This window comes from Streptococcus sp. HMSC076H09, assembly GCF_001811765.1.
In the GTDB taxonomy this organism is placed as follows: domain Bacteria; phylum Bacillota; class Bacilli; order Lactobacillales; family Streptococcaceae; genus Streptococcus; species Streptococcus agalactiae.
In genome coordinates this window covers 1-57671 of record NZ_KV806600.1, presented here as the reverse complement: position 1 = coordinate 57671, position 57671 = coordinate 1, and the positions used below count along the sequence as shown (strand labels likewise).

Annotated in this window: 61 protein-coding genes and 1 pseudogene (1 of these 62 running past the window's edge); 36 read left to right on the top strand and 26 right to left on the bottom strand. The window is 35.3% G+C overall.

What is annotated here, in order from left to right; all coding sequences use genetic code 11:
* The 4 genes from HMPREF2818_RS03365 to HMPREF2818_RS03350 all read right to left on the bottom strand — a co-directional run.
* On the bottom strand, positions 1–404 hold the beginning of the coding sequence (locus HMPREF2818_RS03365; protein ID WP_000209288.1) for an ABC transporter permease/substrate-binding protein. 1111 nt of this gene lie to the left of the window's left edge; the window shows 404 of its 1515 coding nt (coding positions 1–404); it begins with the start codon at positions 402–404; its stop codon lies off the left edge, out of view.
* Positions 405–406: 2 nt separating this feature from the next.
* Entirely contained in the window at positions 407–1129 is a 723-nt protein-coding gene (locus tag HMPREF2818_RS03360) for an ABC transporter ATP-binding protein (RefSeq protein ID WP_000622721.1), read from the bottom strand.
* A 221-nt stretch (positions 1130–1350) separates the two neighbouring features.
* Positions 1351–2184 carry a DNA-binding domain-containing protein gene (locus tag HMPREF2818_RS03355; protein ID WP_000675241.1) on the bottom strand — a complete coding sequence of 278 codons (834 nt, stop codon included), beginning with the start codon at positions 2182–2184 and terminating at the stop codon, positions 1351–1353.
* Complete coding sequence (locus tag HMPREF2818_RS03350; RefSeq protein WP_000884296.1) at positions 2181–3476, bottom strand: ATP-binding protein; 1296 nt, start codon at positions 3474–3476, stop codon at positions 2181–2183. The genes HMPREF2818_RS03355 and HMPREF2818_RS03350 overlap by 4 nt, the downstream gene beginning before the upstream one ends.
* Before the next feature lie 102 nt (positions 3477–3578).
* Between HMPREF2818_RS03350 and argF the strand changes: the two genes are divergently transcribed.
* The 3 genes from argF (at position 3579) to HMPREF2818_RS03335 (ending at position 7162) form a co-directional block, all read left to right on the top strand.
* On the top strand, positions 3579–4577 hold the full coding sequence (gene argF, locus HMPREF2818_RS03345) for an ornithine carbamoyltransferase (RefSeq protein ID WP_000793622.1): 999 nt from the start codon (positions 3579–3581) through the stop codon (positions 4575–4577).
* Between the two features lie 11 nt (positions 4578–4588).
* A complete protein-coding gene (arcC, locus tag HMPREF2818_RS03340) occupies positions 4589–5515 on the top strand; it encodes a carbamate kinase (protein ID WP_001074357.1) in 927 nt (308 codons plus the stop codon).
* 93 nt (positions 5516–5608) lie between these two features.
* Complete coding sequence (locus HMPREF2818_RS03335) at positions 5609–7162, top strand: YfcC family protein (RefSeq protein ID WP_001114296.1); 1554 nt, start codon at positions 5609–5611, stop codon at positions 7160–7162.
* Between the two features lie 109 nt (positions 7163–7271).
* On the opposite strand, the gene HMPREF2818_RS03330 is transcribed toward HMPREF2818_RS03335, so the two are convergent.
* The 13 genes from HMPREF2818_RS03330 to HMPREF2818_RS03270 all read right to left on the bottom strand — a co-directional run bounded on the left by HMPREF2818_RS03330 (position 7272) and on the right by HMPREF2818_RS03270 (position 18226).
* A complete protein-coding gene (locus HMPREF2818_RS03330) occupies positions 7272–8636 on the bottom strand; it encodes a sensor histidine kinase (protein ID WP_000898853.1) in 1365 nt (454 codons plus the stop codon).
* Complete coding sequence (locus tag HMPREF2818_RS03325) at positions 8620–9291, bottom strand: response regulator transcription factor (protein WP_000699614.1); 672 nt, start codon at positions 9289–9291, stop codon at positions 8620–8622. Before HMPREF2818_RS03325 ends, HMPREF2818_RS03330 begins: the two co-directional genes overlap by 17 nt.
* Before the next feature lie 84 nt (positions 9292–9375).
* Positions 9376–10047 (bottom strand): PepSY domain-containing protein, encoded by a 672-nt coding sequence (locus HMPREF2818_RS03320; RefSeq protein ID WP_000186293.1) that lies wholly within the window; start codon positions 10045–10047, stop codon positions 9376–9378.
* A gap of 347 nt (positions 10048–10394) precedes the next feature.
* Positions 10395–11660, bottom strand: a complete 1266-nt coding sequence (locus HMPREF2818_RS03315; RefSeq protein ID WP_000447185.1) for a tyrosine-type recombinase/integrase — start codon at positions 11658–11660, stop codon at positions 10395–10397.
* A gap of 89 nt (positions 11661–11749) precedes the next feature.
* Positions 11750–11998 carry a MerR family transcriptional regulator gene (locus tag HMPREF2818_RS03310; protein WP_001058391.1) on the bottom strand — a complete coding sequence of 83 codons (249 nt, stop codon included), beginning with the start codon at positions 11996–11998 and terminating at the stop codon, positions 11750–11752.
* Positions 11991–12596 (bottom strand): replication protein, encoded by a 606-nt coding sequence (locus tag HMPREF2818_RS03305; protein ID WP_001040935.1) that lies wholly within the window; start codon positions 12594–12596, stop codon positions 11991–11993. Before HMPREF2818_RS03305 ends, HMPREF2818_RS03310 begins: the two co-directional genes overlap by 8 nt.
* A gap of 205 nt (positions 12597–12801) precedes the next feature.
* Positions 12802–13407: a hypothetical protein gene (locus HMPREF2818_RS03300; RefSeq protein WP_000182709.1), complete on the bottom strand. Its 606-nt coding sequence runs from the start codon at positions 13405–13407 to the stop codon at positions 12802–12804.
* Positions 13404–14504: a P-loop NTPase family protein gene (locus HMPREF2818_RS03295; protein ID WP_000203866.1), complete on the bottom strand. Its 1101-nt coding sequence runs from the start codon at positions 14502–14504 to the stop codon at positions 13404–13406. Before HMPREF2818_RS03295 ends, HMPREF2818_RS03300 begins: the two co-directional genes overlap by 4 nt.
* On the bottom strand, positions 14504–14824 hold the full coding sequence (locus HMPREF2818_RS03290) for a hypothetical protein (RefSeq protein WP_000874694.1): 321 nt from the start codon (positions 14822–14824) through the stop codon (positions 14504–14506). The genes HMPREF2818_RS03295 and HMPREF2818_RS03290 overlap by 1 nt, the downstream gene beginning before the upstream one ends.
* A 201-nt stretch (positions 14825–15025) precedes the next feature.
* Positions 15026–15475 carry an RNA polymerase sigma factor gene (locus tag HMPREF2818_RS03285; RefSeq protein ID WP_000066889.1) on the bottom strand — a complete coding sequence of 150 codons (450 nt, stop codon included), beginning with the start codon at positions 15473–15475 and terminating at the stop codon, positions 15026–15028.
* Positions 15476–15795: 320 nt separating this feature from the next.
* Positions 15796–17211, bottom strand: coding sequence for a helix-turn-helix domain-containing protein (locus tag HMPREF2818_RS03280; RefSeq protein WP_000667634.1), 1416 nt, complete (start codon positions 17209–17211; stop codon positions 15796–15798).
* 50 nt (positions 17212–17261) lie between these two features.
* On the bottom strand, positions 17262–17600 hold the full coding sequence (cadX, locus tag HMPREF2818_RS03275; protein ID WP_000711078.1) for a Cd(II)/Zn(II)-sensing metalloregulatory transcriptional regulator CadX: 339 nt from the start codon (positions 17598–17600) through the stop codon (positions 17262–17264).
* A gap of 11 nt (positions 17601–17611) precedes the next feature.
* The gene (locus HMPREF2818_RS03270) at positions 17612–18226 is read right to left on the bottom strand and encodes a CadD family cadmium resistance transporter (protein WP_000615736.1); all 615 of its coding nucleotides are present in this window, start codon (positions 18224–18226) and stop codon (positions 17612–17614) included.
* Between the two features lie 28 nt (positions 18227–18254).
* Here HMPREF2818_RS03270 and HMPREF2818_RS10300 point away from each other — a divergent pair.
* Positions 18255–18439 (top strand): annotated as a pseudogene (locus HMPREF2818_RS10300) (FanG protein).
* Between the two features lie 87 nt (positions 18440–18526).
* Here HMPREF2818_RS10300 and rpmG read toward each other — a convergent pair.
* The gene (gene rpmG / locus HMPREF2818_RS03265) at positions 18527–18667 is read right to left on the bottom strand and encodes a 50S ribosomal protein L33 (protein ID WP_070508694.1); all 141 of its coding nucleotides are present in this window, start codon (positions 18665–18667) and stop codon (positions 18527–18529) included.
* A 15-nt stretch (positions 18668–18682) separates the two neighbouring features.
* Positions 18683–18865, bottom strand: a complete 183-nt coding sequence (gene rpmF, locus HMPREF2818_RS03260; protein ID WP_000290414.1) for a 50S ribosomal protein L32 — start codon at positions 18863–18865, stop codon at positions 18683–18685.
* Positions 18866–19084: 219 nt separating this feature from the next.
* Between rpmF and hisS the strand changes: the two genes are divergently transcribed.
* The 4 genes from hisS (at position 19085) to HMPREF2818_RS03240 (ending at position 24123) form a co-directional block, all read left to right on the top strand.
* Positions 19085–20365 (top strand): histidine--tRNA ligase, encoded by a 1281-nt coding sequence (gene hisS / locus HMPREF2818_RS03255; protein WP_000775902.1) that lies wholly within the window; start codon positions 19085–19087, stop codon positions 20363–20365.
* Positions 20366–20457: 92 nt separating this feature from the next.
* Entirely contained in the window at positions 20458–22209 is a 1752-nt protein-coding gene (aspS, locus tag HMPREF2818_RS03250; protein WP_000830929.1) for an aspartate--tRNA ligase, read from the top strand.
* Positions 22199–23143 (top strand): YitT family protein, encoded by a 945-nt coding sequence (locus tag HMPREF2818_RS03245; RefSeq protein WP_000857770.1) that lies wholly within the window; start codon positions 22199–22201, stop codon positions 23141–23143. Before aspS ends, HMPREF2818_RS03245 begins: the two co-directional genes overlap by 11 nt.
* Positions 23144–23250: 107 nt before the next feature.
* Complete coding sequence (locus tag HMPREF2818_RS03240; protein ID WP_000915479.1) at positions 23251–24123, top strand: YitT family protein; 873 nt, start codon at positions 23251–23253, stop codon at positions 24121–24123.
* A gap of 26 nt (positions 24124–24149) precedes the next feature.
* Here the strand turns inward: HMPREF2818_RS03240 and HMPREF2818_RS03235 are convergent, their stop codons facing one another.
* Both HMPREF2818_RS03235 and argS read right to left on the bottom strand, forming a co-directional pair.
* Positions 24150–24458 (bottom strand): bacteriocin immunity family protein, encoded by a 309-nt coding sequence (locus HMPREF2818_RS03235; RefSeq protein ID WP_001138859.1) that lies wholly within the window; start codon positions 24456–24458, stop codon positions 24150–24152.
* Between the two features lie 87 nt (positions 24459–24545).
* On the bottom strand, positions 24546–26237 hold the full coding sequence (gene argS / locus HMPREF2818_RS03230) for an arginine--tRNA ligase (protein ID WP_000379869.1): 1692 nt from the start codon (positions 26235–26237) through the stop codon (positions 24546–24548).
* 221 nt (positions 26238–26458) lie between these two features.
* On the opposite strand from argS, the gene argR reads away from it, so the two are divergent.
* Positions 26459–26896 carry an arginine repressor gene (gene argR / locus HMPREF2818_RS03225; protein ID WP_001033152.1) on the top strand — a complete coding sequence of 146 codons (438 nt, stop codon included), beginning with the start codon at positions 26459–26461 and terminating at the stop codon, positions 26894–26896.
* A gap of 56 nt (positions 26897–26952) precedes the next feature.
* Positions 26953–29529, top strand: a complete 2577-nt coding sequence (gene mutS / locus HMPREF2818_RS03220; RefSeq protein ID WP_001118377.1) for a DNA mismatch repair protein MutS — start codon at positions 26953–26955, stop codon at positions 29527–29529.
* Between the two features lie 56 nt (positions 29530–29585).
* Here the strand turns inward: mutS and HMPREF2818_RS03215 are convergent, their stop codons facing one another.
* A complete protein-coding gene (locus HMPREF2818_RS03215) occupies positions 29586–29789 on the bottom strand; it encodes a cold-shock protein (RefSeq protein ID WP_000191849.1) in 204 nt (67 codons plus the stop codon).
* A gap of 225 nt (positions 29790–30014) precedes the next feature.
* On the opposite strand from HMPREF2818_RS03215, the gene mutL reads away from it, so the two are divergent.
* From mutL to nrdG, 17 genes are all read left to right on the top strand, one after another.
* Entirely contained in the window at positions 30015–31988 is a 1974-nt protein-coding gene (gene mutL, locus HMPREF2818_RS03210) for a DNA mismatch repair endonuclease MutL (RefSeq protein ID WP_000034617.1), read from the top strand.
* Positions 31989–32019: 31 nt separating this feature from the next.
* Positions 32020–33252, top strand: coding sequence for an MDR family MFS transporter (locus HMPREF2818_RS03205; protein WP_000657476.1), 1233 nt, complete (start codon positions 32020–32022; stop codon positions 33250–33252).
* A 1-nt stretch (position 33253) separates the two neighbouring features.
* A complete protein-coding gene (gene ruvA, locus HMPREF2818_RS03200) occupies positions 33254–33844 on the top strand; it encodes a Holliday junction branch migration protein RuvA (RefSeq protein WP_000272487.1) in 591 nt (196 codons plus the stop codon).
* A gap of 22 nt (positions 33845–33866) precedes the next feature.
* Positions 33867–34418, top strand: coding sequence for a DNA-3-methyladenine glycosylase I (locus HMPREF2818_RS03195; RefSeq protein WP_000817341.1), 552 nt, complete (start codon positions 33867–33869; stop codon positions 34416–34418).
* Positions 34419–34506: 88 nt separating this feature from the next.
* Positions 34507–35766: a competence/damage-inducible protein A gene (locus HMPREF2818_RS03190; RefSeq protein WP_001200978.1), complete on the top strand. Its 1260-nt coding sequence runs from the start codon at positions 34507–34509 to the stop codon at positions 35764–35766.
* Positions 35767–35839: 73 nt separating this feature from the next.
* Positions 35840–36979, top strand: coding sequence for a recombinase RecA (recA, locus tag HMPREF2818_RS03185; RefSeq protein ID WP_001085741.1), 1140 nt, complete (start codon positions 35840–35842; stop codon positions 36977–36979).
* Between the two features lie 215 nt (positions 36980–37194).
* Positions 37195–37593: a transcriptional regulator Spx gene (spx, locus tag HMPREF2818_RS03180; RefSeq protein ID WP_000591161.1), complete on the top strand. Its 399-nt coding sequence runs from the start codon at positions 37195–37197 to the stop codon at positions 37591–37593.
* A 201-nt stretch (positions 37594–37794) separates the two neighbouring features.
* Positions 37795–38061 carry an IreB family regulatory phosphoprotein gene (locus HMPREF2818_RS03175; protein WP_000507056.1) on the top strand — a complete coding sequence of 89 codons (267 nt, stop codon included), beginning with the start codon at positions 37795–37797 and terminating at the stop codon, positions 38059–38061.
* A complete protein-coding gene (ruvX, locus tag HMPREF2818_RS03170; RefSeq protein ID WP_001222109.1) occupies positions 38061–38480 on the top strand; it encodes a Holliday junction resolvase RuvX in 420 nt (139 codons plus the stop codon). Before HMPREF2818_RS03175 ends, ruvX begins: the two co-directional genes overlap by 1 nt.
* A gap of 25 nt (positions 38481–38505) precedes the next feature.
* Positions 38506–38823 carry a DUF1292 domain-containing protein gene (locus HMPREF2818_RS03165; protein WP_000940932.1) on the top strand — a complete coding sequence of 106 codons (318 nt, stop codon included), beginning with the start codon at positions 38506–38508 and terminating at the stop codon, positions 38821–38823.
* Between the two features lie 81 nt (positions 38824–38904).
* Positions 38905–39027, top strand: a complete 123-nt coding sequence (locus HMPREF2818_RS10295; protein ID WP_001285711.1) for a hypothetical protein — start codon at positions 38905–38907, stop codon at positions 39025–39027.
* Between the two features lie 45 nt (positions 39028–39072).
* The gene (locus HMPREF2818_RS03155; protein ID WP_000230040.1) at positions 39073–40614 is read left to right on the top strand and encodes a membrane protein; all 1542 of its coding nucleotides are present in this window, start codon (positions 39073–39075) and stop codon (positions 40612–40614) included.
* A 98-nt stretch (positions 40615–40712) separates the two neighbouring features.
* Positions 40713–42911, top strand: a complete 2199-nt coding sequence (gene nrdD / locus HMPREF2818_RS03150; protein WP_000989500.1) for an anaerobic ribonucleoside-triphosphate reductase — start codon at positions 40713–40715, stop codon at positions 42909–42911.
* A gap of 74 nt (positions 42912–42985) precedes the next feature.
* A complete protein-coding gene (locus tag HMPREF2818_RS03145) occupies positions 42986–43129 on the top strand; it encodes a hypothetical protein (RefSeq protein ID WP_000521645.1) in 144 nt (47 codons plus the stop codon).
* Between the two features lie 12 nt (positions 43130–43141).
* A complete protein-coding gene (locus HMPREF2818_RS03140) occupies positions 43142–44074 on the top strand; it encodes a Gfo/Idh/MocA family protein (protein ID WP_000939688.1) in 933 nt (310 codons plus the stop codon).
* A gap of 8 nt (positions 44075–44082) precedes the next feature.
* The gene (locus HMPREF2818_RS03135; RefSeq protein ID WP_000776874.1) at positions 44083–44574 is read left to right on the top strand and encodes a GNAT family N-acetyltransferase; all 492 of its coding nucleotides are present in this window, start codon (positions 44083–44085) and stop codon (positions 44572–44574) included.
* Between the two features lie 72 nt (positions 44575–44646).
* A complete protein-coding gene (gene nrdG, locus HMPREF2818_RS03130; RefSeq protein ID WP_001287943.1) occupies positions 44647–45264 on the top strand; it encodes an anaerobic ribonucleoside-triphosphate reductase activating protein in 618 nt (205 codons plus the stop codon).
* A gap of 358 nt (positions 45265–45622) precedes the next feature.
* On the opposite strand, the gene yaaA is transcribed toward nrdG, so the two are convergent.
* Positions 45623–46354 (bottom strand): peroxide stress protein YaaA, encoded by a 732-nt coding sequence (gene yaaA / locus HMPREF2818_RS03125; protein WP_000590613.1) that lies wholly within the window; start codon positions 46352–46354, stop codon positions 45623–45625.
* A gap of 42 nt (positions 46355–46396) precedes the next feature.
* Complete coding sequence (locus tag HMPREF2818_RS03120) at positions 46397–47257, bottom strand: VOC family protein (RefSeq protein ID WP_000121548.1); 861 nt, start codon at positions 47255–47257, stop codon at positions 46397–46399.
* A 185-nt stretch (positions 47258–47442) separates the two neighbouring features.
* Between HMPREF2818_RS03120 and HMPREF2818_RS03115 the strand changes: the two genes are divergently transcribed.
* The 6 genes from HMPREF2818_RS03115 (at position 47443) to groL (ending at position 53564) form a co-directional block, all read left to right on the top strand.
* Complete coding sequence (locus HMPREF2818_RS03115) at positions 47443–48240, top strand: Cof-type HAD-IIB family hydrolase (protein WP_000251908.1); 798 nt, start codon at positions 47443–47445, stop codon at positions 48238–48240.
* A 464-nt stretch (positions 48241–48704) separates the two neighbouring features.
* Complete coding sequence (locus tag HMPREF2818_RS10290; protein WP_000724426.1) at positions 48705–49667, top strand: ABC transporter substrate-binding protein; 963 nt, start codon at positions 48705–48707, stop codon at positions 49665–49667.
* 15 nt (positions 49668–49682) lie between these two features.
* On the top strand, positions 49683–50579 hold the full coding sequence (locus tag HMPREF2818_RS10285; RefSeq protein ID WP_000884162.1) for an ABC transporter permease: 897 nt from the start codon (positions 49683–49685) through the stop codon (positions 50577–50579).
* Positions 50580–50583: 4 nt separating this feature from the next.
* A complete protein-coding gene (locus HMPREF2818_RS03100; RefSeq protein ID WP_000054430.1) occupies positions 50584–51387 on the top strand; it encodes an ABC transporter ATP-binding protein in 804 nt (267 codons plus the stop codon).
* 174 nt (positions 51388–51561) lie between these two features.
* Entirely contained in the window at positions 51562–51846 is a 285-nt protein-coding gene (groES, locus tag HMPREF2818_RS03095; protein WP_000917302.1) for a co-chaperone GroES, read from the top strand.
* 95 nt (positions 51847–51941) lie between these two features.
* Positions 51942–53564, top strand: a complete 1623-nt coding sequence (gene groL, locus HMPREF2818_RS03090) for a chaperonin GroEL (RefSeq protein WP_001029978.1) — start codon at positions 51942–51944, stop codon at positions 53562–53564.
* Between the two features lie 99 nt (positions 53565–53663).
* On the opposite strand, the gene HMPREF2818_RS03085 is transcribed toward groL, so the two are convergent.
* Positions 53664–53960, bottom strand: a complete 297-nt coding sequence (locus HMPREF2818_RS03085; RefSeq protein ID WP_001181229.1) for a hypothetical protein — start codon at positions 53958–53960, stop codon at positions 53664–53666.
* A gap of 12 nt (positions 53961–53972) precedes the next feature.
* A complete protein-coding gene (locus HMPREF2818_RS03080; protein ID WP_001125581.1) occupies positions 53973–54710 on the bottom strand; it encodes a GntR family transcriptional regulator in 738 nt (245 codons plus the stop codon).
* Between the two features lie 157 nt (positions 54711–54867).
* Here HMPREF2818_RS03080 and udp point away from each other — a divergent pair, with 157 nt between their 5' ends.
* Genes udp through deoC form a run of 3 tightly spaced genes read left to right on the top strand, consistent with a single transcriptional unit; the run spans position 54868 to position 57571 of the window.
* The gene (udp, locus tag HMPREF2818_RS03075; RefSeq protein WP_001182060.1) at positions 54868–55647 is read left to right on the top strand and encodes a uridine phosphorylase; all 780 of its coding nucleotides are present in this window, start codon (positions 54868–54870) and stop codon (positions 55645–55647) included.
* A 20-nt stretch (positions 55648–55667) separates the two neighbouring features.
* Positions 55668–56870, top strand: a complete 1203-nt coding sequence (locus HMPREF2818_RS03070; protein WP_001159687.1) for a NupC/NupG family nucleoside CNT transporter — start codon at positions 55668–55670, stop codon at positions 56868–56870.
* A gap of 29 nt (positions 56871–56899) precedes the next feature.
* Positions 56900–57571, top strand: coding sequence for a deoxyribose-phosphate aldolase (deoC, locus tag HMPREF2818_RS03065; protein ID WP_000453154.1), 672 nt, complete (start codon positions 56900–56902; stop codon positions 57569–57571).
* Positions 57572–57671 lie beyond the last annotated feature (100 nt).

Here is a 57671-nt window from a genome sequence, read left to right as displayed (position 1 = left end):
ATACTTAAAGCTAACTCAAACTTTTTAAGCCTTTCCCAACGTGTCATTCCAAAAGCGGTTGCTGCCTCAATGAGATTAGCATCAATTTGCATCAGTACTGTTACAGTATTTTGTAAAATTGGAAATAGAGCGTAAATAATTAGTGCAACGACAGCTGGTACAGTTCCAATTCCCATAAAAGGTATAAATAAACCAAGCAAGGCTAAAGAAGGAATTGTTTGAAATATCCCAGTTATCTGAAGGACAACATGACTGATTTTTTTATAATGACTAATGATGATACCGAGTGGAATAGCAATTAAAGTTGCTAAAATAAGTGTTAGTAGTGATAGCTGGAGGTGTTCAATAAGACTTTGAGTCCAATCTCCAAAACGCTCTTGAAAGGTAGTGATTAGTGTTGTCATACTCAGTTCTCCTCTTCAAATAGGGTTCTAACAAATTGGTCAGAGGGATTATTTTGAATTATTTCTGGTCTATCCAATTGCACTATCTTACCTTCCTTAATAACACAAATTCTATCTGCAAGACGCATAGCTTCCTTCATGTCATGGGTGACAAACACTAATGTAATACCCAATTCAGACTGTAATTGTTTGGTGATATCTTGTAATTGACGTCTTGAGATAGGGTCTAAAGCAGAAAATGGCTCATCCATAAGTAGTACCTTAGGTTTAGCAACGATTGCTCGTAGGATACCTATGCGTTGTTGTTCCCCACCAGAGAGCTCATGAGGATAGCGATTAAAGTAGTCCTTAGCAGGTAAACCCACCTTATCAAGAAGGTCGCTAGCGGCTTTTTTTTGGTCACCTTTTGACCAGCCCTTCATTTCAGGGATAAGTTCTATATTTTCTCCAACTGTTAAATTAGGGAAAAGTGCAATTTGTTGCAAGACATAACCAGTTTCTAAGCGTAATTGTCGCAAATCAAGTGATGTAATGTTTTCCCCATCTAAAGTAATAGCGCCTTGGCTTGGTTCGATGAGACGATTAATCATCTTGAGGATGGTAGTTTTACCACTGCCACTGGCCCCCACAAGGACAAAGAATTCTCCTCTTTGAATATGGCAACTAATATTATCAATGATGGTATGATCACCATATGATTTACTAACATTTTCAAATGAAATCATGTAATTTACTTTCTAGTGCGTAACGAGTGTAGGTCGTATGATATTAGGGTTATATTAGCATAAAGTAGACATTCAAACAACTATCTGACATTTAAATTGTCAGAAACGATAAACTAGAAGCAAAAACAAACACCTTGCGGTAGACAAGGTGTTTGTTGGAGATTTATGAAAAGAAAAGTTTTAGGATGGTTATAGTATATAAGGCCATGCTTAAACAAGTCTTAAAACGTTTTACTCTGTAAAATAAGTTCATCGAAAAAATGTTTAAGTGAAATTTTACCACCATACATGCTTTTTCCTTGAATAAGTTGTGCCTCATTATGGATATTCTGAAATCCAAACAATGCATTAGCATATTGCAGTGTTAATTCATTTTCAAAATCATCAATGTACAGATGAGCCATATTTATCATAGCTTTTTTAACGGCACGACGAATACGTTGTAAAATGATTTTTTGTTGGTGTTCATCGATAGAAAGTTCTTTTTGAAAATCAAATTGGGCAAAATTTAATTCTTGTTTTAATAAAAGTTCACAGATGTTAAGAATATCTGTGTAGGCTGTCTCTGAAGTAATACCTAAATAACTGAGTATTGAACGGATTTTAGTGAGGTTACTAGTCGTTATAGGCTTTTGATATGATGGCGTATTTTCTAGGAGATTTTGGATTGTATTTAATTTTTTTTGCATTTCGATAGTATCAGTGACACGTTTCACGACGCTTTTTACTTCAATAATATTAATGGGTTTATTAATAAAAAATTCGATTCCTGCTTTATATGCTTCTTGTCGTAAATCATTATCTTTGACTTGGGAAATCATAATAAATTTTAAATCGGAACGCTGTTTATAGATTTTTTGGACTAATGTTACACCGTCTAATATTGGCATTAATAAATCAATCAATACGATATCAACATCTGCAATCAGCAATTCGTTGTATGCTTTACTGGAGACATTATTCACTCTGACTACTGTATTATTGAAATCTTCTTCAATAATATCTTGTAAAATCATAGTGATAGTGGGGTCATCATCAATAATATAGAATTTCACGTATTATCTCCTAACTTAAATCGATTTTTACGGAATAACAGTGTAAATGTTGTTCCATTTGGCTGATTAGGACAAACAGTTATCGTTCCTTGATATTGCTCTTCCATTAAAATACGCACGTGGGATAGCCCGATTCCTCGATAGATATCACCATTAGCATCAAATTTAGTCGAAAATCCAGGTTTGAAAATCATGTGTTTCATTTTATCAGGTATTCCTGGTCCGTTATCACTAATCTCAATTTTAATAAAATCTTCTAATTCTTCTGTGTGAACACTGATTGTACCCTTTTTTTGTTTATCAATAGCTTCTACTGCATTTAAAACGATATTGGAAATAATGGTTAGTAAATAGTAATAGTTTGATATTATCAAATTACATTTATTATTTTCGAGAATAATGATATCTTGATGCCGAAATTGAATAATACTCCTAGTATAAGATAAAACAATTTGAAAGATATCTTTCAATGCCATAGTTGATTCATTTTTTACACTAAAATAGGTTCCTAAGCCTTTAATAATATTTTGGTAATCTTTCTTAACTTCGTGAACGTCCCGCGAAATATCTAGAGAGAGGTGTTGGTATTCTTTAGGTAGATGATATTTGGATAACTCTTTATCTAATAAATAAGCATTTTTCATGATGTTTTCAATTTCAATGATATTTTTTTGCATAAAATAAACCTCGCTTTTAACGGCTGAAGTTGACCACATAAAATAATAGTATCGACGTTCGTGATCGTCTTTTTGTAAGAGAAGTGATAGATAACTATAAGTATAAGCCACAGCGCAACTAATAAAAGCTCGCAAAAGTGCTATGGCAAATAAAGTAGCGAATATAGTTATAGTATAATTGTTAAACTTTATGAGAAAACTAATTTCTACAAGGTTGGCAAAATAATCACAAATAATGATAGAAAAGAAAAAAGTACCTTTATTACGGTAGGAACGATGCCAATAAATAGTATAAAAGGTGATGCCATAACAAATATAAAACGCCATATCAGTTAAAACGAATTCAATTATTTGATGAATCTCAGCCTCGCCAGCGATACTTAATATGATTCCTCTGAAGATAGGAGAAGCAAAAGTAATTCCTAGACAGAGAAGAATTGGATTAATGTCGTCATTAAAATATAAAAAGACAGGCAAAATGAACAAAGATAAGGTCATAATAAACCCATCAGCAAGTATTGAGATATTGATTTGAGCAGCTAAGGCGATAGCTATTGCAGAGATAATAATACGCTGCCTTCTTTCTAGATGTTTTTCTGATAATATATCTAGCATATAAATGTCCTTAAAGTTTTTTTGAAGATTTTTGATGAATTTTGATTATTTTTGAAAGCGATATCTACAATAAGAGTATAAAAAAAAAGGAGGCAATAAGCAATGAAAAATTTACGTAACCGTAGTTTTCTTACTTTATTGGATTTTAGTACAGCAGAAGTTGAATTTCTTTTAAAACTTTCAGAAGATTTAAAACGTGCTAAATACGCAGGAATTGAACAACAAAAACTTGTTGGTAAAAATATCGCTTTGATTTTTGAAAAAGATTCTACACGGACACGTTGCGCTTTTGAAGTTGCTGCTCACGATCAAGGAGCTCATGTTACTTATTTAGGTCCAACAGGCAGTCAGATGGGTAAAAAAGAGACCTCAAAAGACACTGCGCGTGTGCTAGGTGGTATGTATGATGGTATTGAGTATCGTGGATTTTCTCAAGAAACAGTTGAGACTTTAGCCGAATTTTCAGGAGTTCCTGTGTGGAATGGTTTAACCGATGCTGATCATCCAACGCAAGTACTAGCCGATTTTCTGACCGCTAAGGAATGCTTACATAAGCCCTATAAAGATATTCGCTTTACGTATGTGGGTGATGGACGTAACAATGTCGCTAATGCCTTGATGATCGGTGCTTCTATTGTAGGCATGACTTATCATTTGGTTTGTCCTAAAGAATTAGAGCCAGATCCTGAACTACTCTCTAAATGTCAAGAAATTGCGAAAACTACTGGTGCTTCTATTGAAATCACTGCTGATATTGCAGAAGGCGTCAGAGATTCAGACGTCCTATATACAGATGTTTGGGTTTCAATGGGAGAACCGGATGAAGTTTGGAAAGAAAGAATAGCTCTTTTAGAACCCTATCGTATTACCCAAGAAATGCTTAATATGACAGAAAATCCAAACGTTATTTTCGAGCATTGCTTGCCCTCATTTCATAATATAGATACTAAAGTTGGATACGACATTTATGAAAAATATGGTTTGAAGGAAATGGAAGTATCAGATGAAGTTTTTGAAGGCCCTCACTCAGTTGTTTTCCAAGAAGCTGAAAATCGTATGCATACTATTAAAGCAGTTATGGTAGCAACTTTAGGTGATTAGGAGGAATTTTCATGGCAAAAATTGTTGTTGCACTAGGAGGAAATGCCTTAGGAAATTCTCCAGAAGAACAATTAAGATTAGTAAAACATACTGCAAAATCATTGGTGGCCTTGATAAAAAAGGGACACGAAATTGTTGTAAGTCATGGTAATGGACCACAAGTTGGTGCCATTAATTTAGGAATGAATTTTGCGGCTGAGAGTGGTCAAGGAACTAATTTTCCTTTTCCAGAATGTGGAGCAATGAGCCAAGGATACATAGGCTATCATCTCCAACAGAGCCTTTTAAATGAATTACGTCAAGAGGGAATAAATAAGGAAGTTGCTACAATTATTACCCAAATTGAGGTGGATGAATCAGACCAAGCATTTAGCGCACCTACCAAGCCTATAGGCACCTTTTATGATAAGGAGACATCAGAAAAGATTGCTATAGAGAAAGGGTATACTTTCGTAGAAGACGCTGGACGAGGGTATCGTCGTGTTGTTGCTTCACCTGAACCTAAAAAAATCATCGAAATTAATAGCATTAAAACACTTATTGAAAATGATACCCTAGTTATCGCAGGTGGAGGTGGAGGCATCCCTGTCATTAATAAGGGAGGTTATGAAGGTATTGCAGCTGTTATTGATAAAGACAAATCTAGTGCACTGTTAGCAGGAGAACTAGCTGCGGATCAATTGATTATTCTCACTGCAGTTGATTATGTTTATACTCAATTTGGTAAAGAAAATCAAAAAGCTTTAACAGAGGTTAATGAGAATCAAATGATTGATTACGTTAACCAAGGTGAGTTTGCAAAAGGAAGTATGTTACCTAAAGTAATAGCCTGTATGAGTTTCTTAGATCACAATCCGAAAGGAACAGCCTTAATCACCTCATTAAATGGTTTAGAAGATGCATTAGATGGGAAATTAGGAACACGTATAACTAAGTAATCTCAGATAAGTGCAAAGAAATGATTATTTAACCTTCATCTTTGCACTTTTTCTGATGAAGTCAATCTATTTTTATTATAGAGGAGGCGTGTCATGCCAGAAAAAATGACAAACAGTGAAAACAAAAGGAGTAAAGGTTTTCGAATGCCAGGTGCCTTTACAATATTATTCATTTTAACAATCTTTTCGGTTTTGGCTACATGGTGGATACCTGCTGGGTCCTATTCAAAATTACAATTTGATACAGCATCATCCAAACTAGTAGTAACAGATCCAAATGGTAAGACAGTTCATGTTCCAGCAACGCAAACACAGTTGGATAAGATGAATGTCAAAATTAAAATTAAAGAATTTACTTCTGGTGCTATTAGTAAGCCAGTTTCAGTTCCAAATACTTACAAACGTTTGAAGCAAAATCCAGCAGGCATTGGCTCCGTGACGACTAGTATGGTAAATGGAACCATTGAAGCTGTTGATATTATGGTATTTATCATGGTACTTGGAGGCATGATAGGAGTAGTTAGAAAGAGTGGCGCTTTTGAGTCTGGTCTTCTAGCTTTAACAAAGAAAACCAAAGGTAGAGAGTTTTTATTGATATTTTTAGTTTCCTTATTGATGGTTTTAGGCGGTACTCTATGTGGTATTGAAGAAGAAGCAGTTGCTTTTTATCCTATTTTAGTTCCAATCTTTTTAGCCATGGGTTATGATTCTATCATTTGTGTAGGTGCTATTTTCTTAGCAAGTTCTGTTGGGACATCATTTTCAACAATTAATCCGTTTTCTTCTGTTATTGCTTCAAATGCAGCTGGTATTAGTTTCACAGAAGGCTTATCATGGCGTACAGCAGGGTGTATTGCAGGTGCTATTTTTGTTGTGGTGTATCTACATTGGTATGCTAAAAAAATAAAAGCGAATCCAGAGTTTTCATATTCCTATGAAGATAGAGTAGAATTTAATGCTAAATGGGGCATGACAACTAACCATACACCCTCACTCTTTACTATTAGACAAAAAATTATTTTAAGTTTATTTGTTATTTCATTTCCTTTGATGGTTTGGGGAGTAATGTCACAGGGATGGTGGTTTCCAACCATGGCTTCTTCCTTTTTAGCTATTACAATTATTATTATGTTTTTAACAGCAACTGGGGCAAATGGTATTGGAGAAAGGGATGTTGTTGATGAGTTTGTTAATGGTGCATCAAGCCTTGTTGGGGTTTCATTAATCATTGGTTTAGCGCGTGGTATCAATATTATTTTGAGCCAAGGTTATATATCAGATACGATGCTTTACACAGCTTCAAAATTAGCTTCACATGTTAGTGGCTCTGTCTTTATCATTGTTATGATGTTTATCTACTTTGTGTTAGGATTTGTTGTTCCATCCTCGTCGGGTTTAGCAGTACTTTCAATGCCAATTCTAGCACCTCTTGCAGATACTGTTGGGATTCCTCGTTCAGTAGTAGTAATGGCTTATCAATTTGGGCAGTATGCAATGTTGTTTTTAGCACCTACTGGACTAGTTATGGCAACCTTGCAGATGTTAGATATGAAGTACTCCCATTGGCTAAAATTTGTGTGGCCGGTTGTTTTATTCCTCCTAATATTTGGTGGCGGTTTGTTAGTTCTACAAGTTTTAATACTTTAAAGATTTCAGCTATTAGTCTCAAAAATATCTGAAGAGATATAATAAATTGAGTTTAAGTTAAATAAAAAAAACGATAGGTGTAATCTATCGTTTTTTTTATTTCCTTTCTCTAGTCTTTCTTCAATTTTGGAAAGGTGAGCGTAAACTGACTGCCATCATCAGGTTTAGAATCAACCCATATTTTAGCACGGTGTATTGTAGCGATTTGTTTTACTAAAGATAGCCCTAAACCAATTCCAGACTGACTATCCTTGGTTCGAGCAGAGTCCACTTGATAGAAACGGTTCCAAATTTTACTTTGGTCATCAACTGAGATACCTAGACCATTATCTTTAATAGAGAAGACAATTTGATTATCGGACTGTCTTAGACTAATAGAAATATGATTGTTTGTAAATTTAATAGCATTTGAAAATAGATTATCAAAAAGCCGTTTGAGTAGTGTTTGTTGACCTATAATCCAAAGGTCATCTTCGATTTGAGAGTCAAGGTGTATAGGGGTATTATCTAATAATCTACTCGAATCGGATACTAGTTGCTTCATCATAATTGAGAAATTAAGAGGTTCTAACTGAATTGATAATGGATTTTCTGCCTTAGTCAATTCTAGAAGTTGCTCAACTAATTTTTTCATTGATAGTGACTGACGGTGTATAACCTCAAAGGATTCTTTTGCTTCACTTAAATTTTCTGCGTAGTTTTTTCCGTATTCACTTTCAGAAAGTATAACTGTTACAGGAGTCCGTAGTTCATGAGAAACATCATTGTTAAATTGTTTTTCCCGAACAAATGATGATTCAATAGAAGCCAACATAGTATTGATAACAGCTGCTAGCTCAGTTAATTCATTTTCGTTATTTTTAGTGATAATTCGCTTAGTATAGTCTTCATTTTGGGTAATAAATTGAGCGGTTTCAGTAATTTCTTGAATCGGTCTAAAAGTGCGCTTTAAAATTAAATAGCCACCAACAGTTATTATAATCAACATAAGAGGAAGAACGATACCCAAACTAAATAACAATTCAGTTAATTGCTTATCCAGTCTGTCAACAGTACGGATAGCACGTAACCACTGATTTTTCCCAGAAATTGGAATATCAACATACTGAAAGGTACGATTCTCCATGGAAAATAGAGATAATTTCTTTTTATGTTTATGTTGATGGTCTAAATCCCTTTTAAATCCTTTTGGAAAACCAGAATAGATAACTTTTCCATTTTGGTCATAGACTGAATAAAATATTCCATCTTCAAAAGCCTCATACCGATGACCTTTAGCTAACGCTTGACTCATTTGCACAGCTTTAGCTTCTAAATTTTTTTTAGATTTGTTTTCAGCAATGCTTTTTGAAATAAAAAATGAACCAATTAATACACCGATAACAAGGATAAAAATAAAAGAGCTGTACCAGAGGGTAATTTGAGTGATGATGCTAGACTTTTTAGGGTAATTTATTTTACTTTGGAATAACATATCCTAAACCTCGTTTAGTTTTTATTAGTGATCCATCTCGATTGTTATCTAGTTTTCGACGAAGGTTTTTGATAAGGACATCAATAATATTGGACTCTCCATAATAATCATAATCCCAAACGTGTTCACGAATTTGATGACGAGAGAGGACTTGGTCTCTGTGACGTGCCAAATACTCAAGGACTTCGTATTCCTTAGCTGTTAAATCAATCAAATTGTCGTTTCTCCAAACTTGCTTTGTAGATAAATTGATTGTTATATCTTGAATTTGAATATCATCAGAAGATACTTGTCTATTTGCACGTCGTAACATAGCTCGAATTCGGGCCATGAGTTCTCCAAATTCAAATGGTTTTACAAGGTAATCATCCGCACCAAAATCTAGACCTGCGATACGATCTTCAACGGCATCTCGAGCAGTCAACATAAGAATAGATACTTGACTTCCTTTGTTGCGAAGCAGTTTTAAAAAGGTGAAGCCGTCCATTTTTGGCATCATTACATCTAAGATAATCACATCATATTCTGCCACTGAAACAAATTGTAAGGCTTCTTCACCATTTGAAGCACTGTCAACACTGTAGTGTTGCTTTTTTAAAAGTTTTACAATACTACGGTTCAAGTCAAACTCATCTTCAACAACAAGGATTTTCATTTTTTGGCCTCCGTATGGCTTTTTTCCATTATATCACAAAAGGGAATGGAGTACTGAGGTCCTATTCCCTTTAATACACTAGTATTAGTCGTGATTTTTATGAGTTGTATTAAGCTTATTTGCCTTTATAAATGATGCTTTATCACTATCAAATTGGGCAATCTTAGGAGTATTTCCATCAAGTAGTTTTACTTTATAAACTAGCTTATTTGATTTGTTATTCGCAAGAGAAATTTCTTTTATTTTTGCATTTTTATATTTTGCTTGAATAGCTTGTAATGCAGTCTGAATATCTTTACTTGGTTGTTTTAATTGGGCATCTTTTGAATTGAGTTGATTATCTGATGTTGTTGAAAGGATCTTCCCAGAATTAGCATCAATTTTATATTTTTTAGCTATTTTATTATCAATAACTTTGATTTCATAAAAAGGTGTATCACCTTTGGTATTTAATTCAATTTGTGAAATAAAGCCTGAGCGAGCTTCTTTTTTGGCAGTTTCTAAGGCAGTCTTATAATCGATTTTTGTCGAGATATTCTTTAATGTTTTTAGTGAGTATTTTTCTCTATGATCGTGATGTTTATCGTGTCCTTCATGCTTATGTTCAAAAGACATGTGTTCTGAGTGATGGTTATGCGCTAATGCAGCTCCACTTACTCCTATAGCTCCCCCAATACCAAGTAGCGTAATGGAAGCTAACCCTACGTATAATTTATTGCTCATGAATTTTTTAAAGTTGTTTTTATAGTTTGTCATACTGACTTCCTTCTTTCTTTTTTCAAACCTTGGATTAGGTTTGTTACTTCTGAGTATATAGTCGTAAAATGAATTTTTAAAATTAAGAACAATATTTTCAGTTATAAAAAAGTGAGTTTTAAAAGAATGACTAACTACCTGAAGGTAAGAGGTAAATTTATACTTTTTTGTCAGATTTTATTTTTAAAAATAAAAAGCCCAGAAATATTGATTTCATAGGCTTTTTTATAATCAATTATTTAACTTCAGTAAGAGTTAAATAATTTCTATTTTAGCTGTTAGAAACGTTGGTACATCAATGTTTCTAGAATGCTACATAATAAAAGGTAGAGTGAATGGTAGAGTAGTTATTGCGTTAGCTCAGCAATCTTTTCAAGATAAATCCCCACAGCTTCTAACTTTCGTTGTGGTGCTAATTCAGCGTAAGTATCCATTGTAGTTGAAATGGATTTATGTCCCATTCTGACTTGGAGTTCTTTCCAATTTGTTCCAGCATTAAGTAGCATTGAAGCATGAGTATGTCGGAATAAATGGAAACCATAGTTTGGTAATCCAAGACCTACTAACCTTTTCTTAAGAGTTGTTCTCTCGTTTCTGTCACACATATAGTTCCCATAGATTGTAGGGAAAATCAGTTTTGTTCTATGTCTGTTGTGCAATTCAAGATACTTGTTCATTTCGTGGTGGAAATCTCTGAGTTTTTCTATTATGGGGGGAGGGACAGGGACAGAGCGATTTCCTGCATCAGTTTTTGGTGTAGCTTTACAGATAACTTCCCCTTTTGTCCCATCTTTTTTATTTGCGGTTTTCCACATCAATGTTTTACTGACGTTAATAGAAGAATTTTCAAAATCTAGGTCATCAATCGTCAATGCAAGTAATTCATTTATTCGCAAAGCGGAGGCTAATAGAGTATTACAAATTAACTTAAATCTACGATTGGCTCTATTGTTATCTAAACTTTCAAGATAATTAAGCCATATTACAAGACCATCATCATGTAATACCATGATGCGTTGCTTATTTGATTTTGGCTTAGGTGGTATCTTAACAGTGCTAACAGGATTAGTGATTAGTCCATAGTTTGTAATTCCATAGTCAAAAATATCTTTCAACTTATGGATAACAGCACCAAAATCTTTAGCACTACCTTTATCAGCACGCTTTATACCAGATTCAATGGACTCTTTTGATTTCTTTGCCAAATCGTTTAACCAAAGCTGGATATCCGCAGATTCAATTTTATCTGGTTTGTAATCTCCAAATTTAGGGATAATATAATTATCAAGATAACCTCTTACTCTGTTCAGAGTATTATGCGAGTTAACCCAGGTTTTATATGATTTAAACCATTCTTCAGCTAAATCTTCCAGTGTATCAATGACGATAACTTTTTCTCGTGTTGAGCCATTTTTTTCAAATTCTAGTCGTGCTTGAATGATTGCTCTATCTAACTGTTTTAGTGTCTTGGCTGTAATGGTAGTAGTGACTTGCTTACCAGTTTTGATATCTTTTCCCAGAAATGTCCCCTTCAAAGTGTATGAGATGGACTTATCTTTTTTGATTTTTTTAATGACTTTTTTGCCATTATGAATAATTGTTTCAGTTTCCATATTTGCCTTTCTTCATGGATATTGAAGTAGGCTAAAATAGTTACCACTCTTTCTTTTAGATAAAACTATTTTAGCACAAATTTTCAGAATTAGGATTGTAAAAAGTTGATAATATCATCTAGTAGATAGAAGACGGTTCGAGTTCCCTCTATAGGAGGTTCTAATCTTTTTAATCCTTTTTGTTCCCAAGTTTTTAGTGTGTTTGGGGAGATATTTAGCTGTTTTAGCAATTCTCGCTGTTGTATTATCTTTAGTGGTATGTTCTGTTCTTTGATTTGAATGAGTTTGATAAGTGTTTGCAATAATTGTTCAATTTGTTCTAATTTTTCGTTATTCATTATTCTCTTTCTCCTCTGTGTTTGAATTATGGAGTCGATTAGGATTGTATCTTCGTGAATCTAGGTATTTAGCGAAGAAATATGTACGTTCAATGATAAGCCCTAATAAATTGGTATTGTTTGCTCGGGCATACCAGACCAATTCTTCAAATTCGGTAAAGTCGTTCTCTTCGATAATATCAACTACTTCATGTATAAAATCCGAGGAGTTCATCTCCATCAAGAATTTTTCTAAATTAAAGCCGCAACCGACTTCAATATCCTCAATGTTGTAGGGGGTCTTATCTGGATTTTCCGCATGGGTAAAGTAGTCAAATAAACCAGTGGGAGACATAACTACCTCCACATGTGCTGGACCGTTTAGTTTGTCACTGATGATATTTGATACTTGTGAATAGCTTTTCAGTGAATCAAAGAAGAAAGCACCGTGTTTGTGCGATTTCTTGAACTCTCCCGTCTGTCTATTAACGTCCTTATCGTGCCAAGGACTAAGAATAAACGGAATATGGAGTTCCTCTAATATATTCAAGTAGTTCTCTGGGGCGCTTTCCTCGTAGAAGAGAAAAGTCCATTTGGTTGAGCGCTGTTCTTTTGCCATAGGCAGTTACCTCATTTCTTTTGGGTTCTATTACTAAGGAGAAATGACAGGTCGTATGCAAAGTTTTTTTGAAAAAATTGAATTTTTTGTGATTATTGATTATTGACCTATTGGGGGTCGTAGTCACCCCAATAGGTCATGATAGAAAAGAATATAAAAAGGGGCTGTCTGGCTTTTGCTTAACGCAAGCCACAGCCCCAAGGGATTAACGTTTTTGTCCAGTGAACCACAATTGGTTACGAACTCGAATAGGAGAGGAGAAATAATAGTCTGCGTGTTGGCTGACGATTTCTTCTTTTAATTGTGCTTCCATCTCTTTTAGGATTTTTTGCCCTTGTTGGTCTCTAGGGACTTTTAGAAAAATAGTGATGGTATCTTTTCGTATATCTACGATACACTTACGAACAGCTCGGTTAAATCCGTTATGGATTGGGTTGATAGTAGTAACCGTCTGATGTTCAAGATTGCTTATCTTCTGTACTCGTTCACGCTGAAACAGGAAGTGTCGCAACAGAAAAGTGTGATAGACAGATTGGATATAGTTCCAAAGACTATCTGTTTTCAACCGTTGTATTATTTCTAATCCAACCAAAAATAAGGCAAGTAGAAGAGAAATAAGTGCAAATCCATGACAAACGGAACTAATGATATCCGTAATACTTTTGACCGTATCTAAATTGACAAACGTGATATTTGTTAATTGAACGGAAAGATAATTGAATAACCATCCAAATGCAGAACAGATAGGTGCAAATAGAAATAAATATAGTATGAGATTAAAACTTCTCATAAAGTAGGTTTTATTGGTCATAGAATACCTCGTTTAGTGTAGTAGGTTGGACAGAGTAAGGGCAGAACTTGGTAGGGATGTTCATTATCGATAACTTGAATGATACCTGTCCCATGTCCTATTGGAATAACAATACCCTCTGGGTCTAGGTCTGGAAATAAAAATTGAGTAGTTTTCTGATTGATATTTCCAATTTGCAACAATACGTTTAGCTGTTCCCTCACTGAAATTGGAATAGTATTGTGGTCAAAACGCTGGCTTACCAAAAACAGATGGATTTTGGTAGCACGTCCTAATAAGGAAATCTGTGAGAGTAGGGAGAAAAAGGCTTCTTTGATATTCTTATTGACTCCCTCTGATAGAGCGAGGACTTCATCAATAACAATAGTTAGATGGGTAAATTGATGATTGGGATTATCATACAAGACAGCTTGTCGTTTCTGAATGAGAGTTGCACACTGACTTAATTGTTCATTGACCTGTGAGACAAAATCTGATTTTGAACGGTTTTCAACAGGGTGTATAACAGCAACGTGATTTTCTCTTGCCCATCGACTTGGGGTATCAAATTTAGGGTCAATGATAATCAAGTCAGACATATGCTTTAGTACACTCAAGAAATAAGTGAGAGCGTACGATTTCCCAGAACCTGAATTTCCAGCAATAGCCCAGTGATTAACCTTATCTAAATTGAGTTCAAAGTACTTCATGATAGGGATTTTCCCCTGTGGCAAGCTAGCTGAAAACTTATCCAAATCTGGAATGACTAAACGTTCTGAAATTCCCTTTTTCCAAGGGAAAAATAATCCACGCTGAGTGTGTAAGTCATCTGTTTCTAGAGGGACAAAATAGGTAGCGTTTTGTTTTAGAAGCGTATATTGTGGATAAAGTGAAGCATTGGCAATCAGAAAGATTTTCTTGTACAAGTCATCATCAAGGATATAAGCACATGGTAGACGAGGGACAAAGATAAAGCCGTCTGCTTGAATAACAATATTAAAAGAATTGGTGTAGCTGGTTTCTCCCTGCATTAAAGCCCCCAGAGCCATGTTTAGGCTCTGGAGCAGGTAAGATTGCAGGTAAGATTGGTTCAGCACATCACGAGATTGTGAAGTCATTACCGAACCTCCTTGATACCATTTGCTTTGAAGTAGATGTTATATTTTACTTCGCAGGCTTGTAGTGTGTCAAATTGAATCATGGATTGAAAAGCTGGAAGCTCAATCGTTTCTTCAAATTTTACTTGGAAAGGGTCTTGCCCTTCCTGTACAAACCATGCTTTATAAGCTACGATTTCTCCGGTTGGTTTTCCTTCTTCAAACCGTTGTTGTGGTTCAAGTTCGGTACTAAGTGAGTAAATCGGTTGTTTTTGACTGATAATTTTATCAGCCAATGTAGTTGTATAACCACCTTTTGTGGTTTTCATTTTAAACGCCATAGGGCAAATCCTCCTTATGAATAAGAGATAGTGTGAATGCGACAGGCTCGGTTTGGGTCATGAGCTGGACTTTGTTTTTTAGGTTATCTGACCACCTCCTCATTACTAAGGAGAATGAGACAGCTAAACGCAAAGTTATTTGTTGAATTTTTAATTTTTTTTTACAAAAAATCCAGTGACAGAGACACTGGATTTGAGGGATTAGCGGTAAGCTTTTAATAAAGGAGCTAATTTTTTTAGCGCTTTACAATAATGGGATTTAACAGTTACATCACTCATTTTCTTATAATGTTCAGTGATATAGCGAGCCGTTTCTTTATAGCTTGAACCTTGTTCCGCTATCATTTCAACAATCTTACTGTCAATTTCTGATAGGGATGCTTTAGCTTCACGAATAGCTTGTCTTAACTCCTCTAGGATTAAAGCTTCTTCGGGATTCAAATCAGAACTTGCAATGACATCATAACGTACAGACTTTTTGGCATTTTTGCTAGCTATTGTTTCGTCTTTGATTCGTCTATTGTGGTATCGGTCACGACGTTCTGCGTTACTTTGTTCTTGTTGAAGCAAACGAGTTACTTCATCCCAATTTTTAGCTTTAATAGCTTCTTTGATTTTACGCTCACGACGTTCTTGTACTTTATTACTCATAATGATGAGCTCCTTTCTGTCCTTTGGACAGAAGGAAACAAAATGAGCAAATATTGAACGCTGAGTATACCAAAAGGCACAACAAAGAAACAGCGAAACAATTCTATGCAAGACATGACCTTTATCGTCATGTCATCATATTTGTTTCAATCTGTCCTTTGATGGCCATCAATTTGGACTATTAAAATTTATATCAAGAGTTTTTCTTGATATATTCAGTATAAGGCGTAATGTTCTTTTATTTTTTACTTCTTTTTTTACTTCAATAGACTAATTTGTAAAACGAGGCGCAAAAAAAGACTAGGCGATTCACCTAGTCTTTAAAGAGCAAATTTTCGTATCTCCTCTTCACTTAATAATTTAATAAAGGCCTGTTGTACGTTATCTAAAGCGTGAGCCATTGACAGCAACTCCTTATTTAATTGTTCTTGGAAATAGTATGTTACTTGGGTGTTATTAGTCAATAACCCCACAATATGGCGATTGACGCTTGTATTGTCTAAATTAATATCATATAGGTCAACTAAATCAATAAGGTCGATTTCGCTTAGTCCTTGAGCTGCAGCTTCTTCAATTCTTTTCTTATCCTCTAGTGAAAATCTTGTTGGCTCTAATTGAATAGTGTGCCTTTCTTGAATTGGTCTTGTTGCATAAGGGTTGGAAACCCAACTGATAATTTCATCAAAAGTTCTTTCCTCAGTCCTTTCTATATCATTGGATTGATAAATATTAATGCCTAGATTTGCCAACTCTTCTTTAGAATATTTTTGATATAACTCTGCGATATCCTTACCTTGACTGAGTAATTTCATATAGTCCTCATATATCTGTGTGAATTTCACTCCATCTATTTGTTGACCACCAGTCATACTAAACGAATAGGTTGTTCTTCCTTTTTGAGAAATAACTAATGGGACGGATGTAAGGTAAGATTTTGGAATATTCTCTTTATACATTCTTTCTAATATATCATTTACCATAAATCCGATATTAAACAAGGGATTTTCTTTGAGTTTTTTTATTAGATTAGGGATAATTTCTGTCGAAACATTATCATACCACCATTTATTGATGAGAGGATCAATGTTTTCTTGCCTAAATGTTGAGGGTATGTCATTTCCGCCTAATTCAAATAGGATACCACAGACATTAACTTCAAATGATTTAATTAAATTATCCCCTAACATCAACCAAAGAATATCAAACATTTCTTCAAAATCAATGACAGTCAATTCATTGATGGTACGGGTTCTAAAACTTCTAGCGGGGTTATCACTTTTTCCACCAACCCATACGTCAATGTCATCTTTCTTGTGAAAAGTATCCATTTCAGTTTCAGTAGAAATCATAAATCTTTTTCTTTGAATATTGAAATTTGCAAATGTCTTGGCAATACTTAGACAACTTGATTGGATTGAAATTAAATCATCACTCATGAAAGAATATAGTTTTTCATCTACAGCCTCTAAATCTCTATATAAAATAGAACTGAAAAAATAATGAAACAGATTCTCAATAAACTCATCTAACTCTCCAAAAACGATATACGTATAGCTCGAAGCGGTTAGAGCATTTAAATAAACTAACATCGAACTCGTAATTGGTCGCTTACCACTTTCAACTTGACTAACTTGACCTGCATTGCCTAGTTCGCTTTGTGTAATATTGTATTTTTTTCTTAAATTTTTGATACGAGTAGGTATTTCTTGTGAATAATTTTCTTCAAAAAATTTCATATATAATCCCCCTATAATCATGGAAAAGTAGAAAGTAGTAGAAATAGTTGTTATCCTAGTTGATTAAAAAAATCTCTGATTTCCTCATCTTTTATAAAATAATATATAATTTTCCCCTCTCTTCTAGTGTCCAAGATGTTTTGATTGGCTAGTTTACGAAGATGGTGGGAGGCAGATGCCATACTGAGATTTAATAAACAGGCTATATCGCAGACACAGAGTTCTTCGACGGCAAGGAGATAAAAGATGATATTTATCTGTTTATTATCGGTAAATTTTGATAAAATGCGAAGTGATTTTTGGACTTTTTCCTTTTCAAGGTAGTTCGTTGCGGTTGTAACATTTTGTTGATTTATAACATCCACTTGACAGATACTATCTTTTTTCATAATTTTTTCTCCTAGCCTAACACAGCCCATAGCATGTCAAAGCTGTTGTTTTCAATCAGGATATACATCCCCAATCCTAAATAGACAACGGCAATAAACCATCTGCTATATTTTTCCAAAGTTTCTCCAACAGAAGGGACTTGTGCTAATTTTTGTGCAGAAAAAACCAAGAGATAAATCATGACTAGAAAAGTAAGTAAAGTCACTATCAAATTCGCTAAATTTAAGGTGGTAAAATATGGGACAAAGACACCAATATTGTCAGCGCCACAACTTGCAAAAGTAATCATAGCGACTAGAAAAATCAGGTTTTTATTGTCTTTTCGCAAACCATCTTTTGCAATAGCTTCTCCATCAGAATCTCCTAAAAGCAAAACTTTTAGGCCTAGGAAAATTGGAATCAAACCGAGTAAACCTAAAATCTCTTTACTAGGAATATAATTTAAGACAAATGCAAAAAGCAAACTTAGGAATATTAGACTAACAGAGCCTAGAAATTGTCCTAAATAGATGTTAATGATGTCTTTTCTGCTTTTTCTTTTGGCAAAAAATAACATTAGGATAATAAGTAAGTCTACGGCTGTCCCAGAATACAGGATTATTGAAGTAACAACATTTTGAATCATAAAATACCTCATTCAAATATATTTTTGAATGTATTCTAACATTAAACTTTGTAGATGTCAACTTAAAATCCACCAAAATATAGATAAGAAGTTAGTGTACAAATATTAAAAAGCCCTGCCATCGAAATGATAGCAGGGCTTAACTTCAATATCCAGATGATATATTTATCTAAAAAAGGTAGAGTAAAAGGTAGAGTTTTTATTGATTTGTAGTGCGATATAATGAGTTTCAAAAAATCAAAAATCGCTTAAAATCAATATTTTGACGTCTATTGACGTGTACTGAAACCCTTACTTAACTTAAGTGAAAACAACGTGTTTACGAAGTTTTGGTGAGTATTTTTTCAATTGAAGACGGTCTGGAGTGTTACGTTTGTTTTTTGAAGTAAGGTACAAGCGTTCACCAGATTCTTTATGTTCAAGTGTAATATTTACGCGCATGGTATCTCCCTTCTATTATTTAGCTTCGTTAGCTTTAGCGATTTTACGTCCTTTGTAGTATCCTTTGAGTGATACACGGTGTGAACGTGAGTAATCTCCAGTAGTTTCGTCGAATTGTACAGATGGAGCTGTCAATTTGTAGTGTGTACGACGTTTGTTTTTCTTCGCTTTTGAAGTGTGACGTGCAGGTACTGCCATTTTCTTATTCTTCCTTTCGATGTGTAAGTTTTGATTTTCATCAACTTCACTATGATAACATATCTTTTTTGTAAAGTAAAGTTACTTGACAAAACTTTTTATTTTTACAATTTCACGGTGAAAATACTATCAAACTAAAGCAAATGATATATGCTTGTTTAAAATATAAGAAAAAATGGTAGAATGTTTAAAGAGAAAACTAATCGAAGAGGTAAACTTATGAAACTTCAAAAACCAAAAGGGACTCAGGATATCTTACCTGGAGAATCAGCAAAGTGGCAATACGTTGAAAATGTTATACGCAATCTCTTTAAACAATATCATTATGATGAAATTCGTACACCAATGTTTGAACATTACGAGGTTATTAGTCGCTCAGTTGGGGATACAACGGATATCGTTACAAAAGAGATGTATGATTTTCATGATAAAGGAGATCGTCACATTACGCTTCGTCCAGAAGGAACAGCACCTGTTGTACGTTCTTATGTTGAAAATAAACTATTTGCACCAGAAGTTCAAAAACCAACCAAAATGTATTATATTGGATCAATGTTCCGATATGAGCGCCCACAGGCTGGTCGTTTACGAGAATTTCATCAAGTAGGCGTTGAGTGCTTTGGATCAAATAATCCAGCAACTGATGTTGAAACAATCGCAATGGGACATCATCTATTTGAAGATTTAGGTATCAAAAACGTTAAACTTCATCTTAATAGTTTAGGGAATCCAGAAAGTCGTCAGGCCTATCGCCAAGCTCTTATTGATTACTTAACACCCATACGTGAACAATTGTCTAAGGATAGTCAACGTCGTTTGAATGAAAATCCATTGCGCGTACTAGACTCTAAGGAGCCAGAAGACAAACTAGCAGTTGAAAATGCTCCTTCTATTTTAGATTATTTAGATGAGTCAAGCCAAGCCCACTTTGATGCTGTGTGTCATATGCTTGATGCTCTAAATATTCCATACATCATTGATACTAATATGGTTCGTGGTCTTGATTATTATAGTCATACTATTTTTGAGTTTATCACTGAGATTGAAGATAATGAATTAACGATCTGTGCTGGAGGCCGTTATGACGGCTTAGTATCCTATTTTGGTGGACCAGAAACACCAGCATTTGGTTTTGGATTAGGATTAGAACGCTTGCTCTTAATATTAGATAAGCAAGGGATTTCTTTACCAATAGAAAATACTATAGATCTGTATATAGCTGTATTAGGATCAGAGGCTAATCTAGCTGCCTTAGATTTGGCACAATCAATACGTCATCAGGGTTTTAAAGTAGAGCGTGATTATTTGGGTCGTAAAATCAAAGCACAATTTAAGTCTGCAGATACTTTTAATGCTAAAGTGATTATGACATTAGGTAGCAGTGAAGTAGATTCGAAAGAGGTCGGTTTAAAAAATAATCAAACACGTCAAGAAGTTAAAGTTAGTTTTGAAAACATTAAAACAGATTTTTCATCTGTGCTTAAACAATTAGGATTGTAAAACAGTTCCTAAAAACTCTCCTTAATGGGTGGGGTTTTTAGGTGCTTTTTGTTATAATAGGTTGGAATGAATATTTTAAATGGAGAAAACAGATGAAACGTAGTATGTATGCTGGGCGTGTTCGTAGTGAGCACATAGGAACATCGATTACTTTAAAAGGATGGGTTGGTCGTCGTCGTGACCTTGGAGGCCTTATTTTTATTGATCTTCGCGATCGCGAGGGAATCATGCAATTAGTTATTAATCCTGAAGAAGTATCAGCCTCAGTTATGGCAACCGCAGAAAGTCTCCGTAGTGAATTTGTTATAGAGGTTAGCGGTGTAGTGACAGCACGAGAACAAGCTAATGATAATTTACCAACAGGAGAAGTTGAATTAAAAGTGCAAGAATTATCGATTCTTAATACCTCGAAAACAACACCATTTGAAATTAAAGATGGTATTGAGGCAAATGATGATACACGCATGCGTTACCGTTACTTGGATCTTCGTCGTCCGGAAATGCTTGAAAATTTCAAATTACGTGCGAAAGTAACACACTCAATCCGTAATTACCTTGACAACTTAGAGTTTATTGATGTCGAAACTCCGATGCTAACAAAATCAACTCCAGAGGGGGCACGAGACTATTTGGTTCCATCACGTGTCAACCAAGGACATTTTTATGCCCTTCCACAAAGCCCTCAAATTACAAAACAGCTATTGATGAATGCGGGATTTGATCGTTATTATCAAATTGTCAAATGTTTCCGTGATGAGGATTTACGTGGAGACCGTCAACCTGAGTTTACACAAGTTGACTTAGAGACATCATTCCTTAGTGATCAAGAAATTCAAGACATTGTTGAGGGTATGATTGCTAAAGTAATGAAAGACACTAAAGGTTTAGAGGTTTCTTTACCATTCCCAAGGATGGCATATGATGATGCAATGAATAACTACGGGTCTGATAAGCCTGATACAAGGTTTGATATGCTTTTACAAGACTTGACAGAAATTGTCAAAGAAGTTGACTTCAAGGTGTTCTCAGAAGCTTCAGTAGTTAAAGCGATTGTTGTCAAAGATAAGGCGGACAAGTACTCTCGAAAAAATATTGATAAATTAACAGAAATTGCAAAACAATACGGTGCCAAAGGTTTAGCATGGCTAAAATATGCAGATAATACTATTTCAGGTCCGGTTGCTAAGTTCTTGACAGCTATTGAAGGTAGGTTGACAGAAGCTTTACAGCTAGAGAATAATGACTTAATTCTATTTGTAGCAGATAGTCTTGAAGTAGCTAACGAGACTTTAGGAGCGCTTCGTACACGCATTGCAAAAGAACTTGAACTCATTGATTATTCTAAATTTAATTTCCTATGGGTTGTTGATTGGCCAATGTTTGAGTGGTCAGAAGAAGAGGGACGATATATGTCGGCTCATCATCCATTCACCTTGCCAACAGCGGAGACAGCGCATGAGTTGGAAGGGGATTTGGCTAAAGTACGTGCAGTTGCCTATGATATTGTTTTGAATGGATATGAGTTAGGCGGTGGTAGCCTACGTATTAACCAAAAAGATACACAAGAGCGTATGTTCAAGGCTTTAGGATTTAGCGCTGAATCAGCTCAGGAACAGTTTGGTTTCTTACTTGAAGCTATGGATTACGGCTTCCCACCACATGGTGGATTGGCAATAGGCCTTGACCGCTTTGTTATGTTGTTAGCAGGCAAGGACAATATTCGAGAAGTTATTGCATTCCCTAAAAACAATAAGGCTAGTGATCCAATGACTCAAGCTCCTAGTCTCGTTTCAGAACAACAATTAGAAGAATTATCACTTACTGTAGAAAGTTATGAAAACTAGACGAACCCCTTTAGAAAAAAAGGTAAAATATATTATCAGTGTATGGGCTAAAAAATTTGGTCTCTTACACACTTTAAAAAGTATCTCACGAGAAAAATATGCAGAGAAAATTTCGGCTTCATTGCTGTATGGTATTCTATCCAGTGTTGCTGTCAATTTCTTTTTTCAACCTGGACATGTTTATTCAAGTGGAGCAACTGGTTTAGCTCAGGTTATTTCAGCTGTCAGTAAACACTGGTTTTCTTTTGAAATACCAGTTGCTTTAGCTTTTTATGCCATTAATATCCCTTTGCTGATATTATCTTGGCGTAAGATTGGACATAAATTTACTATTTTTACGTTTATCACAGTAACTGTAAGCTCTATCTTCATTCAACTAATGCCTCAAATCACCCTTACAACTGATCCCTTAATCAATGCTATCTTTGGTGGTTTAATTATGGGAGCTGGTGTTGGTTTTAGCTTTAAGTCTAGAATTTCTAGTGGGGGAACAGATATTATCAGTTTGACAATTAGAAAGAAAACAGGCAGAGATGTAGGTAGTATTTCTTTTATTATTAATGGTATTATTTTATTATTTGCAGGTCTTTTATTTGGTTGGAAGTACGCTTTGTACTCGATGGTGACCATTTTTGTATCAAGTAGAGTTACAGATGCCATTTTTACAAAGCAAAAAAAGATGCAAGCGATGATTGTTACCAGTAAGCCTGATTGCGTCATTAAACGTATCCATCGTGATTTACATCGTGGTGTAACCTGTATCAATGATGCTGAAGGTACTTATAATCATGAGAAAAAAGCAGTTTTAATAACTATATTAACACGTGAAGAATTTAGTGATTTTAAATATTTAATGCTAAAAGCGGATCCAAAAGCCTTTGTTTCCGTTGCAGAAAATGTTCATATTATTGGACGATTCGTTGATGATGATTAACTGTATATATGACTTTTGGTCAGCCACCACTAAGGAAACATTATGATGTTATTAAGCTAAGTTGTTTAAACAACTTTAGCTTTTTTGAATAAGGAAGGATTAAGCCTATGTTGAAACTGGATTTAAAAACAAAGATAAAAGAAACTATTTTAATTGCCTTTGGTGTGGCTCTCTATACTTTCGGCTTTGTCAAATTTAATATGGCTAATCATTTGGCTGAAGGAGGTATTTCCGGTGTCACTTTGATTATCCATGCACTTTTCGGAGTTAATCCAGCACTTTCATCACTTCTCCTTAATATCCCGTTATTTATATTAGGGGCTAGGATTTTAGGGAAAAAATCCTTATTGTTAACTATATATGGTACAGTGTTAATGTCTTTTTTCATGTGGTTTTGGCAACAAATCCCTGTAACAGTCCCTTTGAAAAACGATATGATGTTAGTTGCAGTAGCTGCTGGAATTTTAGCAGGAACTGGTAGTGGTTTAGTATTTAGATATGGTGCAACTACAGGTGGTGCAGATATTATTGGTCGTATTGTAGAGGAAAAATCTGGAATAAAATTAGGGCAAACCTTATTGTTTATTGATGCTATAGTTCTAACGTCTTCACTTGTTTATATTAATTTACAACAGATGCTATATACGTTAGTAGCTAGCTTTGTATTTAGTCAAGTGTTAACAAATGTTGAAAATGGGGGCTACACTGTTCGTGGAATGATCATTATTACCAAAGAATCAGAATCTGCAGCAGCAACCATTTTGCATGAAATTAATAGGGGTGTAACTTTTTTACGGGGCCAAGGTGCCTACTCAGGTAGAGAGCATGATGTCTTGTACGTAGCTCTTAACCCAAGTGAAGTGCGTGATGTGAAAGAAATCATGGCTGATTTAGACCCAGATGCTTTTATTTCTGTTATAAATGTAGATGAAGTTATTAGCTCAGATTTTAAAATTCGACGAAGAAATTACGATAAATAAAAATACAGGCTGTCTGGCCTGTATTTTTATTTTGGTCCTCCACTTAAGAAACTACCAAGCATAATAGCTGAGATAGCAGTTCCCTTGTAATGGCTAGCTTTTGTTTTTACCAAGCGACTAAGATCAAATATGCTTTTAGGAGCATCAAATTGATGTGTTAAGACGTATTGATTGATAAGTGAGTCAATTTTTGTAGCTAGGAGTGAGTTCATCCCCTCTTTTTCAAGTTGACTAGCGAGCTCGAAAATAGCTTGACGAAAATAATCATCTGCTTGTATTACTTCTTCGCTATAAACTTTACTAAGAGCATCTAATATTTCTTTTTCTGATGGCATGGCATTCTCCTGTAACTTGTTGTGCTATTATTATAATATAAAAAATTAAGACTGTCATAAATTTGACAGTCTTAGTAGTGTCATTTCTTACATTTCATTCGGAGCATCAACTCCTAGGAGGCGAAGAGATTCTTTTAATACTGTAGCAGTTGCATAGCAAAGTGCTAGACGACTACTGATTTCAGCGTCTTCATCTAAAATACGTGTGTGGGCGTAATATTTATTGAAGCACTGAGCTAAATTAATAGCGAATTTTGCAATAATAGAGGGCTCAAAATTATCTGCCGCACGTACAATAGTACGAGGAAAATCTTGGATGAGTTTGATGATTTCCCAGCTTTCAACATCGTTGAGACTGTAATTATCGCTATTAGATGGGCTAAAGTTAGCTTTACGTAAGATTGATTGAATACGAGCATGTGCATATTGTACATATGGCCCAGTTTCACCTTCAAATGATACCATTGCTTCTAAGTCAAAGTCATAACCATTTGTACGATCAGTTTTCAAATCGTAAAATTTAATAGCACCTACACCAACTGCTTGAGCAACTTTATCTTTATCTGCTAGGTTAGGGTTTTTAGCTTCAATCTGAGATGCCGCACGATTAATAGCTTCTGCAACAGTAGGTTCAAGTAGAATTACATTTCCTTTACGAGTTGATAATTTTGCTCCTCCTTTTGTTACAAGGCCAAAAGGAACATGAGTCATATCATCGGACCAATCGTAGTCCATTTCTTTAAGCACAGCTTTTAGTTGCTTAAAGTGTGCAGACTGTTCGTTTCCTACAACGTAGATTGATTTTGCAAAATCGTAGGTACGTTTACGGTAAAGTGCAGCAGCTAAGTCACGTGTAATGTAGAGAGTTGCTCCATCGGATTTTTTAATGAGGGCAGGATGTTCAATACCGTATTTTTCTAGGTTAACAACTTGTGCACCTTTAGATTCGACTAGGAGGTTTTTAGATTCTAGCAGTTCAAGCACTTCATCCATTTTGTCGTTGTAGAATGCCTCGCCGTTATAGCTATCAAATGTAACATTCATTTGATCGTAAAGACGGTTGAATTCTAATAATGACTCGTCACGGAACCATTGCCATAATTCAGTTGCTTCAGGATCGTTAGCTTCAAGTTTACGAAACCACTCACGTGCCTCTTCATCAACGCTAGGGTCTGTCTCGGCTTCAGCATTAATACGGACATAAAGTTTTAAAAGTTCATCGATGGGATGAGCACGGACAGCCTCTTCATTGCCCCATTTTTTATAGGCAACGATTAACATTCCAAATTGTTTACCCCAGTCGCCAAGGTGATTAATTTTAACAGGATGATAGCCAATTTTATCAAAAATATTAGCTAAACTATCACCAATAACTGTTGAACGAAGGTGTCCAATTGAGAATGGCTTAGCAATATTTGGACTAGACATGTCAATGGCAACATTTCGTCCTTCACCAATATTTTGAGTAGCATAGGCAGAACCATCAGATAAGACTTGTTTTAAAACTTGACTTGAGATTGCGGCTTTATCAAGGAAAAAGTTAACGTAAGGTCCAACAGCTTCCACCTTTTCAAATTGGTCGCTTTTAATTTGTTCAGCAATGTCACTAGCAATTATTTGAGGTGCTTTGCGTAGAGTTTTAGCCAAAGAGAATGCTGGGAAAGCTAAATCTCCCATGCTCGAATTTTTTGGGGTTTCTAATAAAGAAAGAATGGTCGATTGTTCCATATCTGGAACAACTTTTTGAATTTCACTCGCAATTAGATGTTTTGTATCCATGGTATCTCCTATTTTAATTAGTAATATAGTCACCCTATTTTAACATAATTATGAAAAATAGACGAGAACTTGTTGATTAAATTCATAATGCATTCTGTAAAGAACTAGCCTACTTTATAGCTTTTTTACAGAATGATTACGATATCACTACTAAGTGAAAAAGACAATTTTTTTTGATATAATTTGGTAAGCATAATTCTAACTAAAAAGGATTGAATAACATGAATAAAATAGAACGCCAAAAACGTATTAAACGTTTGATCCAATCAGGGCAGATTGGCACACAAGAAGAAATTAAATTACATTTAAAAAATGAAGGAATCGATGTCACGCAAGCGACTCTATCAAGAGACTTGCGTGAGATTGGTCTTTTAAAATTACGTAGCCCAGAAGGTAAGCTATATTATAGTTTATCAACAGCTACTTCAAATCGATTTAGCCCAGCCTTACGCTCATATATTTTGAAAGTATCGCGAGCAAGTTTTATGTTAGTTTTAAATACTAATTTAGGGGAGGCTAGCGTTTTAGCAAACTTTATTGATGAGAAAGGGCTGCCAGAGATTTTAGGAACAATGGCAGGAGCAGACACCTTGTTGGTGATTTGTCAAAATGAAGATATTGCCAAAGTTTTTGAAAAAGAACTATCAGTAGGTTTATAAATATAATGATTGAGGAGCTGAGCATGGCAGCCAGCCCCGTTAGTTAGGAGTGAGAAATGGCCAAGCCAACGATATCACCGGGAATGCAACAGTATCTGGATATAAAAGAGAATTATCCAGATGCTTTTTTGCTTTTTAGAATGGGTGATTTTTATGAATTATTTTATGATGATGCGGTAAAAGCAGCACAAATCCTGGAAATTAGCTTGACTAGTCGAAATAAGAACGCAGAAAAGCCAATCCCAATGGCAGGAGTTCCCTATCACTCAGCTCAACAGTATATTGACGTTTTAGTTGAATTAGGTTACAAAGTAGCCATTGCTGAGCAGATGGAAGATCCTAAAAAAGCTGTGGGAGTGGTCAAGCGTGAGGTAGTGCAAGTTGTTACCCCAGGAACGGTTGTGGAGTCAACGAAGCCGGATAGTGCTAATAATTTCTTAGTAGCGATTGATTCGCAAGATCAACAAACATTTGGTCTAGCATATATGGATGTCTCAACTGGAGAGTTTCAGGCAACCCTTTTAACAGATTTTGAGTCCGTCCGTAGTGAAATACTAAATTTAAAAGCTCGTGAGATTGTAGTAGGATATCAATTGACGGACGAAAAAAATCACCTACTGACGAAGCAGATGAACTTGCTTTTATCATACGAAGACGAACGACTTAATGATATTCATTTGATTGATGAGCAGTTAACTGATTTGGAAATATCTGCTGCGGAAAAACTTTTACAATATGTGCATAGAACACAAAAGCGTGAACTTAGTCATTTACAGAAAGTAGTTCATTATGAAATAAAGGACTATTTACAAATGTCATATGCAACGAAAAATAGTCTAGATTTACTGGAGAATGCTAGAACAAGCAAGAAGCATGGAAGTCTTTACTGGTTGTTAGATGAGACTAAAACAGCGATGGGAACTCGAATGCTGAGAACTTGGATTGACAGGCCTTTGGTAAGTATGAATCGAATCAAGGAACGTCAAGATATTATTCAAGTGTTTCTTGATTATTTTTTTGAGAGAAACGATCTCACAGAAAGTTTAAAGGGTGTATATGATATTGAACGCCTAGCAAGTCGAGTATCTTTCGGAAAAGCCAACCCTAAAGATCTATTGCAACTCGGACAGACCTTATCACAAATTCCTCGGATTAAAATGATTTTACAGTCCTTCAATCAACCTGAGCTTGACATCATTGTCAACAAAATTGACACTATGCCTGAATTAGAAAGTTTAATTAATACGGCGATAGCCCCAGAAGCACAGGCTACTATCACTGAGGGAAACATTATCAAGTCTGGATTTGATAAGCAATTGGATAATTATCGAACAGTGATGCGTGAAGGTACAGGTTGGATTGCTGATATTGAAGCTAAGGAAAGAGCAGCAAGTGGTATCGGTACTCTTAAAATTGATTATAATAAAAAAGACGGTTATTACTTCCATGTTACCAATTCCAATTTATCACTAGTACCGGAGCATTTTTTCCGTAAAGCGACATTAAAAAATTCTGAACGCTATGGAACAGCAGAACTAGCCAAAATTGAAGGTGAAATGCTCGAAGCTCGCGAGCAATCTTCAAATTTAGAATATGATATTTTTATGCGTGTTCGTGCCCAAGTAGAATCTTATATTAAACGTCTTCAAGAGTTAGCAAAGACGATTGCAACCGTTGATGTTCTACAGAGTTTGGCAGTAGTTGCAGAAAATTATCACTATGTTCGTCCCAAATTTAATGATCAACATCAGATTAAGATTAAGAATGGGCGTCATGCAACTGTTGAAAAAGTGATGGGAGTGCAAGAATATATTCCCAATAGCATCTATTTTGATAGTCAGACAGATATCCAGTTGATTACAGGACCAAATATGAGTGGTAAGTCGACCTATATGCGCCAGTTAGCTTTGACAGTTATTATGGCACAAATGGGAGGTTTTGTATCGGCAGACGAAGTTGATTTGCCTGTATTTGATGCAATATTTACTAGGATTGGTGCTGCTGACGACTTAATTTCTGGGCAATCAACCTTTATGGTAGAAATGATGGAAGCGAATCAAGCTGTAAAACGAGCCAGTGATAAATCTTTGATTCTTTTTGATGAATTAGGTCGAGGGACAGCCACTTATGATGGTATGGCATTAGCTCAATCGATTATAGAATATATTCATGACCGTGTTAGGGCAAAAACAATGTTTGCGACTCATTACCATGAGTTGACAGATTTATCTGAACAGTTGACAAGGCTTGTCAATGTACACGTGGCTACTTTAGAGAGAGATGGAGAAGTTACCTTCTTACATAAAATTGAATCTGGACCTGCGGATAAGTCTTATGGGATACACGTCGCAAAAATAGCTGGTTTACCAATTGACTTATTGGATAGGGCAACTGATATTTTATCACAGTTGGAAGCTGATGCAGTACAGTTGATCGTATCGCCCTCCCAAGAAGCTGTTACTGCTGACTTAAATGAGGAACTAGATTCTGAGAAGCAACAAGGACAATTATCGCTTTTTGAAGAACCTTCAAATGCAGGTAGGGTTATTGAGGAGTTAGAAGCGATAGATATAATGAATCTAACTCCAATGCAAGCTATGAATGCTATATTTGACTTAAAGAAATTATTATAAAATAGCCTTTAGGCAACAAAAAAGAGACTAAATAATTCATTTAGGCTCTTTTTTAATTATTTAACAAGATTGATATTTGTTGCTTGTGGTCCACGTTGACCATCTTGAATATCAAATGTTACTTTTTGTCCTTCTTCAAGAGTTTTGAAGCCATCAACTTTAATCTCTGAAAAATGAGCGAAGACGTCTGTTCCAGTTTCGCTAGAAATAAAGCCAAAACCTTTTTCTGAGTTAAACCATTTCACTGTACCTTGTGTCATTTGTTTATTACCTTTCTAAAAATGTTACTGTAAAAAATAAAAAAGGTAAAAATGTTAAACAAAAATACAACTTCAAAACTTATTACGCTCCCTAAGTCTAACAGGTAATAGGAGTGATGTCAACTAAAAATTGTGTTATTGTCAAATTAATATTTTGAATATGGTATAATGGCTAAGATATCACAAAAAAAGTTACAAAAAATCATAAAAAAAGGAGGGATGAACTTGTCTAAAATTATTGAATTACCGGATATATTAGCTAACCAGATTGCTGCTGGTGAGGTTGTTGAAAGGCCTAGTAGCGTCGTTAAAGAATTAGTTGAAAATGCCATAGATGCAGGAAGTAGCCAAATTACCATAGAGGTTGAAGAATCTGGTCTTAAAAAGATTCAAATAACGGATAACGGTGAAGGGATGACTAGTGAGGATGCCGTTCTCAGTTTACGACGTCACGCTACATCCAAAATCAAAAGCCAGAGTGACCTTTTTCGTATTCGGACCTTAGGTTTTCGTGGTGAAGCTCTACCATCAATCGCTTCGATTAGTTTAATGACGATAAAAACAGCTACAGAGCAAGGGAAACAAGGGACGTTACTTGTTGCTAAAGGGGGAAACATTGAAAAACAGGAAGTTGTTTCAAGTCCTCGTGGAACAAAAATTTTAGTTGAAAATTTATTCTTTAACACGCCTGCCAGATTGAAATACATGAAGAGTTTACAGTCTGAACTAGCTCATATTATTGATATTGTTAATAGACTCAGTCTAGCGCATCCGGAAGTTGCTTTTACACTGATAAATGATGGTAAAGAAATGACTAAAACTAGTGGGACTGGCGATTTGAGACAGGCGATTGCAGGTATTTATGGTTTAAATACTGCAAAAAAAATGATTGAGATTTCAAATGCAGATTTAGATTTTGAAATTTCGGGTTATGTAAGTTTGCCTGAATTGACACGAGCTAACCGAAACTATATTACCCTATTAATTAACGGTCGTTACATTAAAAATTTTCTTTTGAACCGCTCAATTCTAGATGGTTATGGTTCAAAGTTGATGGTTGGAAGATTTCCAATTGCTGTCATTGATATTCAGATAGATCCTTATCTAGCAGATGTCAACGTTCATCCGACTAAGCAAGAGGTGAGAATTTCTAAGGAACGAGAATTAATGAGTTTAATAAGCACAGCAATTTCTGAGAGTCTTAAACAATATGACTTGATTCCGGATGCTTTAGAGAATTTAGCTAAAACTAGTACCCGAAGTGTAGATAAGCCTATACAAACAAGCTTCTCACTAAAACAGCCTGGTTTGTATTACGATAGGGCTAAAAATGACTTTTTTATAGGTGCAGATACTGTATCTGAACCTATTGCTAACTTTACAAACCTTGACAAAAGTGACGGTTCAGTTGACAATGATGTAAAAAACTCTGTTAATCAAGGAGCAACGCAGTCTCCTAATATAAAGTATGCTAGTAGAGATCAAGCTGATAGTGAGAACTTCATTCATTCTCAGGATTACCTTAGTAGTAAACAGTCACTTAACAAACTTGTTGAAAAATTAGATTCGGAAGAAAGTTCGACTTTTCCAGAGCTCGAATTTTTTGGTCAAATGCATGGGACCTACTTATTTGCTCAAGGGAATGGTGGGTTGTATATTATTGATCAACATGCAGCTCAAGAGCGTGTAAAATACGAGTATTACCGTGAAAAGATAGGTGAGGTTGATAATAGTCTTCAACAATTGTTAGTACCATTTCTATTTGAATTTTCAAGTTCAGATTTTCTTCAATTACAAGAAAAAATGTCATTATTACAAGATGTTGGTATTTTCTTGGAACCGTATGGTAATAATACTTTCATTTTAAGGGAACATCCAATTTGGATGAAAGAAGAAGAGGTAGAGTCTGGCATTTATGAAATGTGTGATATGTTGTTGCTCACTAATGAAGTATCAGTGAAAAAATATCGCGCAGAGTTGGCTATTATGATGTCTTGCAAGCGATCTATTAAAGCAAACCATACGCTAGACGATTACTCAGCACGTCATTTATTAGATCAGTTAGCGCAATGTAAAAATCCTTATAATTGCCCTCATGGAAGACCTGTTTTAGTTAATTTTACAAAAGCTGATATGGAGAAAATGTTTAAACGAATCCAAGAAAATCATACAAGCCTCAGGGATTTAGGAAAATATTGATAATTACTTGTTAGGGAAGAAGGGAGAAAAAGTGAAAGAGTTTTTTGCTTTGCCAAAACAGCTACAGTTAAGAGAATTATTGCGTTTTATTTCCATTACGGTTGGTTCAGCTATTTTTCCTTTTATGGCAATGTATTATGTTCAATATTTTGGAAATCTAGTTACAGGAATCTTGATCATCATAACTCAACTATCAGGGTTTGTAGCGACCTTATATGGAGGCCATTTGTCAGATGCTATGGGGAGGAAAAAAGTTGTGATTATAGGTTCACTGCTGGCAACCATTGGTTGGGCTATAACTATAGCTGCAAATGTTCCAAATCATATTACGCCACACTTGACCTTTGTAGGTATCCTTATCATTGAAATAGCTCACCAATTTTATTTCCCTGCCTATGAAGCTATGACCATTGATTTGACGAACGAACAGAATCGTCGCTTTGTTTACACTATAGGTTATTGGTTGGTTAACATCGCTGTAATGCTAGGTTCTGGAATTGCTGGGATTTTCTATGATCACCATTTTTTTGAATTATTAATAGTTCTTCTTATTATTTCAGCGATTTGTTGTTTCGTGGTCTACTTCAAGTTTGATGAGACAAAACCACAGGAGGGAACCTTCAAGCATGATAAAGGAGTTTTAGGAACTTTTAAAAATTATAGTCAGGTTTTAGTGGATAAAGCGTTTGTTGTTTATACTTTAGGAGCAATTGGTTCCAGTGTTGTCTGGCTCCAGGTTGATAATTATTTCTCGGTCAATCTTAAGCAAAATTTTGAAGTAGTGTCCATTTTAGGACATACAATCACAGGTGCTAAAATGCTTAGTTTAGCAGTCTTTACAAACACTCTATTAATTGTCTTACTAATGACAACTATAAATAAATTCATAGAGAATTGGCCTTTGAAACGTCAACTAATATTAGGGAGCTTGATTTGTGGTTTTGGAATGCTTTTTAATATTTCTCTAAACACTTTTGGAGCTATTTTGATTGCCATGACGTTTTTCACCTTTGGCGAAATGATTTATGTTCCAGCTAGTCAGGTTCTAAGGGCGGAGATGATGGTGGAGGGAAAAATTGGATCATATTCTGGATTTTTAGCTATCGCACAACCTGTTGCAAGTGTATTAGCAGGTGCCATGGTTTCGCTCAGCTATTTTACAGGAAAAATAGGTGTTCAAATAACATTGACCATTTTTATGTTAGCAGGTCTGGTTTTAATCTTATATGCTACCAAAATGAAAAATATTGAGATAGGAAAATAGAATGTACGATTATATTAAAGGAAAATTGAGTAAAATAACGGCTAAATTTATTGTTGTGGAAACAGCTGGATTGGGATACATGATATATGTGGCAAATCCCTACTCTTTTTCAGGTTACGTTAATCAAGAAGTTACCATCTACTTACATCAAGTCATTCGCGATGATGCACATCTTTTATTTGGTTTTCATACGGAAAATGAAAAAGAAATTTTTCTTAATTTAATTTCAGTATCAGGAATTGGTCCAACGACCGCTTTAGCAATTATTGCAGTCGATGACAATGAAGGTCTCGTAAGTGCCATTGATAATAGTGATATTAAGTATTTGACTAAATTTCCAAAGATAGGAAAAAAAACAGCACAACAGATGATCCTTGATTTGTCAGGGAAGTTTGTAGAAGCTTCTGGTGAGAGTGCGACTAGTCGTAAGGTTAGCTCTGAGCAGAATAGCAATCTTGAAGAAGCTATGGAAGCTTTGTTAGCGTTGGGGTATAAGGCGACTGAATTGAAAAAAGTAAAAGCCTTTTTTGAAGGTACGAACGAGACTGTGGAGCAATACATCAAATCTAGTTTGAAGATGTTGATGAAATAATTTAGAAGTAATGAGGTTTCACATGAAACGATGTTCTTGGGTGAATTTAGATAATCCATTATATGTAGCTTACCATGATAAAGAGTGGGGGAGAGCTGTTCATGACGATCATGTACTCTTTGAGTTACTATGTTTAGAAACTTATCAATCGGGTTTATCTTGGGAAACAGTATTAAATAAACGTCAGGAGTTCAGACAAGTTTTTCATCACTATAATATTGAAAAGGTAGCTGCAATGTCAGATGCGGATTTAGAGATAATCTTACAAAATCCTAGGGTTATTCGTCATCGTCTAAAACTTTTCTCAACACGACAAAATGCTAGGTCAATTATATTAATTCAGAAAGAATTCGGAAGTTTTGATCGCTACATTTGGTCTTTTGTAGATAATAAAGTACAGGTTAACTCAGTTAACAACTACAACGATGTGCCTGCAAGTACTACCTTATCCGAACGCTTATCTAAGGATTTAAAAAAACGCGGTTTTAAATTTGTTGGTCCAACTTGCCTCTATTCTTTTATTCAGGCCGCGGGTATGGTTAATGACCATGAAAATATATGTGATTTCAAGTAATATCAATGTGATATGTTTTAAGTAGCACTTTTGCTACTTTTTTTGCTAAAATGTAGTCATTATTTCGAATAGATAAGAGGGTGAAGTTGTGAGGGCTGAAATTATCGCTGTAGGAACAGAAATTTTAACAGGACAGATCGTTAATACAAACGCACAATTTTTGTCGGAGAAAATGGCAGAATTGGGAATTGATATTTATTTCCAGACAGCTGTAGGAGACAATGAGGAACGTTTATTATCGCTTTTAGATATAGCTAGTCAGCGCAGTCAATTGGTTATCCTATGTGGTGGACTTGGCCCTACAGAGGATGACTTAACGAAGCAAACTTTGGCTAAATTTTTAGGTAAATCATTAACAGTAGATTTATTAGCTAGTCGAAAATTGGATCGTTTTTTTTCAAGTCGTCCTCAGTTTGCTAGAACGCCAAATAATGAACGACAAGCTCAATTGGTTGAAGGCTCAATACCTCTACAAAACCTTACTGGTCTAGCTGTTGGTGGTATCGTTACATCTAAGGGAGTCCAATATATGGTTTTACCAGGTCCGCCTAGTGAATTAAAGCCAATGGTTATGGAGCAGGTAGTACCTATTTTGTCAAATAATGGCACAAAATTATATTCACGTGTATTGAGATTCTTTGGTATCGGTGAGAGTCAGTTAGTCACAATCTTAGAAGACATAATTAAGAATCAGACAGACCCAACTATAGCACCATATGCAAAGGTTGGTGAGGTAACTTTAAGGTTATCAACGAAAGCTGAAAATCAGGATGAGGCCGACTTTAAATTAGATAGCTTAGAAAAAGAAATACTTGCTCTTAAGACATTAGATAACCGTAAATTAAAAGATTTATTATATGGTTATGGTGATAATAATAGTATGGCACGTACTGTTTTAGAATTATTGAAAGTACAAAATAAAACGATTACTGCCGCAGAGAGCTTAACAGCAGGGTTATTTCAATCTCAGTTAGCAGAATTTTCTGGTGCTTCGCAAGTTTTTAATGGTGGTTTTACGACCTATAGTATGGAAGCAAAATCACAACTTCTCGGCATCCCTAAGAAAAAATTGCAAGAATATGGAGTTGTCAGTCATTTTACAGCTGAGGCAATGGCTCAGCAAGCTCGCCAACTTTTAAAAGCAGATTTTGGTATCGGTTTAACGGGAGTTGCTGGTCCTGATGAGTTGGAAGGATACCCTGCAGGTACAGTTTTTATTGGGATTGCAACCCCTGAAGGCGTTTCTTCTATTAAAGTATCGATTGGAGGGAAGAGTCGCTCAGATGTCCGTCATATCAGTACTTTACATGCTTTTGACTTGGTGCGTAGGGCTTTATTAAAGATATAATATTTGTTATAATTAGTAGAACGATTTCTAAATTTGAATCAACCTAGATTCATAGAAATATAAGGAGAAGACATTGGCTAAAAAAACGAAAAAAGCAGAAGAAATTACTAAGAAATTCGGTGATGAACGTCGAAAAGCCTTAGATGATGCTTTGAAAAATATTGAAAAAGATTTTGGTAAGGGCGCAGTGATGCGCTTAGGTGAGCGAGCTGAACAAAAGGTTCAAGTAATGAGTTCAGGTTCTCTTGCTTTAGATATCGCTTTAGGAGCAGGTGGATATCCTAAAGGACGTATCGTCGAAATTTATGGACCAGAGTCATCTGGTAAAACAACGGTTGCCCTTCATGCCGTAGCTCAAGCCCAAAAGGAAGGTGGGATTGCTGCCTTTATTGATGCTGAGCACGCTCTTGACCCAGCCTATGCTGCGGCTCTTGGAGTTAATATTGATGAGTTACTTTTGTCTCAACCTGACTCAGGTGAGCAAGGTCTTGAAATTGCAGGTAAATTGATTGATTCAGGCGCAGTTGATTTAGTTGTTGTCGATTCAGTTGCAGCCCTTGTTCCTCGTGCTGAGATTGATGGTGATATTGGTGACAGCCACGTTGGTTTGCAAGCTCGTATGATGAGTCAAGCAATGCGTAAATTGTCAGCATCCATTAACAAGACAAAGACAATCGCAATTTTTATCAACCAGTTAAGGGAAAAAGTAGGCGTTATGTTTGGTAACCCTGAAACAACACCTGGTGGTCGTGCTTTGAAATTTTATTCATCGGTTCGTCTAGATGTTCGTGGTAATACTCAAATCAAGGGAACTGGTGAGCATAAAGATCATAATGTTGGTAAAGAGACAAAAATCAAAGTTGTTAAAAATAAAGTTGCTCCACCATTCCGTGAAGCTTTTGTCGAAATTATGTATGGTGAAGGTATTTCTCGCACGGGTGAGTTAATTAAAATTGCTAGTGATTTGGATATTATCCAAAAAGCAGGTGCATGGTACTCATATAATGGTGAGAAAATTGGACAAGGTTCTGAAAATGCCAAAAAATATTTAGCAGATAATCCAGCAATTTTTGATGAAATTGACCATAAAGTGCGCGTGCACTTTGGAATGACTGAAGATGATTCGCCAGTTCAGTCTGAGCTCGTTGAAGAAAAAAATGAAGCTGATGATCTTGTTTTAGATTTGGACAATGCTATTGAAATTGAGGAATAAAATAGCAACTATACATCTTGAACTTGAATAAATGTAACTAAAATAAGTTCTGACAGTGGTTGGAACTTATTTTTATACTAAAAATAAGCTTAAAAATCCCTAAAATCTATTTATTTTTATTAGTAAATTGATAAAAAATAGGTCTTAAGTCCCATGTTTGATTTTTGTGACTATGTTAAACTATAACTATCATGGGATAGAAAGTGAGAAGGCACATGATTAAGATTTATACTATTTCAAGTTGCACAAGTTGTAAAAAAGCAAAAACTTGGCTAAATGCTCATCAACTTCCATATAAAGAACAAAACCTAGGTAAAGAATCACTAACACGTGATGAAATTTTAGAAATATTAACAAAAACTGAAAGTGGTATTGAAAGTATCGTTTCTTCTAAAAATCGTTATGCTAAGGCGCTCAATTGTAATATTGAGGAGTTGAGTGTAAATGAAGTTATTGATCTTATTCAAGAAAATCCACGTATTTTAAAGAGTCCAATTCTAATTGATGACAAACGTCTTCAAGTAGGTTATAAGGAAGATGATATTCGTGCTTTTCTACCTCGCTCTATTCGTAACGTTGAAAATGCAGAAGCTCGTCTTCGTGCAGCACTTTGAGCTTTAGATAAGCATAAGTGAGAGTCACACGATAACCTGTAAAAATCACCTATAAGGTAGGGAGTAAAGAAATCAAAGAATCACTTCTTGGTTTCTTGTGCTCCCTTTTTGATTTTCTAATATAGTGTTTATCAATTTCTTGTACAAATACTTTATTTAAGTTATAATAAGTGAAAGAATTAAAGGAAAGAAGGTGTAGGTATGGGATTTACAGATGAAACTGTTCGTTTTAGATTAGATGATAGTAACAAAGTAGAAATTAGTGAAACATTAACAGCTGTTTATCGTTCATTAGAAGAAAAAGGTTACAATCCCATCAATCAAATTGTTGGTTACGTATTGAGTGGGGACCCTGCTTATGTACCTCGTTACAATGATGCTCGCAATCAAATTCGTAAATATGAACGTGATGAGATTGTAGAAGAGCTCGTTCGTTATTATTTACAAGGAAATGGAATAGATTTGTAATGAGAATAATGGGACTTGACGTCGGCTCGAAAACTGTCGGCGTTGCAATTAGTGATCCACTCGGTTTCACTGCACAAGGTCTTGAAATCATTAAGATCGATGAAGAATCTGGAAATTTTGGTTTTGACCGCTTAGCAGAGTTAGTAAAAGAGTACAAAGTTGATAAATTTGTAGTTGGTCTACCTAAAAATATGAATAATACAAGTGGTCCTCGTGTAGAGGCTAGTCAGGCATATGGCGATAAAATCACTGAATTATTCAATCTTCCAGTTGAATATCAAGATGAACGTTTAACGACTGTTCAAGCAGAGCGTATGCTAGTTGAGCAAGCTGATATTAGTCGTGGTAAGCGTAAGAAAGTTATCGATAAATTAGCAGCTCAACTAATCTTACAAAATTATTTAGACCGCATGTTTTAAGCATTCGGCATAAAAAGGAGAAACAATGGCACATAATCATAACCACGATCATAACCATGAACATCAACATGAAGTAATCACTCTTGTAGATGAGAATGGGAACGAAACACTTTTTGAAATTCTATTAACTATTGATGGGCGTGAAGAGTTTGGCAAAAACTATGTTCTCCTCGTTCCTGCAGGTGCGGAAGAAGACGAACAAGGTGAAATTGAGATTCAAGCTTACTCATTTACAGAAAATGCCGATGGAACTGAAGGAGACCTTCAGCCTATACCAGAAGATTCAGATGCAGAATGGGACATGATTGAGGAAGTTTTCAACAGCTTTCTAGATGAAGAATAATATCGAAGCGATTGAGCAATTGTTCAGTCGTTTTTTTTTCGAATAATAATAGTGATGATGTAGTAAAAGGAGGTGATGTTAATGTCAGATACTCAGCTAACACTAGAAGAACAAGAATTTCTCAAACAATATATGTCTAGAAAATACCACTACTTTAGGGATATTATTCGTTACGGTCAAGTGTTGGCTAAATTGACTAAATAAGGTTTTCTGATATACTGGTAGTATGTAAATATGAGGAGAAAAATAGTGGTAGAAAACCTAGAAAAACCAATTGGAGTGAGCTATAAAAATAGCCCATCAATGAGTAAACGAACGGCTATCAGAATGAAGAAATCTAGTCGATTTTCAATTTTACTATATAGTGTTTTGTCAACTCTCTTAGCAATTGCAAATCCTTTATTGACTTATTTTGCAAATGGTTTGCAGACTCAGAATCTCTATACAGGTTTGATGATGACCAAAGGACAGATCCCTTATAGTGATGTTTTTGCTACAGGAGGATTTTTATACTATGTAACGATTGCTCTAAGTTACCTTTTAGGGTCTAGTATCTGGTTACTTATTGTACAGTTTATTGCTTACTATGTATCTGGAATTTATTTTTATAAATTAGTTTATTATGTGGCACAAAGTGAAATTGTCTCGATAGGCATGACGTTGATTTTCTATATAATGAATATTGTCTTAGGATTCGGTGGTATGTACCCAATACAGTGGGCATTACCTTTTATGCTCATTTCGCTATGGTTTTTAATTAAATTTTGTGTCGATAATATCGTTGATGAAGCATTTATATTTTATGGCATTTTAGCAGCATTCTCACTATTTATAGATCCCCAAACACTGATTTTTTGGCTTTGCTCTTTTGTTCTCTTAACAGCAACCAATATTAAGCAAAAGCAGTCACTACGAGGATTTTATCAGTTTTTATGCGTTGTTTTTGGTATGATTTTAATTGCTTATACTGTTGGTTACTTTATGTTTAATCTACAGATTATCTCTTCTTATATTGACAAAGCTATTTTTTACCCCTTTACGTATTTCGCTAGGACAAACCACTCATTCCTTCTTAGTTTAGCAATTCAAATTGTTGTCCTTCTAGGGTCAGGTTGTCTCTTTGGACTATGGGATTTTATTCAAAATCGTAAAAAAGCATCTTATCAAATCGGCTTGAACTTTATTGCCTGTATTTTTATTATTTACGCTATAATGGCCATTTTTTCAAGAGATTTTAACCTTTACCACTTTTTACCTGCTTTACCATTTGGTCTTTTGCTAACGAGTAATAAAATTACTATTCTTTACCAAAAAGTGATTGACAGACGTTCACATAGACGTCAGTATTTCTCTGGTAAATCTCTTATCGTAGACCTTTTTGTAAAGAAAACATATTATTTGCCCCTCTTACTAGTTTCCTTATCGATAGGGTTACTAGTTTATAATACTTATCAAAATGTTACTCTTAGTAAAGAAAGGCGTGACATTTCACATTATTTGACTACAAAAATTGATAGAGATGGTAAGATTTATGTTTGGGACAAAGTTGCTAGCATTTATAGCCAGACTCGGTTAAAATCTGCTTCTCAATTTGTTTTGCCACATATTAATACAGCGCAAAAAAATAATGAGAAAATTTTGAAGGACGAGCTGCTTCAGCATGGGGCTAAATACTTTATCTTAAATAAAAATGAGAAGTTACCAAATGAACTGAAATCTGATATTAAGAAGCACTACCAAGAAGTTCCTCTATCAAATATCACTCATTTTGTTCTATATCGTTTCAAATAGATTAAAAAATCAATATATTGTGTCTGAGCAAAAAACTTGACACAATATATTGATTTTTTTTCTTTGCATGCTATAATTGTCACTGGAGGATATTTCACATGATGGTATTGGAAAGAGAACGATTTATGACAGAATCTGATATCAAAGTGATTAAACGTGACGGGCGTTTGGTCAGCTTTGATAAGTATAAAATCTACACGGCTCTATTAAAAGCTAGTAATAAAGTTATCAAAATGTCTCCTTTAGTTGAGGCTAAACTTGAGATGATTGCAGATCATGTCATCGCTGAGATCTACAATCGTTTTAAAGATAACATCAAGATATATGAAATACAAAATATCGTTGAACATAAATTATTGGAAGCTAATGAGTACGCTATTGCACAAGAATATATCAATTATCGTACCCAACGCGATTTTGAGCGTTCACAGGCTACAGATATCAATTTTTCTATTGGAAAATTAATTAATAAGGATCAAACTGTTGTTAATGAGAATGCTAATAAAGACTCTGATGTGTTTAATACCCAACGTGATTTAACAGCAGGTATTGTAGGGAAATCAATTGGTCTGAAAATGTTACCTTCTCATGTAGCAAATGCACATCAAAAGGGTGATATCCATTATCATGATTTAGATTACAGCCCATACACTCCCATGACAAATTGCTGTTTAATCGATTTTAAGGGAATGCTTGCAAATGGTTTTAAGATTGGTAATGCAGAAGTTGAGAGTCCAAAATCTATTCAGACAGCGACTGCTCAGATTTCACAGATTATTGCGAACGTTGCTTCAAGTCAATATGGTGGCTGTACAGCAGATCGCATTGATGAGTTTTTAGCTCCTTATGCACAGTTAAATTATCAAAAACATTTAAAAGATGCAAAAGAATGGGTTATTGAAGATAAACAAGAAGACTATGCGCGCGCTAAAACACAAAAAGATATATATGATGCCATGCAATCTTTGGAGTATGAAATTAATACTTTATTTACTTCAAATGGGCAAACGCCATTTACTTCGCTTGGTTTTGGATTAGGAACTAATTGGTTTGAACGAGAAATTCAAAAAGCGATTTTGAAAATTCGGATTCAAGGTTTAGGAAGCGAGCATCGTACTGCTATTTTTCCAAAATTAATTTTTACGCTTAAAAAAGGTCTTAATTTAGAAGAAGATAGCCCCAATTATGATATTAAACAATTAGCATTAGAGTGTGCGACAAAACGGATGTATCCAGATGTCCTTTCTTATGATAAAATTATTGACTTAACGGGCTCTTTTAAAGCCCCTATGGGCTGTCGTTCTTTCCTACAAGGGTGGCGAGATGCAAATGGTCAGGATGTAACATCTGGTCGTATGAATCTTGGAGTTGTAACAGTTAATCTACCGCGTGTTGCCATGGAGTCTAACGGTGATATGGATAAATTCTGGGAGATATTTAATGAACGTATGAGTATTGCTAGAGATGCCTTGGTTTATCGTGTGGAACGTGTCAAAGAGGCTATCCCAGCAAATGCGCCCATTCTTTACCAGTATGGAGCATTTGGAGAACGTTTAGGAAAATATGACAATGTTGATCGACTCTTTAATCACCGCCGTGCAACGGTGTCTCTTGGTTATATTGGTTTATATGAGGTGGCGAGTGTTTTTTATGGTGGTGACTGGGAAGATAACCATCAAGCTAAAGCATTTACTGTAGACATCGTTCGTAAGATGAAGCAGTTATGTGCAGATTGGTCTGATGAGTATGATTATCATTTTTCAGTTTATTCGACACCATCGGAGAGCTTGACTGACCGGTTTTGTCGTTTAGATACTGAAAAATTTGGTATAGTAACTGATATTACTGATAAGGAATACTACACTAATTCATTCCATTATGATGTGCGTAAGAATCCAACACCTTTTGAAAAACTAGATTTTGAGAAAATCTATCCTGAAACGGGTGCATCAGGAGGATTTATTCACTACTGTGAATACCCTGTTTTGCAACAGAATCCAAAAGCTTTAGAAGCAGTTTGGGACTATGCTTATGATCGGGTAGGTTATCTAGGTACTAATACACCGATTGATAAGTGTTACCAATGTCAATTTGAAGGGGATTTTACACCGACAGATCGAGGTTTTACTTGTCCAAATTGTGGTAACAGCGACCCTAAGACAGTAGATGTTGTCAAACGTACATGTGGTTATTTAGGTAATCCACAGGCTCGTCCGATGGTTAATGGTCGTCATAAGGAAATCTCTGCTCGTGTAAAACATATGAACGGATCAAGTATTAAAAATCAAGGTAATTAATTAAAACCTCTATTAAAACCTCTGGTCTATTATATGTTAAAATAAGAAGATAAAATAGAAGGAGTTATTAAGATATGGGGAAATACCAATTAGATTACAAAGGGCAAGCACAAGTACAGAAGTTCCATGAGAAGCACTCTACTGGAGAGAATGCTAATCAAAAATCACGTCTAAAAGATTTAAGGAAACAATTTTTGGAAAAGGCAAAGAAAAAATAGAAGGAGGATGCTATGTTGCAACTTGGAATTGTCGGTTTAGGAGGTATTTCACAGAAAGCTTATCTACCTTATATGCGTCAAGTGACAGGTGTGCACTGGCATCTTTTTACACGCCAAAAACAGATTTTAGAAGAAGTTAATATGCTTTTTGGTTCTTCTACAGCTTATGACAGTTTAGATAGTCTAGCCGAGCATCCTTTGGATGGAGTCTTCATTCATGTCGCGACTAGTGCTCACTTTGATATAGCAAAGCTTTTTTTAAAAAAGGGTATTCCAGTTTTTATGGATAAGCCTTTGACAGAAGATTATACTTCAACTAAAGCATTGTATGATTTGGCGAAGGATCATAAAACATTTTTAATGGCAGGTTTTAATCGTCGCTTTGCACCACGTATTATGGAAATGAAAAAAGTAGAAGATAAAAACCATATTCGCACCTTTAAAAATGCTGTCAATGCACCAGCGGATTTTCAATATAAGCTTTTTGATATGTTTATCCATCCTTTAGATACGGCGCTATTTTTGACAAATAATGTTGTTAAAAGAGGATACTTTGTGACTAAACGTGATGGGAATAAGATATTACAAGTATCAGTAACGCTAGAAACAGACAGTGAGATAATAGAAGCAAGCATGAACCTGCAGTCGGGGTCTCGTCGAGAAATAATTGAAATAGAGTCGCCAGAAGTAACCTATTCATTAGATGATTTGTCAAATCTTTCTGTTATTGATGGCTTTGACCGTCGTGCTATCGGTTTTGGTTCTTGGGCAAGCACTCTAGAGAAACGTGGTTTTGAACCAATGATTGATGCTTTTATTCAAGCTATCACTACAGGTGTCAATCCTATATCACCAAAGTCTAGTTTATTGAGTCATTTTATTTGTGACCAGATTAATAAAGCGAATGCTCCTTTTGGAATGCTTAACTTGAAGATAATGGAATAGGAAACAATATGAAATTACGGCGCCCAGTGTTAGAAGATAAAGAAGAAATTTTAGCCATGTATAAAGAGTTTCAAAAAGAAAGTAGTTCAGTGGACGGTGGTTTTTATGAACCAACTATGCATTTTGAAGACTGGCTAGATCATAACCTAAATATGGAGTTAGGGGTAGGCGTTCCTGATAATTTTGTTCCATATATTCAGTTTGTGTCTTTTGACAATGACAATAATGCTATAGGTTTCTTAAATTTACGTTTAAGACTAAATGATACTCTTTTAGAAAAAGGTGGACATATTGGTTATTCCATACGACCTCGCCAGCGTGGCAAAGGTTATGCTAAAGAACAGTTGAAGCTAGGAATTGAGCAAGCACATCTAAAAAATATTAATGAAATACTTGTGACATGCCATGTAGACAATGATGCCAGCAAGTCAGTAATATTAGCTAACGGTGGTGTTTTAGAAGATTGTCTTCATCAGACAGAGCGTTATTGGATAACCTAAAATAGTACTTTAAGATAATAATAAAAAGACCAGTTAGTTCTGGTTCTTTTCATATCAATAGAGAGGTTAGAAATGTCAGAAGAAGCAAGTTGGAATACTCCAAAGCCTGGGGAGTGGAAAAGCGAAGAATTAAGTCATGGCCATATCATTGATTATAAAGCTTTTAATTTTGTAGATGGTGAAGGTGTTAGAAACTCACTCTACGTAGCTGGATGTATGTTCCACTGTAAAGGGTGTTATAATACTGCTACATGGTCCTTTCGAGCCGGAATCCCTTATACAAAAGAGCTTGAAGATCAAATTATGACAGATTTAGAACAACCTTACGTCCAAGGTTTAACGTTATTAGGTGGAGAGCCGTTCTTAAATACAGGTATTTTGTTGCCACTTCTTCAGCGTATCCGACGTGAATTGCCAGAAAAAGATATTTGGTCATGGACGGGGTATACTTGGGAAGAAATGATGCTGGAGACTCAAGATAAATTGGAGATGTTATCTTTGATTGATATTTTAGTGGATGGTAGGTTTGATCAAAGTAAGCGAAATTTAATGCTACAATTTAGAGGATCTTCAAATCAAAGAATCATTGATGTACAAAAATCTTTAAAAGAAGGTGAAGTCGTGATTTGGGAAGGATTAAACGATGGTGACAATAGTTATGAACAAGTCAAACGAGATGATTTACTCTAGTGTCAAAAATTAACTTTTAAATAAAAATTAAAAGTTATGTTTATCCACAACTTGTTTATAAGTATTTGACAGTCTGTGACAAGATGTTGACGTTTATTATTGTTAATTTAACAAGTATTTTTGAAATCTAAAGGTATATACAATGACATTAGTGTTAAGTAATCAACTTTATATAAACAGATTATCCTCTGTCTATCCCCATAGTTATCCACAAGTTGTTAATAACAATTATTTTTTGTTAATATTGTTTGAAACCTTGATATAGAGAGGTTTTTAGACCTTACAAGTTTGTCACAAAAAGCAAGAGATAATCGTATCTCTTGCTTTTTGTGTGAATAAATTGTGGATAAATAGTTACTTAAGTCTGTTTTTTAACAAAAGTTAATTGCTTAGAGTCTGAGAGTTCATTATCATAACAGAAGCCATCAAAGCGTAATTGCTTTAAGTGTTCTAGAGTTTGGCAATTATTTTCCATCATAGCAGTTAAACACTTTCCTCTTGCTTTTTTTGATATGGTAGAGTGGGTTTTTAATTGGCCATCTCGATCTTCAATAAAGTTAAGATGTATTAGTTTTTGACGCTCTTTAGGAGAAAAGACAGTTTCAAATTCATTAGAAAGCAAAGAAACCATAATGTCATCTGACTGCATAAAAGTATCGTAATTTTCACGCCAAAAAACTTTAAGAGAGTTATTGTTGATTTTGATTTTAGTGTTAAAATCTAAACGATGAGGGGATATTAGTGTCATAGCAGGAATGATGCCATAAAGAGCACTAGTAATAAAAACAGAATTTTCCATAAATTGTGCTTCACTTGTGGATAAGTTGTGCCTTTTGATATTGCGGTACATAAGACTGTTGAATAACTTAATAGCAGGATTCAGAGTAAGTTGTTTAGCTTTAAAATCTTGCCATCTTTGAGCCTCACAACGAGCTGCACTTGTATTAATTCTGTAGATATCCTCTAAGTCTGAAACAGTTAAAGTAGAAAAATAATCAATTATAATTTTCGTTTGAGCACTCAGTTTAGGCCATGCAATGTTTTGACACACTTTCATTTCTTTTGCAGTTGGGATCAAAATTTTTATCATATTGACATTATGTAAAATGAAGAGGCAAAAGTCAAGTGATGGTTAATTCTCTGGTTTTAGAACAACTTTAATTCGGATGCCATCAAAATCTTCAATAATATAATAATGATCTTGTTTTTCAAGGAAAGTCAGTTGGTAAAGTTGCGCTTTTTTTAAGCTATCTCTAAAAAGGTTGTCATCATTGTAAGCAATTGTCAATAAGGAAATTCCGGGTCTATCTTCTTGGTTTTTAGAAAGATTTGGACCAGCCCAATTATTAAAGGCTAGATGATGATGGTAGTTGCCGGATGCAATCCAACTAGCTGTCGGGATTGCAAATTTCTCATCAAGGCCAAAAACATTTTGATAGAGTTTTGAGCTAATCTTAGCATCTTTAACACTCAAATGAATATGACCAATACTAGTTTTTTCAGAAAGCTTATAATTATTAGGAACGTTGACAAGGCTGTCAAGTAAATTGTCAATATCTAGTCTTTCAGTAATACCAATAATTTGTCCACTCTCTCTGATATCCCACATAGAGATATCCTTATCATTATAAATTTCAATTCCATTACCTTCAGGATCACTTAGATAGATAGCATTGCTATAGCCATGGTCAGCTCCACCCTCTAGAGGGATATGCTGAGATAATAAATGATTTAGAGCTAGACTGAGATGGTATTCATCTGGTACTAAAATAGCAGTGTGATAAAGGCCATAGGTACTATGCTTTTCAAGTTCAGTTTTTTCAAGGATAATAAGAGGGATTTTTTGATTTACCCCTAGTAAGGCTCTAGTGCTTGATTTGTCAATAACAGTTAACCCAATGATATCGCTATAGAAGTTTACGAGGTTTTCGAGGTCATTTACTTTTAAGGTGATTGATTCAATGGAATGATTGGCTTTGTATGGATACGACATAGTTAATCCTCCTATTATTACTATATAGTAACATATTACACCGTTCATTGAGAGAAATAAACTAATTTGTTTTGAAATATAGCTTATATTAGTAGTCTCATTAGACCAGACGAAGTTTATTTGCGAAACAAAAATTTAAGTGTTAGACTAAAGTAAGCGTGTACAATTATATTTTGGAGGATAATATGGTAAGGCTAATATTTAGTGATATTGATGGTACTTTAATTAACAGTAATTTTAAAGTAACACCTAAGACACGGCAGGGAATTAAACAAATAGTAGCTCAAGGGGCTACTTTCGTTCCCATATCAGCTAGGATGCCTGAGGCAATTACTCCGATTATGGAACAAATTGGAATAGATTCTTATATTATTTCCTATAATGGGGCTTTAATACAAGATATGCAACAAAAAACAATTGCTTCCCACACAATGGATGGTCAAGTTGCCTTACAAGTTTGTTCTTATGTAAGCAAGCATTATTCGAAAATTGCATGGAATGTCTATCGTTATCATGAATGGTATTCCTGTGATAAAGAAAATGAGTGGGTCCAAAAAGAGGAGGAGATTGTTGGTTTACAATCTAAAGAGATGAGTTTGATGGAGTTAGAGAAGCAAGATAGGATTCATAAACTTCTCTTGATGGGAGAACCATCTCTGATGGGAGAATTGGAGAACACTTTGAAAGCTCAATATCCACATTTATCAATCGCACAATCTGCTCCTTACTTTATTGAAATAATGGCTCCAGGTATTGAAAAAGGAAAATCTGCTAAAACTTTAGCAGACTATTTAGATATTTCTCTTGCAGACTCTATTGCGTTTGGTGATAACTATAATGATTTAAATCTGCTTGAAATTGTGGGTAAAGGTTTTGTCATGGGGAATGCTCCTAAAGATTTACAAGAGAGAATTGGAAATGTAACTCAGGATAATGATAACGATGGTATTTATTATGCTTTAGTAGAGTATATGGAAAATTAAGGATAGCAAATCTAAATTTCCTTAAAAGCGTGTTATATCAACGAATGACTATTATTTAAATTATCTATCTAACAAGAATTTTCAAAAAAATCAAATTTAACTATTGACAATTATTTTTAAATGACGTAAACTTATAGGCAACCATAAACAAGGAGAGAATAATATGTTAATCAAATCGTCTATTATTAAACAAACAAATACTTATTATTACTTTAGTTTCTTTAGATAGACGTTTGTAGCCTCAAGGATACAAACGTCACGCAAAGTTTGTATCTATGAAGCTAAAGCATTTTATGATGAAAGCAGAGCCGATTAGATCATTTCAATAATCTAGTTGGTTAAGGCAATATTTTTTCGCCCTCCCGTGCACAGAGGAATTGAGAGAAATAATTAACCAACTAGATGTAGGGTCTAGTTGGTTTTTTGTTTTATGGAAAATTTGATGGTATTACAAGGAGATAGTAATGAAAAAAATAACAAAGATGGTAATTAGCAGCGTTTTAGCAACTGTTCTGATGACAGCTTGTTCACAATCTTCTCAAAATGGTCAATCTGATGTAAAACATATTGGTATTTTACAATATGTAGAACATCCCTCTCTAACTGCCACTAGGAAAGGATTTATAAAAGAATTAGCTAAAGAAGGCTATAAAGATGGCAAAAATATCAAAATTGAGTATAAGAATGCTCAAGGGGATCAGTCAAATATCCAATCAATTTCTGAAAAACTCATTAAAGATAATAAATTAGTATTGGGAATTGCGACTCCGGCGGCTCAATCGTTGACAACGGTGTCAACAGAAACACCTATTTTATTTACAGCAGTGACAGATCCGGTATCAGCCGAATTAGTAAAATCAATGAAAAAACCTGAAGGTTTAGCGACTGGTACAAGTGACATGTCTCCAATTAAAAAGCAAGTATCCCTTTTGAGAAAAGTAATGCCTAAGGTTAAACGTGTTGGTATTATGTATACCACTAGCGAGCGTAACTCAGAAGTTCAGGTAAAACAAGCAAAAAAAATCTTCCAAGAGGCGGGGATTAAAACAAGTGTTAAAGGTATTTCTTCCACTAATGATGTACAAGATACTGCTAAGAGTTTAATGTCTAAAACAGAGGTTATTTTTGTACCAACAGATAATATTATAGCCAGCTCAGTAACGCTGTTAGGGAATCTATCGAAAGAATTAAAAGTGCCTGTTGTGGGAGGTTCAGCAGATATGGTACCAAGTGGTTTGCTCTTTTCTTATGGGGCTGATTATGAGGCTTTAGGTCGTCAAACGGCAAGACAAGCTGTTAAAATCCTCAAAGGTAAAGACGTCGCTAAAGTTCCTTCAGAATATCCTCAAAATCTAAAAGTAGTAGTTAATGAAGATATGGCAAAAGAGCTTGGAATTGATGTTTCAAGTATTAAAAATAATAAATAATCAGAAAGGTATTGTATGTTAGATATTATCTTATCCGGAATTTCGCAAGGATTACTTTGGTCAATTATGGCAATTGGCGTGTTTATCACTTTTCGTATCTTAGACATAGCCGATCTCTCTGCAGAGGGTGCTTTCCCTATGGGGGCTGCAGTTTGCGCTTTATGTATCGTTAATGATATTAATCCAATTGTGGCAACCATAGCGGGCATGTTAGGTGGTATGTTGGCAGGACTAGTATCGGGTTTTCTTCATACTAAAATGAAAATACCAGCCCTCCTCACAGGTATTATTACGTTGACAGGACTTTACTCTATTAATTTACTTGTTTTAGGAAGATCAAACGTCTCTTTTGCTCTCAAAAATACTTTGGTTACAATGGTAACAAGATTAGGTTTAAATAAACTTTCAGCAGTTTTATTAATTGGAATTGTTTGTGTAGGCTTGGTTATCTTAATTTTGTATCTCTTTTTAAATACCCAACTAGGATTAGCTTTAAGAGCGACAGGTGATAATGAGGCTATGGGACAAGCCAATAGTATTAAAGTAGATCGGATGAAAATGCTAGGATATATGATTGGGAATGGCCTGATTGCTTTATCTGGTGCACTTTTAGCGCAAAATAATGGCTATGCAGATTTGAATATGGGAGTGGGTACAATCGTTATTGGATTAGCTTCAATTATCTTGGCAGAAGTAATGATAAAATACTTACCTCTTGGCAAAAGGTTATGGTCAATTGTATTAGGGTCTGTTTTATACCGTATGATTATTGTTTTCATATTAACAACCGATATTGATGCACAGATGATAAAGTTGGTTTCAGCAATTTTGTTGGCTCTCATTTTGTATGTCCCAGAATTACGAGCTAAACTAGGAGTAAAAACCTCTAAATCACTTACAAAGGAAGGATAAGAACATGTCATTACTTGAATTAGTCAATCTGCACAAAACTTTTGAAAAAGGAACTGTCAATGAGAACCATGTTTTACGTGGTTTAGATTTAACGATTGAAGACGGTGATTTTATTTCAGTAATTGGAGGTAACGGTGCGGGAAAATCAACCCTCCTTAACTGTATCGCTGGTCTGATCCCTATTGATCAGGGGGCAATCACATTAGACAACCAATCAATTACTAAAGACTCTGTAGAAAAACGATCTAAGGATATTAGTCGAGTCTTCCAGGATCCTAGAATGGGAACTGCAACAAATTTGACGATTGAAGAAAATATGGCAATTGCACATAAAAGAGGCAATAAGCGTCACATTTTTAGACAGTCAGTGACTGACGATGACCGTCAACTATTTAAAAAGTCTCTATCACAATTAGGTCTAGGCTTAGAAAATCGAATGAAGACTGATGCTGCATTTTTATCTGGCGGTCAGCGTCAAGCCCTCACGTTAGCTATGGCAACTCTTGTTCGTCCCAAATTATTATTACTGGATGAACATACAGCGGCTCTAGATCCCAAAACTAGCGATATGGTTATGGAATTAACACAGAAAGTGATAGAAGAACAACGATTGACAGCCTTAATGATTACGCACAATATGGAGCATGCCATTGCTTATGGTAATCGTCTCGTGATGCTCTACCACGGGAAAATTGTTGTTGATGTTAAAGGAGAAGCAAAGAGAAACTTAACAGTTGCAGAATTAATGGAACTTTTCCATAAAAACTCAGGTCAACAGTTGATAGATGATGCCCTTGTCTTAGGTTAAAATATAAATTTCTCTAGTGAATGGACAGGATAACTAGGGAAATTTTTCTTGTTTGAAACGTGCCTTTTCTCTTGACTAATTCTGACCAAGTGATAGAATAGTTTTTGTAGTTAGCACTCTCTGTATAGGAGTGCTAAAAAATCAAAATATATCTCGTATGGAGGTTCGTTTATTATGTTAAAACCATTAGGTGATCGTGTGATCATTTCGTTTGTTGAAACTGAAGAGAAATCTGTCGGTGGTTTTGTTCTTGCAGGAGCAAGCCATGATGCGACAAAGACAGCCAAAGTTCTTGCTGTGGGTGACGGTATTCGTACCTTAACAGGGGAATTAGTTGCACCGAGCGTTGCAGAGGGTGATACTGTTTTAGTCGAAAATGGTGCTGGTCTGGAAGTTAAAGACGGTAACGAAAAAGTGACAGTTGTTCGCGAAAGTGACATTGTTGCTGTCGTTAAATAGGTTTTATTAAGCAAGAAAGGATATAGGCCTATTAGAGAAAAGTTGCTTTGTAAAGAAAGTAGACTTTGTTAAATTTTAGGCCTGGGTATTAAATTATGGCAAAAGATATTAAATTTTCAGCAGATGCCCGCTCAGCAATGGTGCGTGGTGTTGATATTTTAGCTGATACAGTCAAAGTAACATTAGGTCCTAAAGGCCGTAATGTTGTTCTTGAAAAAGCATTTGGTTCTCCTTTAATTACAAATGATGGTGTGACAATTGCTAAAGAAATTGAGCTAGAAGATCACTTTGAAAATATGGGAGCTAAACTTGTGTCAGAAGTGGCTTCAAAAACTAATGATATTGCAGGGGATGGCACTACAACTGCTACTGTTTTGACCCAAGCTATTGTACGGGAAGGTCTTAAAAATGTAACTGCAGGGGCAAATCCGATTGGCATTCGTCGTGGTATTGAAACAGCTGTTTCAGCAGCAGTTGAAGAGCTAAAAGAGATTGCACAACCAGTTTCAGGCAAAGAAGCTATTGCTCAAGTTGCGGCTGTGTCTTCACGTTCTGAAAAAGTTGGGGAATACATTTCTGAAGCTATGGAGCGCGTGGGTAATGATGGTGTTATCACTATTGAAGAATCGCGAGGTATGGAAACAGAGCTTGAAGTTGTGGAAGGAATGCAGTTTGACCGTGGGTACTTGTCACAGTATATGGTAACTGATAACGAGAAAATGGTCTCTGAACTTGAGAATCCGTATATCCTTATTACAGATAAGAAAATTTCAAATATCCAAGAAATTTTACCATTATTAGAAGAGGTTCTTAAAACAAATCGTCCGTTGCTAATCATCGCTGATGATGTTGATGGAGAAGCTCTCCCAACGCTTGTTCTTAACAAAATTCGTGGAACTTTCAATGTCGTAGCTGTTAAAGCGCCTGGATTTGGTGATCGTCGTAAAGCCATGCTGGAAGATATTGCTATCCTAACAGGAGGAACTGTCGTTACTGAAGACCTTGGTTTAGACTTAAAAGATGCTACTATGCAAGTTTTAGGACAGTCTGCTAAAGTAACAGTAGATAAAGATTCTACTGTTATTGTCGAAGGTGCCGGTGACTCATCAGCAATTGCTAATCGCGTAGCTATCATTAAGTCACAGATGGAGGCTACAACTTCTGATTTTGATCGTGAAAAATTACAAGAACGACTTGCTAAGTTAGCCGGTGGTGTAGCAGTAATTAAAGTTGGTGCAGCGACTGAAACAGAATTAAAAGAGATGAAACTTCGCATCGAAGATGCGTTAAATGCAACGCGTGCTGCAGTTGAAGAAGGTATTGTTTCAGGTGGAGGTACGGCTCTTGTGAACGTTATTGAAAAAGTAGCGGCACTGAAACTTAATGGTGATGAGGAGACTGGACGTAATATTGTTCTTCGTGCTCTCGAAGAGCCTGTTCGTCAAATTGCTTACAATGCTGGATATGAAGGTTCAGTTATTATTGAACGTTTAAAACAGTCTGAAATTGGTACAGGATTTAATGCGGCCAATGGAGAATGGGTAGATATGGTTACCACAGGTATCATTGACCCTGTCAAAGTAACACGTTCTGCACTTCAAAATGCGGCATCTGTAGCAAGTCTTATCTTGACTACAGAAGCAGTAGTAGCAAATAAACCTGAACCAGAAGCTCCTACAGCTCCTGCAATGGATCCATCTATGATGGGTGGCTTCTAATCACTAACTTATCACAACATAAAACTCCCCTTTAACAAAGGGGAGTTTTATGTTGTGATAATAGAGATATGATAGTCACTACCACTTGCGGTAAGAAGATCATAAGGATAGGCCATCTAATATTTGCCAGTAGTGGGAGGAAAAAAGTAGCAAAACAATGATTGCTATTATCTTAGATTGAGATTGATAAGCTAAGAATTGAATTATAGCTAATAGAATTAAGTAACTAATAAGTATAAATAACAGAGAAAAGAGCATTCCGTACCCAGCACCCATTGACGGTTCCTTTGGAGGGGCTAGAAAATAACTTAACTTAAAATAAGCGCCAACTATTAGGCCCATAATTAATTCGGTAAAAGTTATGAAAAAAGCAACTTTTAATAGTCTATTTTGCATAGGCTTGCCTCCTTAATGAGAGGTAATGGACAATTCAAAGTGCTCAATGGGAACGTAATGCTTATTACACATTAGTATTTTCTCTTGCTTAAAAATTGTTTCTTGTATTAATATGAATTGTCCATGATCGGATAGGGTATATTTAGTTGCTGAAAAATTGCCAGATGTCGCATATCCCAAATGGCTTTGTGAGTGGCTTGATATGCCTTCTTGATAGATACCTTCTTCAATGAAGTTTAACAACTGTTTAGTATCATGTAAAGAAATCTCAGCATCTGAAATAAGTTCGATAGGGATAAAAGAAAGTGTGTAAGCTAATGGTCCATCATCGGTGTGGTACCAACGATCAGCAATAACAACTACAGGGGTTTCTTGTTTAAGTGAAGCTGTGATAGCTTCTGCAGGAACCTCTACACGAAATTCTAATTCTACTTCTGTAATTTTGGAAGTTAGACAAGTTTTAATAGGGTGTTGTCTATTTTCGTAACCGTTTTCAGACAAGTTGCTAGAATTTTCTCTAATGAAATTACCTTTTCCTCTGATATTTTTAACCAAATGGTCTTCTTGTAATAGTGCTAATGACTTTCGTAAAGTAGCTCGACTAACATTAAGTTGCCCTGCTAATTCGGGTTCAGAAGGTAATTGCATTCCAGGAGAATAAGTACCGTCTTGAATCATGTTAAAAATCTTATTGTAGACTTGTACATGCTTTAGTTTATTTAGTTTATTATTTAGTTCATTTTTAGGCATTGTAACCTCCGTATACAAGTTAGTTTAATTGAAAAAATTAGAAAAATCAAGTTAAAAAATAAAACGTTTTCTTTCGATAAAAGCGTTTACAAAGGTTGTCTTGTATGTTATTATACAAGTGTAAAAAAATAGACAAGACATTAAGGAGGTCTTTATCATGCAGAATTATTCAGGTGAAGTCGGATTGCAATATCACCTACAGATTCGTCCAGGTGATGTAGGTCGTTATGTTATCATGCCAGGTGATCCAAAACGTTGTGCAAAAATTGCAGAACATTTTGATAATGCAGTTCTTGTAGCAGACAGCCGTGAATATGTTACTTATACAGGTACATTAAACGGTGAAAAAGTCAGTGTTACTTCAACTGGTATTGGTGGTCCATCAGCGTCTATTGCGATGGAAGAATTGAAACTCTGTGGCGCTGATACCTTTATCCGTGTTGGAACATGTGGTGGTATTGACCTTGATGTTAAAGGCGGAGACATCGTTATTGCAACTGGAGCTATCCGTATGGAAGGTACAAGTAAAGAATATGCTCCGATTGAATTTCCTGCTGTAGCTGACTTGGAGGTAACGAATGCTCTAGTTAATGCAGCTAAAAAGCTTGGTTACACAAGTCACGCAGGAGTAGTTCAATGTAAAGATGCATTTTATGGACAACATGAGCCAGAACGTATGCCAGTTAGTTATGAATTATTAAATAAATGGGAAGCATGGAAACGTCTGGGAACAAAAGCGTCTGAAATGGAATCTGCAGCTCTTTTTGTAGCAGCAAGTCATCTAGGAGTTCGTTGTGGATCAGATTTCCTTGTTGTTGGTAATCAAGAACGCAACGCTTTGGGTATGGATAACCCAATGGCTCATGACACAGAAGCAGCTATTCAAGTTGCTGTTGAAGCACTCCGCACACTTATTGAAAATGATAAATCACAATAAGCGAGGTTTTGGAAGTCATCATGCAATTTATTTATAGTATTATTGGTATTTTATTGGTATTAGGAATTGTGTATGCAATTTCTTTCAATCGTAAGAGTGTTTCTCTAAGTTTAATTGGAAAAGCTCTTATCGTTCAATTCATTATTGCGCTAATCTTAGTACGTATCCCACTAGGTCAACAAGTTGTTAGTGTTGTTTCAACTGGAGTTACTAAAGTAATCAACTGTGGTCAAGCTGGATTAAATTTTGTGTTTGGTTCATTAGCAGATAGTGGAGCAAAAACTGGTTTTATTTTCGCCATTCAAACGCTTGGCAATATTGTTTTCTTATCTGCCCTAGTTAGTCTACTTTATTATGTAGGAATCCTTGGATTTGTAGTAAAATGGATAGGTAAGGGCGTTGGTAAAATTATGAAATCCTCAGAGGTTGAGAGTTTTGTTGCCGTAGCTAATATGTTTCTTGGTCAAACAGACAGTCCAATTTTGGTTAGCAAATACCTAGGTCGTATGACTGATAGTGAGATAATGGTTGTGTTGGTATCAGGTATGGGAAGTATGTCAGTTTCTATTCTTGGTGGCTACATTGCATTAGGCATTCCAATGGAATATCTCTTGATTGCTTCAACAATGGTTCCTATTGGCAGTATTCTCATTGCTAAAATCTTATTGCCTCAAACAGAACCTGTTCAAAAAATTGATGACATTAAGATGGATAATAAAGGTAATAACGCCAATGTGATTGATGCAATCGCTGAGGGTGCAAGCACAGGTGCACAAATGGCTTTCTCAATTGGTGCTAGTTTGATTGCCTTTGTTGGTTTAGTTTCTTTGATTAATATGATGTTAAGTGGATTGGGAATCCGCTTAGAACAAATCTTCTCATATGTTTTTGCTCCATTTGGTTTTCTTATGGGATTTGACCACAAAAACATTCTTCTAGAAGGAAACCTTCTTGGAAGTAAGTTGATTTTAAATGAGTTTGTTTCGTTCCAACAATTGGGTGACCTAATCAAATCTTTAGATTATCGTACAGCATTGGTAGCAACTATTTCACTTTGTGGTTTTGCTAATTTATCAAGTTTAGGTATTTGTGTTTCAGGTATTGCTGTTCTTTGTCCAGAGAAACGTGGCACCCTAGCTCGACTTGTTTTCCGTGCAATGATTGGTGGTATTGCTGTAAGTATGCTTAGCGCCTTTATCGTCGGTATTGTAACTCTATTCTAAAAGTTGACAAAAGAAAGAAGGATAGTAACGTGGAAGTAAAAGATATTTTAAAAACGGTAGACCATACTTTGCTAGCAACAACAGCAACATGGCCAGAAATCCAAACAATTTTAGATGATGCAATGGCTTATGAAACAGCTTCAGCATGTATTCCAGCCTCTTACGTCAAAAAAGCAGCAGAGTACGTTTCAGGTAAATTAGCTATTTGTACTGTTATTGGGTTCCCAAATGGCTATAGTACAACTGCAGCGAAGGTTTTTGAATGTCAAGATGCTATTAAAAATGGTGCTGATGAAATTGACATGGTCATTAATTTGACAGATGTTAAAAATGGGGATTTTGATACTGTTGAAGAAGAAATTCGTCAAATCAAGGCTGCATGTCAAGACCATATCTTAAAAGTTATCGTTGAGACATGTCAATTAACTAAAGAAGAACTTATCGAACTTTGTGGGGTTGTCACACGTTCAGGTGCAGACTTTATTAAAACCTCTACTGGTTTTTCGACAGCAGGTGCTACATTTGAAGATGTTGAAGTGATGGCAAAATATGTCGGCGAAGGTGTTAAAATTAAGGCAGCAGGTGGAATCTCATCATTGGAAGATGCTGAAAAATTTATTGCTTTAGGAGCTTCACGCTTGGGTACTAGCCGTATCATCAAGATTGTTAAGAACCAAAAAGTTGAAGAAGGCACTTATTAAATAATATAAAGGAAATAGGAAGGATGCTGGTCTGACTTCCTATTTTCAATTGATAAAGGAGAAGTTATGTCACAATTTGATCGCATTCACTTAGTTGTCT

What these genes read in the sequence shown, in the direction of transcription:
- HMPREF2818_RS03360 (WP_000622721.1), bottom strand. Translation starts at nt 1,129, where the DNA reads ATGATTTCATTTGAAAATGTTAGTAAATCATATGGTGATCATACCATC.
- HMPREF2818_RS03350 (WP_000884296.1), bottom strand. Translation starts at nt 3,476, where the DNA reads ATGCTAGATATATTATCAGAAAAACATCTAGAAAGAAGGCAGCGTATT.
- argF (WP_000793622.1), top strand. Translation starts at nt 3,579, where the DNA reads ATGAAAAATTTACGTAACCGTAGTTTTCTTACTTTATTGGATTTTAGT.
- arcC (WP_001074357.1), top strand. Translation starts at nt 4,589, where the DNA reads ATGGCAAAAATTGTTGTTGCACTAGGAGGAAATGCCTTAGGAAATTCT.
- HMPREF2818_RS03335 (WP_001114296.1), top strand. Translation starts at nt 5,609, where the DNA reads ATGCCAGAAAAAATGACAAACAGTGAAAACAAAAGGAGTAAAGGTTTT.
- HMPREF2818_RS03330 (WP_000898853.1), bottom strand. Translation starts at nt 8,636, where the DNA reads ATGTTATTCCAAAGTAAAATAAATTACCCTAAAAAGTCTAGCATCATC.
- HMPREF2818_RS03325 (WP_000699614.1), bottom strand. Translation starts at nt 9,291, where the DNA reads ATGAAAATCCTTGTTGTTGAAGATGAGTTTGACTTGAACCGTAGTATT.
- HMPREF2818_RS03320 (WP_000186293.1), bottom strand. Translation starts at nt 10,047, where the DNA reads ATGACAAACTATAAAAACAACTTTAAAAAATTCATGAGCAATAAATTA.
- HMPREF2818_RS03315 (WP_000447185.1), bottom strand. Translation starts at nt 11,660, where the DNA reads ATGGAAACTGAAACAATTATTCATAATGGCAAAAAAGTCATTAAAAAA.
- HMPREF2818_RS03310 (WP_001058391.1), bottom strand. Translation starts at nt 11,998, where the DNA reads ATGAATAACGAAAAATTAGAACAAATTGAACAATTATTGCAAACACTT.
- HMPREF2818_RS03305 (WP_001040935.1), bottom strand. Translation starts at nt 12,596, where the DNA reads ATGGCAAAAGAACAGCGCTCAACCAAATGGACTTTTCTCTTCTACGAG.
- HMPREF2818_RS03300 (WP_000182709.1), bottom strand. Translation starts at nt 13,407, where the DNA reads ATGACCAATAAAACCTACTTTATGAGAAGTTTTAATCTCATACTATAT.
- HMPREF2818_RS03295 (WP_000203866.1), bottom strand. Translation starts at nt 14,504, where the DNA reads ATGACTTCACAATCTCGTGATGTGCTGAACCAATCTTACCTGCAATCT.
- HMPREF2818_RS03290 (WP_000874694.1), bottom strand. Translation starts at nt 14,824, where the DNA reads ATGGCGTTTAAAATGAAAACCACAAAAGGTGGTTATACAACTACATTG.
- HMPREF2818_RS03285 (WP_000066889.1), bottom strand. Translation starts at nt 15,475, where the DNA reads ATGAGTAATAAAGTACAAGAACGTCGTGAGCGTAAAATCAAAGAAGCT.
- HMPREF2818_RS03280 (WP_000667634.1), bottom strand. Translation starts at nt 17,211, where the DNA reads ATGAAATTTTTTGAAGAAAATTATTCACAAGAAATACCTACTCGTATC.
- cadX (WP_000711078.1), bottom strand. Translation starts at nt 17,600, where the DNA reads ATGAAAAAAGATAGTATCTGTCAAGTGGATGTTATAAATCAACAAAAT.
- HMPREF2818_RS03270 (WP_000615736.1), bottom strand. Translation starts at nt 18,226, where the DNA reads ATGATTCAAAATGTTGTTACTTCAATAATCCTGTATTCTGGGACAGCC.
- rpmG (WP_070508694.1), bottom strand. Translation starts at nt 18,667, where the DNA reads ATGCGCGTAAATATTACACTTGAACATAAAGAATCTGGTGAACGCTTG.
- rpmF (WP_000290414.1), bottom strand. Translation starts at nt 18,865, where the DNA reads ATGGCAGTACCTGCACGTCACACTTCAAAAGCGAAGAAAAACAAACGT.
- hisS (WP_000775902.1), top strand. Translation starts at nt 19,085, where the DNA reads ATGAAACTTCAAAAACCAAAAGGGACTCAGGATATCTTACCTGGAGAA.
- aspS (WP_000830929.1), top strand. Translation starts at nt 20,458, where the DNA reads ATGAAACGTAGTATGTATGCTGGGCGTGTTCGTAGTGAGCACATAGGA.
- HMPREF2818_RS03245 (WP_000857770.1), top strand. Translation starts at nt 22,199, where the DNA reads ATGAAAACTAGACGAACCCCTTTAGAAAAAAAGGTAAAATATATTATC.
- HMPREF2818_RS03240 (WP_000915479.1), top strand. Translation starts at nt 23,251, where the DNA reads ATGTTGAAACTGGATTTAAAAACAAAGATAAAAGAAACTATTTTAATT.
- HMPREF2818_RS03235 (WP_001138859.1), bottom strand. Translation starts at nt 24,458, where the DNA reads ATGCCATCAGAAAAAGAAATATTAGATGCTCTTAGTAAAGTTTATAGC.
- argS (WP_000379869.1), bottom strand. Translation starts at nt 26,237, where the DNA reads ATGGATACAAAACATCTAATTGCGAGTGAAATTCAAAAAGTTGTTCCA.
- argR (WP_001033152.1), top strand. Translation starts at nt 26,459, where the DNA reads ATGAATAAAATAGAACGCCAAAAACGTATTAAACGTTTGATCCAATCA.
- mutS (WP_001118377.1), top strand. Translation starts at nt 26,953, where the DNA reads ATGGCCAAGCCAACGATATCACCGGGAATGCAACAGTATCTGGATATA.
- HMPREF2818_RS03215 (WP_000191849.1), bottom strand. Translation starts at nt 29,789, where the DNA reads ATGACACAAGGTACAGTGAAATGGTTTAACTCAGAAAAAGGTTTTGGC.
- ruvA (WP_000272487.1), top strand. Translation starts at nt 33,254, where the DNA reads ATGTACGATTATATTAAAGGAAAATTGAGTAAAATAACGGCTAAATTT.
- HMPREF2818_RS03195 (WP_000817341.1), top strand. Translation starts at nt 33,867, where the DNA reads ATGAAACGATGTTCTTGGGTGAATTTAGATAATCCATTATATGTAGCT.
- spx (WP_000591161.1), top strand. Translation starts at nt 37,195, where the DNA reads ATGATTAAGATTTATACTATTTCAAGTTGCACAAGTTGTAAAAAAGCA.
- HMPREF2818_RS03175 (WP_000507056.1), top strand. Translation starts at nt 37,795, where the DNA reads ATGGGATTTACAGATGAAACTGTTCGTTTTAGATTAGATGATAGTAAC.
- ruvX (WP_001222109.1), top strand. Translation starts at nt 38,061, where the DNA reads ATGAGAATAATGGGACTTGACGTCGGCTCGAAAACTGTCGGCGTTGCA.
- HMPREF2818_RS03165 (WP_000940932.1), top strand. Translation starts at nt 38,506, where the DNA reads ATGGCACATAATCATAACCACGATCATAACCATGAACATCAACATGAA.
- HMPREF2818_RS10295 (WP_001285711.1), top strand. Translation starts at nt 38,905, where the DNA reads ATGTCAGATACTCAGCTAACACTAGAAGAACAAGAATTTCTCAAACAA.
- nrdD (WP_000989500.1), top strand. Translation starts at nt 40,713, where the DNA reads ATGATGGTATTGGAAAGAGAACGATTTATGACAGAATCTGATATCAAA.
- HMPREF2818_RS03145 (WP_000521645.1), top strand. Translation starts at nt 42,986, where the DNA reads ATGGGGAAATACCAATTAGATTACAAAGGGCAAGCACAAGTACAGAAG.
- HMPREF2818_RS03140 (WP_000939688.1), top strand. Translation starts at nt 43,142, where the DNA reads ATGTTGCAACTTGGAATTGTCGGTTTAGGAGGTATTTCACAGAAAGCT.
- HMPREF2818_RS03135 (WP_000776874.1), top strand. Translation starts at nt 44,083, where the DNA reads ATGAAATTACGGCGCCCAGTGTTAGAAGATAAAGAAGAAATTTTAGCC.
- nrdG (WP_001287943.1), top strand. Translation starts at nt 44,647, where the DNA reads ATGTCAGAAGAAGCAAGTTGGAATACTCCAAAGCCTGGGGAGTGGAAA.
- yaaA (WP_000590613.1), bottom strand. Translation starts at nt 46,354, where the DNA reads ATGATAAAAATTTTGATCCCAACTGCAAAAGAAATGAAAGTGTGTCAA.
- HMPREF2818_RS03120 (WP_000121548.1), bottom strand. Translation starts at nt 47,257, where the DNA reads ATGTCGTATCCATACAAAGCCAATCATTCCATTGAATCAATCACCTTA.
- HMPREF2818_RS03115 (WP_000251908.1), top strand. Translation starts at nt 47,443, where the DNA reads ATGGTAAGGCTAATATTTAGTGATATTGATGGTACTTTAATTAACAGT.
- HMPREF2818_RS10290 (WP_000724426.1), top strand. Translation starts at nt 48,705, where the DNA reads ATGAAAAAAATAACAAAGATGGTAATTAGCAGCGTTTTAGCAACTGTT.
- HMPREF2818_RS10285 (WP_000884162.1), top strand. Translation starts at nt 49,683, where the DNA reads ATGTTAGATATTATCTTATCCGGAATTTCGCAAGGATTACTTTGGTCA.
- HMPREF2818_RS03100 (WP_000054430.1), top strand. Translation starts at nt 50,584, where the DNA reads ATGTCATTACTTGAATTAGTCAATCTGCACAAAACTTTTGAAAAAGGA.
- groES (WP_000917302.1), top strand. Translation starts at nt 51,562, where the DNA reads ATGTTAAAACCATTAGGTGATCGTGTGATCATTTCGTTTGTTGAAACT.
- groL (WP_001029978.1), top strand. Translation starts at nt 51,942, where the DNA reads ATGGCAAAAGATATTAAATTTTCAGCAGATGCCCGCTCAGCAATGGTG.
- HMPREF2818_RS03085 (WP_001181229.1), bottom strand. Translation starts at nt 53,960, where the DNA reads ATGCAAAATAGACTATTAAAAGTTGCTTTTTTCATAACTTTTACCGAA.
- HMPREF2818_RS03080 (WP_001125581.1), bottom strand. Translation starts at nt 54,710, where the DNA reads ATGCCTAAAAATGAACTAAATAATAAACTAAATAAACTAAAGCATGTA.
- udp (WP_001182060.1), top strand. Translation starts at nt 54,868, where the DNA reads ATGCAGAATTATTCAGGTGAAGTCGGATTGCAATATCACCTACAGATT.
- HMPREF2818_RS03070 (WP_001159687.1), top strand. Translation starts at nt 55,668, where the DNA reads ATGCAATTTATTTATAGTATTATTGGTATTTTATTGGTATTAGGAATT.